Source organism: Sulfitobacter sp. GN1-4 (assembly GCF_055693825.1).
This window is the reverse complement of sequence record NZ_JBVFUQ010000003.1, coordinates 3,700,215-3,751,876: the sequence shown is the minus strand read 5'-3', so window position 1 is coordinate 3,751,876 and position 51,662 is coordinate 3,700,215. Positions and strand designations below refer to the sequence as shown.

General features: G+C 59.0%; 66 protein-coding genes and 5 pseudogenes (2 of these 71 cut by a window edge). 35 read left to right on the top strand and 36 right to left on the bottom strand.

Annotation, left to right across the window (positions count from 1 at the left end):
* Positions 1 to 711, bottom strand: partial view of a fumarylacetoacetase gene (gene fahA, locus ACZ1HM_RS19310; RefSeq protein WP_472744228.1) — the 5' portion only. Its footprint begins 543 nt before the window's first position; only the first 711 of its 1,254 coding nucleotides appear in the window; it begins with the start codon at positions 709 to 711; its stop codon lies off the left edge, out of view.
* 85 nt (positions 712 to 796) lie between these two features.
* Entirely contained in the window at positions 797 to 2,158 is a 1,362-nt protein-coding gene (gene hmgA, locus ACZ1HM_RS19305) for a homogentisate 1,2-dioxygenase (protein WP_472744227.1), read from the bottom strand.
* Positions 2,159 to 2,234: 76 nt separating this feature from the next.
* Between hmgA and ACZ1HM_RS19300 the strand changes: the two genes are divergently transcribed.
* The 3 genes from ACZ1HM_RS19300 to ACZ1HM_RS19290 are packed head-to-tail and all read left to right on the top strand — an operon-like array spanning position 2,235 to position 3,570.
* On the top strand, positions 2,235 to 2,684 hold the full coding sequence (locus tag ACZ1HM_RS19300) for a MarR family winged helix-turn-helix transcriptional regulator (RefSeq protein WP_472744226.1): 450 nt from the start codon (positions 2,235 to 2,237) through the stop codon (positions 2,682 to 2,684).
* 26 nt (positions 2,685 to 2,710) lie between these two features.
* Positions 2,711 to 3,355 (top strand): DMT family transporter, encoded by a 645-nt coding sequence (locus ACZ1HM_RS19295; protein ID WP_472744225.1) that lies wholly within the window; start codon positions 2,711 to 2,713, stop codon positions 3,353 to 3,355.
* The gene (locus ACZ1HM_RS19290) at positions 3,334 to 3,570 is read left to right on the top strand and encodes a hypothetical protein (RefSeq protein ID WP_472744224.1); all 237 of its coding nucleotides are present in this window, start codon (positions 3,334 to 3,336) and stop codon (positions 3,568 to 3,570) included. Before ACZ1HM_RS19295 ends, ACZ1HM_RS19290 begins: the two co-directional genes overlap by 22 nt.
* 18 nt (positions 3,571 to 3,588) lie before the next feature.
* Here the strand turns inward: ACZ1HM_RS19290 and ACZ1HM_RS19285 are convergent, their stop codons facing one another.
* On the bottom strand, positions 3,589 to 4,398 hold the full coding sequence (locus tag ACZ1HM_RS19285) for a division plane positioning ATPase MipZ (RefSeq protein ID WP_472744223.1): 810 nt from the start codon (positions 4,396 to 4,398) through the stop codon (positions 3,589 to 3,591).
* A gap of 227 nt (positions 4,399 to 4,625) precedes the next feature.
* Between ACZ1HM_RS19285 and ACZ1HM_RS19280 the strand changes: the two genes are divergently transcribed.
* Positions 4,626 to 5,816, top strand: a complete 1,191-nt coding sequence (locus ACZ1HM_RS19280; RefSeq protein WP_472744222.1) for an MFS transporter — start codon at positions 4,626 to 4,628, stop codon at positions 5,814 to 5,816.
* 42 nt (positions 5,817 to 5,858) lie between these two features.
* Complete coding sequence (locus ACZ1HM_RS19275) at positions 5,859 to 6,188, top strand: hypothetical protein (RefSeq protein ID WP_472744221.1); 330 nt, start codon at positions 5,859 to 5,861, stop codon at positions 6,186 to 6,188.
* An 83-nt stretch (positions 6,189 to 6,271) separates the two neighbouring features.
* Here the strand turns inward: ACZ1HM_RS19275 and rpmE are convergent, their stop codons facing one another.
* The 3 genes from rpmE to ACZ1HM_RS19260 all read right to left on the bottom strand — a co-directional run bounded on the left by rpmE (position 6,272) and on the right by ACZ1HM_RS19260 (position 9,067).
* Positions 6,272 to 6,493, bottom strand: a complete 222-nt coding sequence (gene rpmE, locus ACZ1HM_RS19270) for a 50S ribosomal protein L31 (protein WP_472744220.1) — start codon at positions 6,491 to 6,493, stop codon at positions 6,272 to 6,274.
* 14 nt (positions 6,494 to 6,507) lie between these two features.
* A complete protein-coding gene (gene rplS / locus ACZ1HM_RS19265; RefSeq protein ID WP_472744219.1) occupies positions 6,508 to 6,882 on the bottom strand; it encodes a 50S ribosomal protein L19 in 375 nt (124 codons plus the stop codon).
* Between the two features lie 223 nt (positions 6,883 to 7,105).
* Positions 7,106 to 9,067 carry an alpha/beta hydrolase family protein gene (locus ACZ1HM_RS19260; protein ID WP_472744218.1) on the bottom strand — a complete coding sequence of 654 codons (1,962 nt, stop codon included), beginning with the start codon at positions 9,065 to 9,067 and terminating at the stop codon, positions 7,106 to 7,108.
* A 168-nt stretch (positions 9,068 to 9,235) separates the two neighbouring features.
* Here ACZ1HM_RS19260 and ppk2 point away from each other — a divergent pair, with 168 nt between their 5' ends.
* Both ppk2 and ACZ1HM_RS19250 read left to right on the top strand, forming a co-directional pair.
* Positions 9,236 to 10,108, top strand: a complete 873-nt coding sequence (gene ppk2 / locus ACZ1HM_RS19255) for a polyphosphate kinase 2 (protein ID WP_472744217.1) — start codon at positions 9,236 to 9,238, stop codon at positions 10,106 to 10,108.
* Between the two features lie 25 nt (positions 10,109 to 10,133).
* Entirely contained in the window at positions 10,134 to 10,385 is a 252-nt protein-coding gene (locus tag ACZ1HM_RS19250; protein ID WP_472744216.1) for a YdcH family protein, read from the top strand.
* A gap of 25 nt (positions 10,386 to 10,410) precedes the next feature.
* Here the strand turns inward: ACZ1HM_RS19250 and trmD are convergent, their stop codons facing one another.
* From trmD to ACZ1HM_RS19180, 14 genes and pseudogenes are all read right to left on the bottom strand, one after another.
* Positions 10,411 to 11,208, bottom strand: coding sequence for a tRNA (guanosine(37)-N1)-methyltransferase TrmD (gene trmD, locus ACZ1HM_RS19245; protein ID WP_472744215.1), 798 nt, complete (start codon positions 11,206 to 11,208; stop codon positions 10,411 to 10,413).
* Positions 11,205 to 11,993, bottom strand: coding sequence for a hypothetical protein (locus tag ACZ1HM_RS19240; protein ID WP_472744214.1), 789 nt, complete (start codon positions 11,991 to 11,993; stop codon positions 11,205 to 11,207). Before ACZ1HM_RS19240 ends, trmD begins: the two co-directional genes overlap by 4 nt.
* On the bottom strand, positions 11,993 to 12,511 hold the full coding sequence (gene rimM / locus ACZ1HM_RS19235; RefSeq protein ID WP_472744213.1) for a ribosome maturation factor RimM: 519 nt from the start codon (positions 12,509 to 12,511) through the stop codon (positions 11,993 to 11,995). The genes ACZ1HM_RS19240 and rimM overlap by 1 nt, the downstream gene beginning before the upstream one ends.
* Complete coding sequence (locus tag ACZ1HM_RS19230) at positions 12,508 to 12,657, bottom strand: hypothetical protein (protein WP_472744212.1); 150 nt, start codon at positions 12,655 to 12,657, stop codon at positions 12,508 to 12,510. The genes rimM and ACZ1HM_RS19230 overlap by 4 nt, the downstream gene beginning before the upstream one ends.
* Positions 12,657 to 13,286: a 5,6-dimethylbenzimidazole synthase gene (gene bluB, locus ACZ1HM_RS19225; protein WP_472744211.1), complete on the bottom strand. Its 630-nt coding sequence runs from the start codon at positions 13,284 to 13,286 to the stop codon at positions 12,657 to 12,659. Before bluB ends, ACZ1HM_RS19230 begins: the two co-directional genes overlap by 1 nt.
* A gap of 19 nt (positions 13,287 to 13,305) precedes the next feature.
* Positions 13,306 to 13,707, bottom strand: a complete 402-nt coding sequence (rpsP, locus tag ACZ1HM_RS19220; RefSeq protein WP_472744210.1) for a 30S ribosomal protein S16 — start codon at positions 13,705 to 13,707, stop codon at positions 13,306 to 13,308.
* 42 nt (positions 13,708 to 13,749) lie between these two features.
* The gene (locus ACZ1HM_RS19215) at positions 13,750 to 14,046 is read right to left on the bottom strand and encodes a chorismate mutase (protein ID WP_472744209.1); all 297 of its coding nucleotides are present in this window, start codon (positions 14,044 to 14,046) and stop codon (positions 13,750 to 13,752) included.
* Positions 14,043 to 14,564 (bottom strand): GNAT family N-acetyltransferase, encoded by a 522-nt coding sequence (locus tag ACZ1HM_RS19210; RefSeq protein WP_472744208.1) that lies wholly within the window; start codon positions 14,562 to 14,564, stop codon positions 14,043 to 14,045. The genes ACZ1HM_RS19215 and ACZ1HM_RS19210 overlap by 4 nt, the downstream gene beginning before the upstream one ends.
* A gap of 196 nt (positions 14,565 to 14,760) precedes the next feature.
* On the bottom strand, positions 14,761 to 15,285 hold the full coding sequence (locus tag ACZ1HM_RS19205) for a GNAT family N-acetyltransferase (protein WP_472744207.1): 525 nt from the start codon (positions 15,283 to 15,285) through the stop codon (positions 14,761 to 14,763).
* Positions 15,282 to 15,616, bottom strand: a pseudogene (locus tag ACZ1HM_RS19200) (NIPSNAP family protein). Before ACZ1HM_RS19200 ends, ACZ1HM_RS19205 begins: the two are co-directional and overlap by 4 nt.
* Positions 15,613 to 16,137, bottom strand: coding sequence for a GNAT family N-acetyltransferase (locus tag ACZ1HM_RS19195; RefSeq protein WP_472744206.1), 525 nt, complete (start codon positions 16,135 to 16,137; stop codon positions 15,613 to 15,615). The pseudogene ACZ1HM_RS19200 and the gene ACZ1HM_RS19195 overlap by 4 nt, the downstream one beginning before the upstream one ends.
* Positions 16,134 to 17,634 (bottom strand): annotated as a pseudogene (gene ffh / locus ACZ1HM_RS19190) (signal recognition particle protein). Before ffh ends, ACZ1HM_RS19195 begins: the two are co-directional and overlap by 4 nt.
* 192 nt (positions 17,635 to 17,826) lie before the next feature.
* Entirely contained in the window at positions 17,827 to 18,312 is a 486-nt protein-coding gene (locus ACZ1HM_RS19185) for a hypothetical protein (protein WP_472744205.1), read from the bottom strand.
* Between the two features lie 114 nt (positions 18,313 to 18,426).
* A complete protein-coding gene (locus ACZ1HM_RS19180; RefSeq protein WP_472744204.1) occupies positions 18,427 to 19,011 on the bottom strand; it encodes an FMN-dependent NADH-azoreductase in 585 nt (194 codons plus the stop codon).
* 113 nt (positions 19,012 to 19,124) lie between these two features.
* On the opposite strand from ACZ1HM_RS19180, the gene ACZ1HM_RS19175 reads away from it, so the two are divergent.
* Positions 19,125 to 20,003, top strand: coding sequence for a LysR family transcriptional regulator (locus tag ACZ1HM_RS19175; RefSeq protein WP_472744203.1), 879 nt, complete (start codon positions 19,125 to 19,127; stop codon positions 20,001 to 20,003).
* A pseudogene (locus ACZ1HM_RS19170) lies at positions 20,000 to 20,888 on the top strand (DMT family transporter). The gene ACZ1HM_RS19175 and the pseudogene ACZ1HM_RS19170 overlap by 4 nt, the downstream one beginning before the upstream one ends.
* On the opposite strand, the gene ACZ1HM_RS19165 reads toward ACZ1HM_RS19170, so the two are convergent.
* Together ACZ1HM_RS19165 and ACZ1HM_RS19160 are read right to left on the bottom strand one after the other, a co-directional pair.
* Complete coding sequence (locus ACZ1HM_RS19165; RefSeq protein WP_472744202.1) at positions 20,885 to 21,214, bottom strand: ArsR/SmtB family transcription factor; 330 nt, start codon at positions 21,212 to 21,214, stop codon at positions 20,885 to 20,887. The pseudogene ACZ1HM_RS19170 and the gene ACZ1HM_RS19165 sit on opposite strands and share 4 nt — an antisense overlap.
* 47 nt (positions 21,215 to 21,261) lie before the next feature.
* On the bottom strand, positions 21,262 to 21,492 hold the full coding sequence (locus ACZ1HM_RS19160; protein ID WP_472744201.1) for a YjiS-like domain-containing protein: 231 nt from the start codon (positions 21,490 to 21,492) through the stop codon (positions 21,262 to 21,264).
* A gap of 103 nt (positions 21,493 to 21,595) precedes the next feature.
* Between ACZ1HM_RS19160 and ACZ1HM_RS19155 the strand changes: the two genes are divergently transcribed.
* The 6 genes from ACZ1HM_RS19155 to ACZ1HM_RS19130 all read left to right on the top strand — a co-directional run bounded on the left by ACZ1HM_RS19155 (position 21,596) and on the right by ACZ1HM_RS19130 (position 25,244).
* Positions 21,596 to 22,492, top strand: coding sequence for a LysR family transcriptional regulator (locus ACZ1HM_RS19155; RefSeq protein WP_472744200.1), 897 nt, complete (start codon positions 21,596 to 21,598; stop codon positions 22,490 to 22,492).
* A gap of 179 nt (positions 22,493 to 22,671) precedes the next feature.
* Positions 22,672 to 23,001, top strand: a complete 330-nt coding sequence (locus tag ACZ1HM_RS19150) for an AtpZ/AtpI family protein (RefSeq protein ID WP_472744199.1) — start codon at positions 22,672 to 22,674, stop codon at positions 22,999 to 23,001.
* A gap of 1 nt (position 23,002) precedes the next feature.
* Complete coding sequence (locus ACZ1HM_RS19145; protein WP_472744198.1) at positions 23,003 to 23,752, top strand: F0F1 ATP synthase subunit A; 750 nt, start codon at positions 23,003 to 23,005, stop codon at positions 23,750 to 23,752.
* A 63-nt stretch (positions 23,753 to 23,815) separates the two neighbouring features.
* The gene (locus ACZ1HM_RS19140; RefSeq protein ID WP_011567586.1) at positions 23,816 to 24,040 is read left to right on the top strand and encodes a F0F1 ATP synthase subunit C; all 225 of its coding nucleotides are present in this window, start codon (positions 23,816 to 23,818) and stop codon (positions 24,038 to 24,040) included.
* Positions 24,041 to 24,124: 84 nt separating this feature from the next.
* On the top strand, positions 24,125 to 24,676 hold the full coding sequence (locus ACZ1HM_RS19135; RefSeq protein WP_472744197.1) for a F0F1 ATP synthase subunit B': 552 nt from the start codon (positions 24,125 to 24,127) through the stop codon (positions 24,674 to 24,676).
* A gap of 4 nt (positions 24,677 to 24,680) precedes the next feature.
* Positions 24,681 to 25,244: a F0F1 ATP synthase subunit B gene (locus ACZ1HM_RS19130; protein WP_472744196.1), complete on the top strand. Its 564-nt coding sequence runs from the start codon at positions 24,681 to 24,683 to the stop codon at positions 25,242 to 25,244.
* Positions 25,245 to 25,384: 140 nt separating this feature from the next.
* Here ACZ1HM_RS19130 and ACZ1HM_RS19125 read toward each other — a convergent pair whose 3' ends face one another.
* Positions 25,385 to 26,152, bottom strand: a complete 768-nt coding sequence (locus ACZ1HM_RS19125) for a FadR/GntR family transcriptional regulator (RefSeq protein WP_472744195.1) — start codon at positions 26,150 to 26,152, stop codon at positions 25,385 to 25,387.
* A 253-nt stretch (positions 26,153 to 26,405) separates the two neighbouring features.
* On the opposite strand from ACZ1HM_RS19125, the gene smc reads away from it, so the two are divergent.
* Entirely contained in the window at positions 26,406 to 29,861 is a 3,456-nt protein-coding gene (smc, locus tag ACZ1HM_RS19120; RefSeq protein WP_472744194.1) for a chromosome segregation protein SMC, read from the top strand.
* Between the two features lie 51 nt (positions 29,862 to 29,912).
* Positions 29,913 to 30,251, top strand: coding sequence for a hypothetical protein (locus ACZ1HM_RS19115; protein WP_472744193.1), 339 nt, complete (start codon positions 29,913 to 29,915; stop codon positions 30,249 to 30,251).
* 3 nt (positions 30,252 to 30,254) lie between these two features.
* Here the strand turns inward: ACZ1HM_RS19115 and ACZ1HM_RS19110 are convergent, their stop codons facing one another.
* From ACZ1HM_RS19110 to cbiB, 3 genes and pseudogenes are all read right to left on the bottom strand, one after another.
* Positions 30,255 to 30,416 (bottom strand): peptidoglycan-binding domain-containing protein, encoded by a 162-nt coding sequence (locus ACZ1HM_RS19110; RefSeq protein ID WP_472744668.1) that lies wholly within the window; start codon positions 30,414 to 30,416, stop codon positions 30,255 to 30,257.
* A 126-nt stretch (positions 30,417 to 30,542) separates the two neighbouring features.
* Positions 30,543 to 31,426: pseudogene (locus ACZ1HM_RS19105) on the bottom strand (lytic murein transglycosylase); the annotation flags it as partial.
* A gap of 9 nt (positions 31,427 to 31,435) precedes the next feature.
* Positions 31,436 to 32,350 carry an adenosylcobinamide-phosphate synthase CbiB gene (cbiB, locus tag ACZ1HM_RS19100; protein ID WP_472744192.1) on the bottom strand — a complete coding sequence of 305 codons (915 nt, stop codon included), beginning with the start codon at positions 32,348 to 32,350 and terminating at the stop codon, positions 31,436 to 31,438.
* A 223-nt stretch (positions 32,351 to 32,573) separates the two neighbouring features.
* Between cbiB and ACZ1HM_RS19095 the strand changes: the two genes are divergently transcribed.
* Positions 32,574 to 32,945, top strand: a complete 372-nt coding sequence (locus ACZ1HM_RS19095; protein WP_472744667.1) for a response regulator — start codon at positions 32,574 to 32,576, stop codon at positions 32,943 to 32,945.
* A gap of 89 nt (positions 32,946 to 33,034) precedes the next feature.
* On the opposite strand, the gene ACZ1HM_RS19090 is transcribed toward ACZ1HM_RS19095, so the two are convergent.
* The gene (locus ACZ1HM_RS19090; protein ID WP_472744191.1) at positions 33,035 to 34,009 is read right to left on the bottom strand and encodes a glutathione S-transferase family protein; all 975 of its coding nucleotides are present in this window, start codon (positions 34,007 to 34,009) and stop codon (positions 33,035 to 33,037) included.
* A 154-nt stretch (positions 34,010 to 34,163) separates the two neighbouring features.
* Between ACZ1HM_RS19090 and ACZ1HM_RS19085 the strand changes: the two genes are divergently transcribed.
* Positions 34,164 to 34,523 carry a hypothetical protein gene (locus tag ACZ1HM_RS19085; protein ID WP_472744190.1) on the top strand — a complete coding sequence of 120 codons (360 nt, stop codon included), beginning with the start codon at positions 34,164 to 34,166 and terminating at the stop codon, positions 34,521 to 34,523.
* Here ACZ1HM_RS19085 and ACZ1HM_RS19080 read toward each other — a convergent pair.
* Positions 34,520 to 35,059 carry a winged helix-turn-helix transcriptional regulator gene (locus ACZ1HM_RS19080; protein WP_472744189.1) on the bottom strand — a complete coding sequence of 180 codons (540 nt, stop codon included), beginning with the start codon at positions 35,057 to 35,059 and terminating at the stop codon, positions 34,520 to 34,522. The two genes, ACZ1HM_RS19085 and ACZ1HM_RS19080, sit on opposite strands and share 4 nt — an antisense overlap.
* 41 nt (positions 35,060 to 35,100) lie before the next feature.
* On the opposite strand from ACZ1HM_RS19080, the gene ACZ1HM_RS19075 reads away from it, so the two are divergent.
* Positions 35,101 to 35,478 carry a VOC family protein gene (locus ACZ1HM_RS19075; protein ID WP_472744188.1) on the top strand — a complete coding sequence of 126 codons (378 nt, stop codon included), beginning with the start codon at positions 35,101 to 35,103 and terminating at the stop codon, positions 35,476 to 35,478.
* A gap of 2 nt (positions 35,479 to 35,480) precedes the next feature.
* Here ACZ1HM_RS19075 and ACZ1HM_RS19070 read toward each other — a convergent pair whose 3' ends face one another.
* Complete coding sequence (locus ACZ1HM_RS19070; protein WP_472744187.1) at positions 35,481 to 36,650, bottom strand: MalY/PatB family protein; 1,170 nt, start codon at positions 36,648 to 36,650, stop codon at positions 35,481 to 35,483.
* Between the two features lie 99 nt (positions 36,651 to 36,749).
* Between ACZ1HM_RS19070 and def (ACZ1HM_RS19065) the strand changes: the two genes are divergently transcribed.
* The 5 genes and pseudogenes from def (ACZ1HM_RS19065) to ACZ1HM_RS19045 all read left to right on the top strand — a co-directional run bounded on the left by def (ACZ1HM_RS19065) (position 36,750) and on the right by ACZ1HM_RS19045 (position 39,430).
* A complete protein-coding gene (gene def, locus ACZ1HM_RS19065; protein WP_472744666.1) occupies positions 36,750 to 37,268 on the top strand; it encodes a peptide deformylase in 519 nt (172 codons plus the stop codon).
* Positions 37,265 to 37,762 (top strand): peptide deformylase, encoded by a 498-nt coding sequence (gene def, locus ACZ1HM_RS19060; RefSeq protein WP_472744186.1) that lies wholly within the window; start codon positions 37,265 to 37,267, stop codon positions 37,760 to 37,762. Before def (ACZ1HM_RS19065) ends, def (ACZ1HM_RS19060) begins: the two co-directional genes overlap by 4 nt.
* Positions 37,759 to 38,256: a peptide deformylase gene (def, locus tag ACZ1HM_RS19055; protein ID WP_472744185.1), complete on the top strand. Its 498-nt coding sequence runs from the start codon at positions 37,759 to 37,761 to the stop codon at positions 38,254 to 38,256. Before def (ACZ1HM_RS19060) ends, def (ACZ1HM_RS19055) begins: the two co-directional genes overlap by 4 nt.
* Positions 38,257 to 38,276: 20 nt before the next feature.
* Positions 38,277 to 39,189, top strand: a pseudogene (gene fmt / locus ACZ1HM_RS19050) (methionyl-tRNA formyltransferase).
* Positions 39,190 to 39,193: 4 nt separating this feature from the next.
* Complete coding sequence (locus ACZ1HM_RS19045; RefSeq protein WP_472744184.1) at positions 39,194 to 39,430, top strand: hypothetical protein; 237 nt, start codon at positions 39,194 to 39,196, stop codon at positions 39,428 to 39,430.
* Positions 39,431 to 39,518: 88 nt separating this feature from the next.
* On the opposite strand, the gene ACZ1HM_RS19040 is transcribed toward ACZ1HM_RS19045, so the two are convergent.
* The 7 genes from ACZ1HM_RS19040 to ACZ1HM_RS19010 all read right to left on the bottom strand — a co-directional run bounded on the left by ACZ1HM_RS19040 (position 39,519) and on the right by ACZ1HM_RS19010 (position 43,813).
* Positions 39,519 to 40,142, bottom strand: coding sequence for a trimeric intracellular cation channel family protein (locus tag ACZ1HM_RS19040; RefSeq protein ID WP_472744183.1), 624 nt, complete (start codon positions 40,140 to 40,142; stop codon positions 39,519 to 39,521).
* Positions 40,139 to 40,543: an NUDIX domain-containing protein gene (locus ACZ1HM_RS19035; protein WP_472744182.1), complete on the bottom strand. Its 405-nt coding sequence runs from the start codon at positions 40,541 to 40,543 to the stop codon at positions 40,139 to 40,141. The genes ACZ1HM_RS19040 and ACZ1HM_RS19035 overlap by 4 nt, the downstream gene beginning before the upstream one ends.
* Complete coding sequence (rnhA, locus tag ACZ1HM_RS19030) at positions 40,540 to 40,992, bottom strand: ribonuclease HI (RefSeq protein WP_472744181.1); 453 nt, start codon at positions 40,990 to 40,992, stop codon at positions 40,540 to 40,542. The genes ACZ1HM_RS19035 and rnhA overlap by 4 nt, the downstream gene beginning before the upstream one ends.
* Positions 40,985 to 41,575: a class I SAM-dependent DNA methyltransferase gene (locus ACZ1HM_RS19025; RefSeq protein WP_472744665.1), complete on the bottom strand. Its 591-nt coding sequence runs from the start codon at positions 41,573 to 41,575 to the stop codon at positions 40,985 to 40,987. The genes rnhA and ACZ1HM_RS19025 overlap by 8 nt, the downstream gene beginning before the upstream one ends.
* Positions 41,575 to 42,027 (bottom strand): DUF3429 domain-containing protein, encoded by a 453-nt coding sequence (locus tag ACZ1HM_RS19020; RefSeq protein ID WP_472744180.1) that lies wholly within the window; start codon positions 42,025 to 42,027, stop codon positions 41,575 to 41,577. Before ACZ1HM_RS19020 ends, ACZ1HM_RS19025 begins: the two co-directional genes overlap by 1 nt.
* Positions 42,028 to 42,260: 233 nt before the next feature.
* A complete protein-coding gene (gene ispH / locus ACZ1HM_RS19015; protein WP_472744179.1) occupies positions 42,261 to 43,217 on the bottom strand; it encodes a 4-hydroxy-3-methylbut-2-enyl diphosphate reductase in 957 nt (318 codons plus the stop codon).
* A 41-nt stretch (positions 43,218 to 43,258) separates the two neighbouring features.
* A complete protein-coding gene (locus ACZ1HM_RS19010) occupies positions 43,259 to 43,813 on the bottom strand; it encodes a LabA-like NYN domain-containing protein (protein ID WP_472744178.1) in 555 nt (184 codons plus the stop codon).
* 126 nt (positions 43,814 to 43,939) lie between these two features.
* On the opposite strand from ACZ1HM_RS19010, the gene folK reads away from it, so the two are divergent.
* From folK to era, 10 genes are all read left to right on the top strand, one after another.
* Positions 43,940 to 44,551, top strand: a complete 612-nt coding sequence (gene folK / locus ACZ1HM_RS19005) for a 2-amino-4-hydroxy-6-hydroxymethyldihydropteridine diphosphokinase (protein WP_472744177.1) — start codon at positions 43,940 to 43,942, stop codon at positions 44,549 to 44,551.
* 71 nt (positions 44,552 to 44,622) lie between these two features.
* Positions 44,623 to 44,976 carry a DNA-directed RNA polymerase subunit omega gene (gene rpoZ, locus ACZ1HM_RS19000; RefSeq protein ID WP_472744176.1) on the top strand — a complete coding sequence of 118 codons (354 nt, stop codon included), beginning with the start codon at positions 44,623 to 44,625 and terminating at the stop codon, positions 44,974 to 44,976.
* 33 nt (positions 44,977 to 45,009) lie between these two features.
* On the top strand, positions 45,010 to 47,136 hold the full coding sequence (locus tag ACZ1HM_RS18995; protein WP_472744175.1) for a RelA/SpoT family protein: 2,127 nt from the start codon (positions 45,010 to 45,012) through the stop codon (positions 47,134 to 47,136).
* 70 nt (positions 47,137 to 47,206) lie between these two features.
* A complete protein-coding gene (locus ACZ1HM_RS18990; RefSeq protein ID WP_472744174.1) occupies positions 47,207 to 47,872 on the top strand; it encodes a DUF2062 domain-containing protein in 666 nt (221 codons plus the stop codon).
* A gap of 44 nt (positions 47,873 to 47,916) precedes the next feature.
* Complete coding sequence (locus ACZ1HM_RS18985) at positions 47,917 to 48,678, top strand: pyridoxine 5'-phosphate synthase (RefSeq protein WP_472744173.1); 762 nt, start codon at positions 47,917 to 47,919, stop codon at positions 48,676 to 48,678.
* Positions 48,675 to 49,115, top strand: coding sequence for a hypothetical protein (locus ACZ1HM_RS18980; RefSeq protein WP_472744172.1), 441 nt, complete (start codon positions 48,675 to 48,677; stop codon positions 49,113 to 49,115). The genes ACZ1HM_RS18985 and ACZ1HM_RS18980 overlap by 4 nt, the downstream gene beginning before the upstream one ends.
* A gap of 45 nt (positions 49,116 to 49,160) precedes the next feature.
* Positions 49,161 to 49,568 (top strand): holo-ACP synthase, encoded by a 408-nt coding sequence (acpS, locus tag ACZ1HM_RS18975; protein WP_472744171.1) that lies wholly within the window; start codon positions 49,161 to 49,163, stop codon positions 49,566 to 49,568.
* A gap of 109 nt (positions 49,569 to 49,677) precedes the next feature.
* A complete protein-coding gene (gene lepB, locus ACZ1HM_RS18970; RefSeq protein ID WP_472744170.1) occupies positions 49,678 to 50,514 on the top strand; it encodes a signal peptidase I in 837 nt (278 codons plus the stop codon).
* Entirely contained in the window at positions 50,511 to 51,197 is a 687-nt protein-coding gene (rnc, locus tag ACZ1HM_RS18965; RefSeq protein ID WP_472744169.1) for a ribonuclease III, read from the top strand. Before lepB ends, rnc begins: the two co-directional genes overlap by 4 nt.
* Positions 51,194 to 51,662, top strand: partial view of a GTPase Era gene (era, locus tag ACZ1HM_RS18960; protein WP_472744168.1) — the 5' portion only. It continues 455 nt past the right edge of the window; only the first 469 of its 924 coding nucleotides appear in the window; its start codon is at positions 51,194 to 51,196; its stop codon lies off the right edge, out of view. Before rnc ends, era begins: the two co-directional genes overlap by 4 nt.

Genomic DNA, 51,662 nt, shown 5'->3' with positions numbered 1-51,662 from the left:
ATCGCGGGCGGACCAGTCGTTGAGGATGACATAGCCAAAGATCATCGCGTCCGCTTGGGCCACAGTGATGGGATCGCCCATGTCGGTTGAGGTGCCGACAATTGCCCCCATCTCAAGCTCAATGTCCAAGCGTTTGCAGGGGCCAAAGCCGGGCACAGCGGCATCTGGGGCCTTGAGCTGGCCATTGGGGCGGATGATGTCCGTGCCTGAAACGACAACCGTGGAGGCGCGGCCATTGTAGCCGATGGGGATGTGCAGCCAGTTGGGCGGTAGCGCGTTTTCAGCGCCCCGGAACATGGTGCCCACATTGGTGGCGTGATGGCGGCCTGCGTAGAAGTCTGTGTATTCAGACACCACCATGGGCATGTGCAGCGTTGCCTCTGCCATGGGGACCAGCATCGGGGCCACTTGCGCCTCTTCTGCCGCACCGGTTTGCAAAAGCGCGGTCAGGCGGTTGCGCAACGCCTCCCAGGCGTCTGGGCCCAGTTCCATCACATCGTTCCAATAGGGCACGTCAAAAACGGGGTCTTCGGACAAGGTGATCAGACCGGCCTCTTCGGCGGCGGCCATGTCGAGGATCATATCGCCGATGGCGACGCCACAGCGGCTTTCGGTCCCTTCGGTGGAAAAGACACCGTAGGGTAGGTTGTTGAGGGGGAAGTCAGTGTCGGCGCTGTTGGCGCTTGCGACCCAGGAAGACAAAAGTGTCATTAGGGATCCTTTGTGTGAGATGTTGTAGGGCGTTGGCAGCGGCGCGTCCGGTCCTGTTCGGGCGCGCAGGGGCCGGCAGCAGATGTCATTTCTTGCCTGGCGTGCCGTCGAATTTCTTTTCGATGTCTGACCAGCAGTCGATGTAATCGTCCTGCAACGGCGCTTCGTTTGCGGCGAATTCGGTCAGGTGCTGCGGGAAGCGGGTCTCGAACATGAAGCTCATGGTGTTGTCGAGCTTCTCTGCCTTCAGATCAGCGTTTGAGGCGCCTTCAAAGGCGTTTTTGTCTGGCCCATGTGGCAGCATCATGTTGTGCAAGGACATGCCGCCGGGGATGAAGCCCTTGGGCTTGGCGTCATACTGGCCGTAGATGTTACCCATCAGCTCTGACATCACGTTCTTATGATACCATGGCGGGCGGAATGTATCCTCGGCCACCATCCACCGTTCGCGGAAAAGCACGAAGTCGATGTTTGCGGTGCCTTCGACGCCCGAGGGCGCTGTGAGCACGGTGAAGATGGACGGATCGGGGTGGTCAAAAAGGATCGCGCCGACGGGGCAATAGGTGCGCAGATCGTATTTGCAGGGCGCGTAGTTGCCGTGCCAGGCTACCACGTCCAGCGGGGAATGGCCGATCTTGGTTTCGTGAAATTGCCCGCACCATTTGATTGTGACGGTGGAGGGCTCCTCGCGGTCTTCAAAGGCGGCTATCGGGGTTTTGAAATCGCGCCGGTTGGCCATGCAGTTGGCACCGATCGGGCCACGGCCAGGCAGTTCAAATTTCTGACCATAGTTTTCGCAGACAAAGCCGCGGCAGGGTCCCTCAAGGACTTCAACGCGGTAAAGCAGCCCGCGCGGCAGGATCGCGATTTCCTTGGGCTCCAGATCTATCACGCCCAATTCGGTACAAAAGCGCAAGCGACCCTCTTGAGGGACGACCAGCAGTTCTGAATCGGCGGAATAGAAATAGCTGTCCACCATGCTTTCGGTGACCAGATAGATGTGACTGGCCATGCCAACCTGGGTGTTCACATCGCCTGCTGAGGTCATAGTGCGCATGCCGGTAAGCCAGGTCAGCTTTTCGGCGCTATGTGGCACTGGATCCCAGCGGTATTGGCCCAGGCTGGTGACGTCCTGGGGGATGTGTGGGGCCGACTTCCAATAGGGTAGGTCAATCCGGGAGTAGCGGTGCGAATGTTTAACGGAGGGGCGGATGCGGTAGCACCAGGTGCGTTCGTTCTGGTGACTGGGCGCGGTGAAGGCGGTGCCGCTGAGCTGTTCGCCGTAAAGGCCATAGTTACACTTTTGTGGTGAGTTCATGCCCTGAGGCAGGGCCCCGGGCAGGGCCTCTGTCTCGAAATCATTGCCGAAGCCCGGCATATAGCCTTCGTGGGTGCCCATCGGTGACGCGGCTGAGATCATATCGCTTGGATTGGTCTGTCGGTTCATCTTCGCACCTCTGGTAAACCTTGCAGAATCGGTTGCGAGTGTAATAGTTGTTTTTGTAACTAACAACAGGCCTCCCATGCAAAACCACGATTTTGATTTGGAAAATTTCCTGCCTTACTTGTTGAACCAAGCGGCGGAGGTAAGCTCGTTAGCGTTTCAGAATGTCTACAAAGAGCGGTACGGGATGCTGCGCACGGAGTGGCGGGTGTTGTTTCATCTGGGTCTCTACGGCCAGATGACCGCGAGCGAGATTGGTGTGCGTGCGAAGATGCACAAAACAAAGATCAGCCGCGCTGTCCACCGATTGGTGGAACGCCGGTTTGTGACCCGCGCGCGCGACAGCCATGACCGCCGGGTGGAACATTTGCGCCTGACATCTCAGGGGGTGGCCGCCTATCAAGACCTCTATGAGGTGGCCAAAACCTATCAGTCGCATTTGCTGTCCCAGTTGGATGCGCAAGAGGTGGATGCGCTGCGCACGGCGCTGAGCAAATTGGCCCAACCCCGGCCAATGGACTTTACTTAACCGCAGATCACCGTCACCGATGGGGGATGAGCGATCAAATCAAAGGTTTGGTGATCACCTTTCTGGGCGTCCTGTTTGTGGTGCCGGATTCTCTGTTCGTCAGATTGATTGATGCCGACGCGCTGACCATCGCGTTCTGGCGGCTTTTGCTGGCCGGTGGGCTTTCTGCGGTGTGGATTTTGGCCACCCAAGGTATCCGGCCGTTCCAGGCGGTCGTGGGCACAGGGCGGTATGGTTTGATCTATATGCTGGGCGTGGGTGCCAGTGGTGTGCTCTTTATCGTTGCGGTGAGCCTCACCTCAATCGCGAACGTTGTTTTTATCATCGCCTCTTTGCCCGTCTTTGCGGCTGTCTTTAGCCGCCTTTTTCTGGGTGAGCCGTTCAGCGGGCGGATCTTGCTGACGATTGCCGCGGTGTTGCCGGGGCTGGCGATCATTGCCTACGGATCAGGTGAAACAGAAGGGGCAAGCCTGGCGGGGGATTTATTGGCCTTGAGTGTGTCCGCGTTGTTTGCCGCAGCGCTGACAGCTGCGCGCCGGGTGCGCGATGTCTCAATGGTGCCGGGGGTGGCCATGGGTTATCTGATCGCGGCCTTGCTGATCTGGCCGTTTGCCTCCCCCTTTCCGTGCCCGTTGATGATGCGCCGCTGGTGTTGGCGCACGGCGGTTTGATCCTGGTCAGCTCTGTCTTGCTGGCATTGGGGCCGCGCTACATCACATCGGCTGAGGTGGGGCTGCTGGTACTGGGCGAATCGATCCTGGCACCGCTCCTGGCTTGGGCAGTTTTGGCAGAAGCACCGGGGCGCATGGCCCTGATTGGCGGCGCAATTGTTGTGGGCGCGCTTTTCGTTTCAAACTTGGTGATGTTGCGACGGCAGAGGCGATGAGGGCCAAAAGCCCCGCCATCAGAAATCCGCGGTTACACCGGGCAGATTGAGCGCTTTGATCAGATCACGCAGCTCTTGCCGGGCGGCGATATTGGAAATGTTCAGCTGCTTAACGCCGATGTCCTTAAGATCCAGCAGCGTCAGGCCGCGCGGGAAAAGCTCCCGGAAAATGACCCGCTCGTTAAAGCCCGGGGCGATGCGAAACCCAATGCGTTTCGACAGGTTCTTGATCGCGCGTTCCATCTTTTCCTTGTTGACCATCCGCTGGGCGCCCAGACGGTTGCGCACAACCACCCAATCAATCGGGGCAAGCCCCGCTTGGGCGCGCAGTTGGCGGGCCGTCCAGACCATTTCGGAATAGACGGATGGGCCGGTGATTTTCTCACCGGTGGCATCCGTGTGGGCCAAAAGATCAAAATCGATGAAACTGTCGTTCAGCGGCGTGATCAACGTATCAGCCAGTGAATGGGCCACCTGGCTCAGACGGGTATGCGAGCCGGGGCAGTCAATCAGGATGAAATCGTTATGCGGCTCAACCGAGGCGACTGCGGCGCTGAGCCTGTGGTCATAGACGTTTTCACCCGGCTGCAGCGCGCTGGCTTCAACCTCGGGCAGTTCCACCAATTGCGGGCTGGGCAGTTCGAGGCCGGTTTGTTGCATGAAGGAATTGCGGTTGTCGACATAACGGCCAAAGGTCCGCTGCCGCAGATCCAGATCAAGCCCACTGACGCGGTGGCCCATCCGCGCAAGCGCTGTGGCCACATGCATTGAGACGGTCGATTTGCCCGCGCCGCCTTTTTCGTTTCCGACGACAATGATATGCGCCATAGCTTGTCCTTCCGCCTGCGCACGCACCGCAGGATATTGTTTTCCACACTATATGTGGGGTGGCGCGATTTGGAAAGTGGAGATGGGGCGCTGTGACGTCGGGCGAGGCCTGTGTCATGCGCAAACCGAATGGCCTGTTCGGCGGGTGCAGCACACGGCAAAGCCCCAGTGACATAAGGCTCTGGCGTGCTACGTCGGTTCCTAGTTTCAAAACAGTAAGGCCCCCCATGTCCGCACCGCGCGTCTTAAAGAACCGAGATTTCGCGGGGCTTTTGCTGGCCAGCACGATCTTTGGTGCCGCCTTCCCCATTCAGCTGATCCTAGGAGGGCTGGCCGGGCTGATGTTGGCCCCCAGCCCCGGATTTGCGACCTTGCCCGCCTCAGTGCAGACCCCGGCGGGGTTGTTGGCCGCCGTCCCGATCTCACTCTTGATGGGGCGCTGGGGACGCAAGGTGGGCTTTGCGCTGGGCGGTGTTCTGACGCTGGCCGGGGCTGTGGGGGCTGTCCTAGCCGTAGCATCGCAGAATTTCGTGCTGCTTTGTGCGGCTCATTTCGCCATGGGGGCAGGGTGGGCTGCGTTTCAGTATTTCCGCTTTGCCGCCGGTGAGGTGGTTGCGCAAAACTGGCGACCTGTCGCCATTTCATTGATGCTAAGTTCGCTTCTGATCTCTGCCCTGATCGGACCTCAGGTTTTCCTGTCGGCCAAAGATGCCTTGGCCCCGTTGCCCTTTGCCGGGGCCTATGCCGCGACCGGGGTCATCGGTCTGTTGGGGTTGATCCCCTTGGCGCTTGTACGCATGCCCCATCCGACAACGAACGCCGCGCAGCAAAGGCCCCGCATGATCACCGCGCTTGCCGCGCTGCGCCGCCGCCCGGTACGCCGGGCCGTGATTTTTGCGGCGGTTTCTCAAGGGGTGATGGCGTTTATGATGATCCCCACGCCGATCGCCATTGTGGGATGCGGGTTAAGCGAAGAGACCGCGGGGGATGTGATCAGGTGGCATATCGTTGCGATGTTCGCCCCCAGTTTTGTGACCGGCTTTCTGATCCAGCGCTTTGGGGCGCAAAGGATCGCGGTGCTGGGGCTGATCATCATCGGGATGTCCGCCGCCGCCGCGATAACAGGCCTGTCGGCTGCGCATTTCTACGCGGCTTTGATTGTCTTAGGGGTCGGCTGGAACTTCGGGTTCATCGGCGCAACCACTTTGCTGGATGCCGCATTGAGTGACGCGGAAAAGCCAGCCGTTCAGGGGGCCAATGATACGATCATCGCGCTGACCTCAACGGTTTGCGCGTTCTCATCCGGTTTGGTTGTCGCAGCCTTTGGCTGGGCGGTCGTCGCCTTTGTGACAGGGGGGCTTGTTGTTGCGGCTTTGGCTGTGCTTTGGTCTGACCGCCCGGTTGCAGCGCAGGGTTAGGGACCGGCGCAGCAGAACCGGTGTGCAGCGAAAGAGAGCGTTATGATCATCCGTTGGTGGCGTGCTGTGGCGGGCAGTGATGAGGTGTTGCAGCAATATGCTGAACATCTTGAACGCACGACATTTGCCGAAATGGCAGAGCTGCCCGGGCATCTGGGTGCGGCGTTGGCGGTCAAGGTAAAAGGCGATCAGAATGAATTGGTCGTTACCAGCCTTTGGGAAGATCTGGCGTCAGCCGGGCATTTTGAAAAAGGCGATTTTGATGATGCGGTCGTCAAGCCCAGCACTCAAAAGCTGCTGCAATCGTTTGACGTGAAGGTTGAGTATTTCGAAACCGTGGTGGCGACGGGCAGGTTGGCTGAGCCGGAATAGCCATCAAGGGCCTAACCCAAAGTGACAACAAAAAAGCGCGACCCGAAGGCCGCGCTGTTTTCTTCGTTCTGCAAAGGCGCGCGTTAGAGCGACAGGCCTGCGTACTTGTTCTTAAACTTGGACACGCGGCCACCGGTGTCCATCAGACGGCTGGTGCCGCCGGTCCATGCTGGGTGCACGGAAGGGTCGATGTCCAGCGCCAGTTGGTCGCCTTCTTTGCCCCAAGTGGATTTCATCTGCACGACCGTACCGTCTGTCATTTTGACGTTGATCATGTGGTATTCGGGATGTGTATCGGCTTTCATCTGTCCGGCTCCCCTTAGGCTTTTTTGGGCTTGTAGTTGGCGTTCTCTGCGATACGCGCGGATTTACCACGACGTGCGCGCAGATAGTAAAGCTTGGCACGACGCACACGGCCGCGGCGAACCACGGTGATGCTGTCGATGTTGGTGGAATGCAGAGGGAACACACGTTCAACCCCTTCACCAAAGCTGATCTTGCGAACAGTGAACGACCCGGCGATGCCGGAACCGTTGTTGCGGGCGATGCAGACGCCCTCATAGTTCTGCACACGGGTGCGTGTGCCTTCGGTTACTTTGTAACCGACGCGGATGGTGTCGCCAGCGCGGAAATCAGGGATTTCCTTGCCCAGTTCGGCGATCTGTTCCGCCTCAAGTTCTGCGATCAGGTTCATCTGACCTTCTCCTATGATGCTCGTGGTACGCCACGAAGATTGTTTGTGCGATCAGAGCTCCGGTCGGTCTGTCGGGTCGGTCGTGCCGCCCACCGGAGGATACATCCGCTATTCCTTGTCTCGCCCTGCGTCACACGCAAAGCACCGGAGCCGCCAAAGAGCGATTCCGGATGGGCGGGGTATAGGAGGGTTGCTCTGGCGGATCAAGTGGGTTTGAGCCAGCTCAGTCGATGAATTCCGGGGCGAATTCAACAAACTCAGTTCCTCCTGAACGTCCGCCAATCTGTTCTGCCAAAAAGTCCTCTACCAGGCGGGCATGGGCCAGTTCGTCTTTCCAGTGGCGAAAGCCGTGCCCTGCTTTTGGGAAATAATGCACGCGCACATCTTTGCCGGCCGCGACCGTTGCGGTTTCGAAATCGCGCACCTGCTGAATGGCAGTGATTTCATCCTGCACGCCCCCCATGACCAACAAAGGGCCGTGCAGTTGATCCACCAGGTTGATGGGGGAAAAGGCCTGCATCTCCTCCAGATCTTCGGGTACATCGGGATTGCCAAAGTAGCGCCACCAGCCGTGGATGCCGTTGTTCCAAAAGCCTGGATGGTACTTTGATTGAAACGCCACATCCAGCATCGGCACTTCGACGATCCCTGCAGTAAACAATCCCGGGTCACGCATCATTGCCATGGCGGCGGCATACCCGCCGTAGCTGGCCCCGCGTGCAGCAATCGCATCGGGATCGGCCAGGCCTTGATCAATCAACCAAAGCGCCGCGTCAGCGATATCATCCTGCATGGCGCGGCCAAATTCCCGGAACCCCTTGGCCTGGAACGCTTTGCCAAACCCGGTGGAGCCGCGAAAGTTGACCGACAGCACTCCATAGCCCCGGTTCACCAGAAACTGGTTGAAATGGTGATAGCCCAGACCTTCGTGCCCCGCAGGGCCGCCGTGAATGTCGACGACAAAGGGAATGGGGCCTGCTGGATCCTTTGGCATGGTCAGGACAGCGGGAATGTCCAAACCGTCGCGGGCTGGGAAAGTCACGAATTCTTCTTGTACCAAACGGTCCTTGAAGCGCCGCATATGGAATTCGCCCAACAGCTCATAGTTTTTCTCTTCCATGTCGATCAGCAGATAGATGTAGGATTTGCTTTGCGTCGAAAGCGCTTGGGCCACGTAGCGCCCCGTCGCACTGGGTACGGTCGCGCCCAAAGTGACAGGCTGATCGAAGGTGGCCAGAATATCCAAATAGGTCTGGCCCCGTTCCGTCAGCGCTTTGCGCTCCAAGGTGTCGGTACCCAGCCTTATGACATCGGGGTCTGGTCCATGGGTCAGCGAAAAGCCCCAGCCGACATCCGTGTCTTCAGAGGCATAGATAACCTCCTCCGCGCCTGTATCTGCGTCAAAGTTGACGATCGCCGCTCTGTCCCGCCCAATCGCTGACCGGGCGATAAAAGTACCATCCGCGCGGACCGCTGACAGGGGCCAGAAAGCATCGTTAAGGTCAATGTCGATCAGGGTATCCCAGCCGCCTGCGGTCTTTTTCAAAACCCGATTGGTCCGCTCATCCAGATTGTCGATGCGCAACACGGGCTCAACTTCTTCGTTCATCACCCAATACTGGGTCTTTTCGTTGCCTTCGGCGATTTTCTCAGCTGTCAGCCCGTCTTGGGACACCAGCCACAGGTGGCCGGGTGAATTGCGGTTCTCTTTGCCCCAGGCCAGGATGGGCATGTCTTCGTCCCAGGCCACTTGGTTTTTGATCCAGCCGCCCGACAGGCGCACGGGTGACGTGCGTTTCCAATTCTCCTGCTCGGGGGCAAAAATGTCGGCCTCCCAATCATGACCGTTATAGATGAACCGCAGCCGGGGTTGGGTTGGGTGCCACCGGATATGACTAAGGCCAACGGGGAAGGTGGCAACCTCATCGCCGGTGCTGACCTCGCGCACCACGCTTTTGCGTCCCAGCAAGTTCGCCGCGTTCAAGAACACATAAGCGCCGTCGCTGGATGGCACGTAGCCTGAGGCCGAACGCGGATCGGCAAAAAACGTGCGCGTTGGAATCAGGGCGGGTAGGTCTGTGGCCTTGAGGGCGGGATTGGAGACGCCCGTGTTGCGCGTCACGAACACCGCGGCCCCTGCCAAAATGCCAGTAACAATCGCCAAACCAATGAGGAATTTTTTCATACACCCAAACCCTTTACTGCCTTTAGCAACTATAGCGGGTATGTTGGGTGCTGCAATGCGAAGACCTCAGAATTTCCCTGATCCGCGGCGATTTGATCCAGCGCAAAGTGCCATGCGTGTGCGCCGGGTATTCTTTGCACAACACAGTTATCAAATGGGGGACAGCACATGACCGCAGTGGCGGAATTGCAAAAGAAAACCAGTTCGATCCTGGGGTTCGAGCAGGGGAAATACCCATACCCGGACAAGCTTGACCGCAAGACCTATGAGGCTGAAAAAGCGGCGCTGCAGGTTGAACTGCTCAAGGCGCAGCACTGGATTGAGGAGACCGGCCAAAAGATCGTCCTGTTGTTTGAGGGCCGTGATGCGGCGGGCAAGGGCGGCACGATCAAGCGCTTTACCGAACACCTGAACCCACGCAAAGCGCGTGTGGTGGCCCTGAACAAGCCAACAGATGAAGAGCGCGGGCAATGGTATTTTCAGCGCTACATCAAGCACCTGCCAACAGCCGGCGAAATGGTGCTTTATGACCGCTCTTGGTACAATCGCGCGGGCGTTGAGCGGGTGATGAATTTCTGCCAACCGGCTGAGTATTTGGAGTTCATGCGCCAGACGCCAGAGTTTGAACGGATGTTGGTCCGCTCTGGCATTCAGCTATTCAAATACTGGTTTTCCGTCACGCAAGAGGAGCAAAAGGCGCGGTTTGCCAGCCGAGAAACCGATCCGCTGAAGCGTTGGAAGCTGTCACCGATTGACCGGGCCAGCCTCGACAAATGGGATGACTACACAGAGGCGAAAGAGGCCATGTTCTTCTACACCGACACGGCAGATGCGCCTTGGACGGTGATCCGGTCGAACGACAAAAAGCGCGCGCGGCTGACCTGCATGCGGCACTTTCTGGCGCAGCTGGCATATCCAGACAAAGACCTAAGCGTGGCCACACCCCCCGATCCCAAGATCCTGCATCAAGCGCAGGTGGTCCTGGGCAATACCGATCACATCCTTGCGCGGTCCTTGCACCCGCAAAGCCGCAAAGCGTGATCCAACTCCATCGAAAGGACAACAGATGTCACATACACCTCATGAACTGGCACAGGAATTTCCTGAGTTTGCCGAGCTGATGGGACAGCTACGCCAAACCGATACCCATTTTGCCAACCTTGCTGATGACTATCATGTCATGAACCGTGCGCTGCACCGGGCTGAGACCAATGTGGAACCAGTTGGTGACATGTTCATGATCGAGATGCGCAAAAACCGCATGACGCTCAAAGATGAGATTTATGCATACCTCAAAGCGCAGGTTACTCCCGCCTGAGCTTTGTCCAACGGCGGCAGCGGGGCTAAGATTTGCTGCCGCCGTTTTGGGATTTTTCAATCATATCGGGGCGCCGCTCTGCGGTAAGACGCTGCGCTTCGCTCAGCCGCCACTTGGCAATCTCTTGGTGATTGCCCGACATCAACACTGGCGGGATTTCTCGACCCTGCCACGTGGCCGGGCGGGTATACTGCGGATGTTCTAGCAAGCCATTTGAATGGCTTTCCTCCAAGGTGCTGTCGGCATTGCCCAAAACACCGGGCAACAAGCGGACGGTGGCGTCGATCATCGCTTGCGCGGCCAGCTCACCGCCAGTCATGACGAAATCACCCAGCGATACTTCGGTGACGCCGTAGTGTTCCAAAACGCGTTCGTCCACGCCTTCAAATCTGCCACATAAGATGGTCAGCCCATCGCAGCGCGCGAAGTCCCGCGCCATGGCTTGGGAAAACCGCTGGCCGCGTGGTGACATGTAAAGAATGGGCCACCTGCCCCTTGCCTGCGCCGATGCAGCCTCAATCGCCGGTCCCACCACATCTGCGCGCATCACCATGCCCGCCCCACCCCCTGCCGGGGTGTCATCGACGTTGCGGTGTTTGCCGATGCCAAAGCTGCGCAGATCGTGGGTGTGCAGCTGCCATTTGCCGTCTTGCAAGGCCTTGCCGGTCAGGCTGGCCCCCAAGACACCGGGGAAAAGCTCAGGAAAAAGCGTAATGATCCGGGCCTGCCAGACATCGCTGTAATCCGGGCGGGGTTGCATCAATTCGCGGGGTTTCAGGCTGGCCGTGACGGATTGGCGGCCATGCGAACGGGTGGGCTTCATTTTGCTGCGGCCTCCGCCAGTATCAGCGCCTTGGCGGCGTTGCGGGCAAATGGTGTGGGGTTGTCTCGGTTGGCCTCAATCATGGCCGCCAGCACGTCTTCTCCTAATCGTTCGTTTTGGGGCGTGACGGGTTTTAAGGCGGATCGCACGTTTTGGGGGATATCGCACAGGCCCAGCAATGGGTCGGCGGGGCCAAGGGGCAGGTCGGCGCAGTCTTCCAAGGCATGGGTATGCACCGGGGCGGGTACGCGGCTGGCCACCTCTGCGGCCATCCCGGCAAGATCACCGGCCCGGTGATAGCGGTCTTTGAAGTCATCCAGCGTAAGCGTCATGTTTGACGATTTGACGTGTTCCCAATGCGCCGAGGCCATCCAGTCATCCGGATTGCGCGTGGACAGGTAAATCAGGATTTCCGATTGGGGATAGCGTGCCTTAGCAATCTCCCAATAGGCATAAAGCAGAACCGGTGCGGCGCTGTAATCCTGGATGCTGCCGCGGCCTGGCAGATGGCCGCCCAGCTCTTCGGCAGATATGATCAGCGTGCGGCGCGGCATGCCGGGTAATTCGTTCATCATATGGCCGAACCGGGTCTGAACCTTGATCAGCGTCAGCGGGTCTTCGTCGTTTGAATAGCCGCGGCTGGCCAGCACGAGATCTTTCATATGCCACCGCAGCCGCAGGGCGACCTGGCGTTTCAGGGCAACCCGGTTTTCGCGCAAGGTCGCCTGAATGGTGGAGGTGCCGGTTTTGTGAAACCCTGCGTGAATGATGATGCGGCGCGGCATCAGCTGTCATCACTGTCCGGCAAGATGCCCACCGGGGGATCAGCGACCAACCGGCCCGAGGCCAGATCGACCGTAGGCACCGCCGTTTTGGTGAAAGGCAGAAAAACGGTGGCCGATCCGCCCGCCAGCTGCAGCTCCAACAGATCATCTGCGCCGTGGTTTTGCACGGTCTTGACCTTGCCCAACAGCGCGCCGCCGGTGTCATAGACCGCCAGACCGATGAGGTCAGCGTGATAGAATTCATCATCCGGCAGCGACGGCAATTGATCGCGGTGGGCAAAAAGCGTGGTGCCGCGCAGCGCGTCGGCGTCTTCCTTGGTGGCAACCTGAGGGATGCGGGCGGCAAAACCGTTCTTGATCGGGCGCAATATGGCCAGGGGGTATTCCGTGCCATCTTCGCTGCAAAGGGGGCTATAGGTTTCGATGTCTTCGGGCACCGCGCAATAGCTTTTGACGCGCAGCTCACCGCGGACACCATAGGCACCAGCAATGGCCCCCACTGGGATTAGATCACTCATGCGGGCACCTCAGGCACCTGACACACACCATTCATCCACGTTCCCTCTGCTTGTGCGCAGTTTGACCGGGCCAACATCTGGTTGGCCTGGACGCCCAGGTAGATGCCAAACCCCAAAACGGCCAGAAATCTGATCAGCCTGAACATCAGCGGCTCTCAACATGTAAGGCGGGGGCGCGTGTCTCCCAGCCCGTGGTTTCCAATTCCGGCGTGAGGGTATTTTCCTCTGGCCAGCCCAGGCACAGATACGCAACCAGCGTCCAACCTTCGGCGGCTTCAAGATCAGCGTTCAGGCGGTCAGGGTCAAGGATGGAGACCCAGCCAATGCCAAGCCCCAGTGCGCGTGCGGTCAGCCACATCAGCGTGATGGCACCAACCACCGAATAGCGGCGCATTTCCGGCATTGATCCCGCACCCAGCCCCGCCCCTTTGAGGGTGCTGTCATCGCAATAGATGGCAAGGTGTTCAGGCGCGTCTTGCATGCCTGAAAGCTTGAGAGAGGCATAAAGCGCAGCCTTATCGCCGCTATAGCCGGCGAGCGCTTGGGCATTTGCATCTTGGAAATTCTGGATGGCGGCCTGACGTTTCGCGGCAGAAGTGACGCGCAGAATGCGCCAGGGTTCTGACAGGCCAACAGAGGGGGCCAGCGAAAAGGTGTCGAGGCACTGCTTCAGCAGCGCCTCGTCCACCGGATCTGTGCGAAAGTGGCGCACATCGCGCCGCCATCGCATCAAGTCGTGCAGCCCGGCACGGAACTCATCTGAAAAAGCGTCCATACCGGGCGACCCCGCGATCTTACTCAGCGGCGGCTTCTTCTGCTGCGGCTTCTTCTGCAGGTGCTGCATCCGCTTCGGCGGCTGCCGCTGCCTTATCGGCCTTCTCTTGTGCGCGTTCTTGGGCTTTCTTGCCAGGAACCGCTTTCTTGGGGTTGTTACGCTCTGTCTTGGGCAGGGCACCGGCAGCTTCCAGCATACGGCGCACACGGTCTGTTGGCTGTGCGCCTTTTTCCATCCAGGCTTTGACCTTGTCGAGGTCCATTTTCACACGCTCTTCGCTGTCTTTTGGCAGCAGCGGGTTATAGGTGCCCAGCTTTTCGATAAAGCGGCCGTCGCGTGGCATGCGGCTATCCGCTGCAACGATGCGGTAGAAGGGGCGCTTTTTGGAGCCGCCGCGGGCGAGACGAATTTTCATAGCCATGGTGTGTATTCCTTTAAGTTGGCAGGGGCAGGGCCCCGGAGTTCATGATTGGTGTTGTTTGTGGTGCTGAATGACTTCAGCGATGATGAAGTTGAGAAACTTCTTGGCAAATTCGGGGTCCAGATCGGCCCGGTTTGCCAAATCTTCAAGCCGTGCGATCTGATCCGCTTCGCGGGAAGGATCGGACGGGGGAAGGTCGTGTTCGGCTTTGAGTTTCCCCACAGCCTGGGTGTGTTTGAACCGCTCGCCCAGCGTGTAGACCAGGATGGCGTCCAGCCGGTCAATTGAGGCGCGGTGCTCTTTGAGCACCTGGGCGGCCTTTTGGGTGGTATCGGTCATGCGGCCTCCTTTGGATGTCGCCAGATCTGGCAGGGGGTGCCCAAAACGGCGCCATCGCGTTCATAGCGGGCCCCCAGTTTTTCGGCGAGCGCGCGCGAGCGGGTGTTGTCCGCGCGGATGTAGCTGATCACGCCGTCGAGCTTGAATTCCTGAGCGGCAAACGCACGTGCCGCGCGCGCCGCTTCAAAGGCCACGCCTTTGCCTTCGGCATGGGCGAAAAGGGTCCAGCCCAATTCCGGTTCATCCCAGCTTGGTGGGTTCATAAATCCAACCCAGCCCAGAAAATCACCGGTCTTGCGATCATCGATATGCCACAGTCCGTAGCCGTGCAGGGCCCAGTGCCCAATGCGGGAGGCGAGGCTTTTAAAGCTTTGGTCGGCGTCGCGGGGCCCACCCACTATCTCACTGCGCGCCGTTTCGAAAAAGGCAGTGATCGTCGGCAGATCTGCCTTCTTGGGGGCGCGCAACGTCAGGCGCTGAGTGTCCAGCACGGGAATGGCGTCTAGCATCTGGATCATGATCTGTCCCCGCTGAGCAAGGTGCGCGGGGCGGCGCAAGCCCTATCTGCTGAGAGGCGCTTGAGGGCGCGATGCGTCCTCAAGGCACCTCTGCGAGGGTGGGTGCGATTCCCCCGGCCTCAAGGACAAGCCGGGCACAGCCGGGTGCTGCGCATCCTTGACCCCGAGGTGGAATCACGTCTGATCGATGCCCAGGTCATGTGCGAGCCTCCGGAGCGGGATGGCGGTACATCATGACGGTGCCATAGCCTTCGTGTTCATGATCCGCCTCGCGGACCGCGCCCATGGCTTCAGCGACGCGGACAGAAGCGTCATTGCCGGGATCAATGATGCTGACGGCCGTCGTCCAGCCCAGCGTGTCATAGGCGTAATCGCGCGCCGCGCGCCCTGCTTCTTTGGCGTAGCCTTTGCCGGTGCCTGACCAGATGTACCAGCCCACTTCGGCTTCGGGCCAGTCCAGCGGTTGATGCAGGCCGACCAGGCCGATGGCCGCATCTGCGCCCTTTTCGGTGACCATCCAGCGGCCAAAACCGCGCATCTGCCAGTGGCCGATCACCTCGCAGAGATAGCGCCAGGTTTGCGGCACTGTGCGTTTGCCGCCGATGTGTTTGGTGGCGTCTGAGGCAAAGAAGGCTGCAAAGGCCTCATGGTCCTGCGGGCGCGGGGCGCGCAGGATCAGGCGCTCTGTTTCAAGCGTGGGGATGGCCGTCAGGGGTGTCATGTGAGCCCCAATTCTGCCGGCGCGGCACCGGTCAGCACGGGGCGCGTGAAGCTGCGTTCATATGACAGGATGCAGCGGGTCTTTTCAGCATGGGCAAAGGCCGCTTGGCATTCAGGATCATTGGCCATTTCCGCGCGGTAGTCTTCATAGGCCGCAAGGGAGGGAATGAGAACATCGCCCAAGCCACATCATTGGCCCCCTCATGGGGCAGGAAATAGCCATGGTGCGTGCCACCCAAGCGGTTCACCAAATGGATCCAGACCTTTGCATAAGTCTCGAACGCGGGCACCTGATAGGGGTCAATGCGATATGTCAGGGTGCAGGTGATCATGCGGCCACCTTTGGATGCACCCAGATTTCCGCCTCGGGCTCATGTGCTGCACGGCTGCCGTCTGTTACAGCTTGCAGCCGCTGTGCGACGCGTTGAGAGCGCAGATTGGCTGCATCAATAAAGCTGACCAACTGAGATAACCCGTGCGCCTGTGCCGCCCAATCGCGCACGGCTTCGGCCGCTTCTGTAGCAAACCCTTGGCCAATCCCGTCTTCAAAGAGGTGCCACGCCAGTTCTGGCTGCGGCCAATCTGCATGATTGAGGATGCCGACGCGGCCCAAAGGTGTCGGATCCTGTTGGGTTTGAAGGGTAAAGAACCCGTATCCAAACCACTGCCAGTGGCCCACCCCGATCATCATGCCAAACCATGCATCCTGCGGCGTGCCCAATTCATCTTGTGCCGCCATTTGGGGGCTAGACGTGACAAAGCGCGTCATCTCCGGCAGGTCCTCTTGCAGAGGCCCACGCAGGACAAGCCGATCGGTTGTGATCCGAGGCGCGTTTGTCAGAGGTTGTGTCACTTTTTCTTCCCAAACCCTGACAATCCGGGGGGCAGGCCCATGCCGCCGCCCAGGCCGGGTAGGCCGCCGCCTTTGCCCATCTGCTTGGCCGCCGCTTCCAGCGCTTTGGGGTCCATGCCTTGCGCCATGGCAGCGGGGTCCATCCCGCCTTTGCCCATCATCGCCTTCATGGCCTGTTTCATCATGCCGCCTTTGCCCTTGCCGAGCTTTTTCATCATGTCCGACATCTGGCGGTGCATTTTCATCAGCTTGTTAAGGTCGGACACTTCCATACCTGCGCCCCGTGCGATGCGCTTTTTGCGGCTGGCCTGTAGGATCTGCGGATTGGCGCGTTCTTTCTTGGTCATCGACTGAATGAGCGCGATCTGCTGTTTCAGGATCTTGTCGTCAAAGCCCGCTTCTTCGACCTGTTTGGCCATCTTGCCCATGCCGGGCATCATGCCCATCATGCCTTGCATACCGCCCATCTTGATCATCTGTTCAAGCTGCATTTTCAGGTCGTTCATGTTGAACTGACCCTTGGCCATGCGCTTCATCATCTTTTCGGCCTGTTCGGCCTCAATGGTTTCTTGCGCTTTTTCCACCAGTGCGACGATGTCGCCCATCCCCGAGGATGCGGCCCGCGATGCGCTCAGGCTCAAAGGTTTCAAGCGCGTCCATCTTTTCGCCCAGGCCCACAAACTTGATGGGCTTGCCGGTGACGGCGCGCATGGACAGGGCCGCACCGCCGCGGCCATCGCCGTCCATCCGGGTCAGCACCACGCCTGAGATGCCGATGCGTTCGTCAAAGTTCTCAGCCGTGTTCACCGCGTCCTGACCAGTAAGGCCGTCGACCACCAACAAGGTTTCGCGCGGGGTGACCACATCGCGCACCGCCTCAACCTGTTGCATCAGCTCTTCGTCGATGGACAGGCGGCCCGCGGTGTCGAGCATATAGACGTCATATCCGCCCAAGCCCGCCTGCGTCTTGGCGCGTTTGGTGATGGCAACCGGATCTTCGCCTTTGACGATGGGCAGGGTGTCCACACCGATCTGGACGCCCAGGATCGCCAGCTGTTCCATCGCGGCGGGGCGGTTGACGTCCAAGGAGGCCATCAACACACGCTTGCCTTCTTTTTCCTTCAGGCGCTTGGCGAGCTTGGCGGTGGTTGTGGTTTTACCACCGCCCTGCAGACCGACCATCAGAATGGGAGCCGGCGGGTTATCAACCTTGAGGGCACCCGGCTCACCTTCGCCGCGCAGCACGTCGATCAGCGCGTCATGCACGATTTTGACGACCTGTTGTCCGGGGGTGATGGATTTGGTGACAGCTTGGCCGGTTGCCTGTTCCTGTACGGCTTTGACGAAATCGCGGGCCACGGGCAGGGAAACATCCGCCTCCAGTAGCGCCACGCGTACTTCGCGTAGGGCGGTTTTGACGTCCTCTTCGGACAGCGCGCCCTGTTTGGTCAGGCGATCAAAGACACCAGAGAGGCGTTCGCTCAGATTTTCAAACATGGGCGCTGGCCCTTTCTTTCATCAGTTGCGGGATGCCCTGTAGATAGGCAGCGCCGCGCGTATTCACAAACATCTGGTCCATGGCATGGGCCAAACGCGATTTGCCCCCGTGGGCGCAACGCGCTGACGGGGGGCGATCCCTGCCCAATGGCAAAGGGACCGGAAGGCAATGCTTCCGGGGTTGGGTGGCGTTTAGGGTGAGAGACCTTGCCTGTCAAGCGCAGCATGCCAACGGTTGATCGCGTCTGCCGCGCGTTTGGCACCGCTGCCACTGCTGTAAACTAAGGTGATCGGATGGGTGCCGACATCCATGCCACCATTGATGATAAGTGCCGCACGGTGGGTCGGCGTGTCCCCGGAAGGGGAGGTTTGCACAATAGCGCGGTCGAGATAACGCAGTTCCCAAGTCATGGCGCTGTATCGGATCCATGAGCGGCGGCGCAGCTCAATCAGGTTGCGCGGAGCGTCCAGGATCAGTTGCGTGCGGCGTACAAAGATCATGTTAAAGCCCACGCCAAAAATCAGACCGCCTAAAATGAACAAAAGACCCATGGAAAAGTCCTCTGCGATGTTGGCCAGGCCGATGCCCACGAAGATCAGGCCGAAAACGGAGACGAAAATCGCCAGCAGGATCGGATTATTCTCCACGATCAACTGCTCAGCTGTGTCGCGTGTCACCTTCATGAGCGCAGAAAAACACACCGCGCAGGGACGCGATGTGTTTCAATATGTTGGTTGAGCGGGGCGGTCATGGCTAAACTATGCCGGATGACCTGCCGCTCTCCAATGGTCTTATGCGGCTAGGGGCAATGCGGAAATGGCACTTTGTGCCTTTGCGATGGTGCCTTCGGCATCCAAAGCCAGGCGGTCTGCTGAGATCACCGTGACATCTGTGATGCCGATAAACCCGAGAAAGTGCTTGAGATAGCCAACCGCAAAGTCGGCGTCTGATCCGGCTGGGACGCCGCCAGAGGCAAAGGCGATGATCGCACGCTTGTTTTGCAAAAGGCCCTGTGGTCCGTTTTCGGTGTAACGGAATGTCTCGCCCTGGCGGGCAACCAGATCAATCCATGCCTTCAGGCTTGTAGGGATTGAGAAATTGTACATCGGCACGCCAATCACAACCGTTTCGGCGGCGCGTAGTTCGTCGATCAGGGAATCTGACAGGGCCAGGGCCTCGCGCTGCTGATCGTCGCGATCAGTGACCGGGACTTGTCTGGCATCGGACCATTCTTGCGTGATCTGTGGCAGCGGGTCTTTGGCCAAATCACGGGTCAGGACGTCTGCATCCCCCAGCTGTTTGAGGATGGAGGCTGTCAGATTACGGCTGACAGAGGACGTCAGATTGGCGGAGCTGTCGATGTGCAAAACAGTCATGGGAGTTCCTTTCGCTGTGCTTTTTTGGTGCTGCTGGGACATTTGGCCATTGCAATTTTGAACGCAACATTGATGAATGCGCATGTTGTGTTCGCAAACGCACAGAGGATCCGATGGAAAACTGGGATGAGATCAAAACAGCCTTTCACGTGGCGCGCATGGGAACGGTCAGCGGCGCGGCAGAGGTGTTGGGCGTGCACCATGCAACAGTGATCCGGCACATCGACGCGCTTGAGGGGCGGCTGGGAGTGAAGCTTTTTCAGCGCCATGCGCGCGGTTACACACCAACCGAGGCGGGCGATGATCTGCTGCGGGTGGCGCAGGCAACGGATGATCAGTTCAGCCAATTGGCAGGCCGTATCAAAGGGCGCGGCACAGATGTGTCCGGCGATCTGGTCGTCACGTCCCTGTCAGGTATATCGCCCGAGATTGCGCCGCAGCTTGTGGCCTTTCAACACCGTCACCCCGAGGTGAACGTCCGCTATATGACCGGCGACAGGGTGCTGCGGCTTGAATACGGCGAAGCGCATGTGGCGATCCGGGCCGGGCTGGCACCGGATCAGCCTGACAATGTGGTGCAGCACTTTGTTGATTTGCAGATCGGGGCCTATGCGGCAAAATCCTATGTGGACGCCCATGGCCTGCCACAGAGCCCCGATGATTATCACAAACACCGCTTCATCGGGCACGCAAACCCCGACAGCCGTGCGCCCTATTTCGTATGGCTAAAAGAGGCGGTGCCTGATGCGGCGATCACATTTAGAAGCACTGATACCTTTGCAGGCGTGCAAGCGCTTAAGGCCGGGGCGGGCATTGGATTTATGCCGCAATATGAAGCCCGGCGTGATCCTAAGTTGATGGAGGTGCATGCGCCACGTCCCGAATGGGTGGCCCCCTTGTGGTTGGTGACGCATGTGGATTTGCACCGCACCTCCAAGGTGCAAGCCTTACTCGCATTCCTAAAAACCCATGCAAAAGAGGCGCTTACGTGAGCGCAGGTTTGCAGGGCCATCTGGCCATGCTTTTGTTTTCAGCATTGGTGGCGGGGTCTTTTTCGCTGGGCAGCCTAATGGCGAATGAGATTGACCCCGCCGCCTTTACCGCCGTGCGGTTTTGGTTGGCTGCGTTTTTTGTGGGCGTTTTGGCCCAAATACGCGGCGGGCTTGGCGATGGGGCCTTTGCCGCACCTTGGCGCTACGCCGTGCTGGGTGGGCTTTTTGGCATCTACTTTGTCTTGATGTTTGAGGGGCTGAAATCCGCACCCCCTGTTAGCGCCGCGGCGGGTCTTTACCCTGGTGCCGCTTATGTCGGCGGGGTTTGCGATGCTGCTGCTGGCGCAGATGCTGACGGGCCGAATGGCCCTGGCCCTTGCCATTGGCGGGATTGGTGCGCTTTGGGTGATCTTTCGAGCGGATCTTGGGGCATTGCTGCAATTTGATATAGGGCGCGGTGAGATGGTCTATTTCGTGGGCTGCATCAGCCATGCGCTTTACACCCCGATGGTGCGCCGCCTGAACCGAGGCGAAAGTGCTGTGACCTTTTCATTTGGCACGTCCGTGGCTGGTGGGCTGTTGCTGAGTGTCTATGCCTGGCAAGAGCTTAGGGCTGTTGAGTGGAGCGCGTTGTCCAGCATGGTCTGGATCACGCTCTTTTACACCGCCTTTTTCGCAACGGCGGTGACAGTGGTTTTGCTGCAGTTCGCGACGCTGCGCCTGCCCTCTGCCAAGGTCATGGCCTACACCTATCTGGTGCCAAGCTGGGTTATTGTCTGGGAAATCTTGATGGGCAATGGCGTGCCGCCGCTGCTTGTCTTGGGCGGCGTTGGGCTAACCGTTTTGGCGCTTTTGTTGTTGCTCAGGGATGAGGAGGCCGTTTAGGCCTGATCTGGCAATTCGTTTTGCAAAAACCGTTCAAAGGCGTCCAGGTTCACCGGCTCAAACTGACCAAAACCTTGCATCCAGACCGACGCCGCCCGCAAGGAATCCGGCTCCAACTTGCACCATTTCACACGTCCGCGTTTTTCCTGGCTGATAAGCCCTGCGGTGCTAAGAACATTGAGATGCTTGGAAATTGCCGCCAACGACATCTCAAACGGTTCCGCCACATCCGTCACAGCCATGTCGTCTTCCAACAGCATGGCCAGGATGGCCCTGCGGGTGGGGTCGGATAGCGCTGCAAAAACCTGGTCGATGTCGGATGTCATGGCCTGTTTGTACAGCGCGCCCGAGGCCGGGTAAATGCAGCCGATGTTCACGTGCGCGGATGTGAGGTTGTCTGCGACGGATGCTGATGTTTCATCGCGGCGATGTCCTGCTCTGTCAGGCCAATGTCGCGCAGCAGATGTGGGTCAAGGGTGCTGACATGCGGGTGCCGCAGGTGGCGCAGCCACGTATGAAAGGCACGGATCCACGCAAGGATGCGCGGGGTTTTGACACAGGTGTCCTGGGCGCGCCGAAGCGCGTGAAGCTCACTCAAAGCCATTAATCTCTTCCTTTTTAACTGATTACCCACGTTTTCGCCGAAGTTGAGGCGAAGCACAAAGACAATTGCTTGACATTATATGTGCATAAATCACACATGACCCATGGCGCTCCAACTTCCCCCTCTGAACGCGCTTCGCGCTTTCGAAGCTGCTGGCAGGCACGAAAGTTTCTCGCGTGCGGCAGAAGAGCTGGGGGTGAGCCATTCTTCCATCAGCCGCCATGTGCGCGGTCTGGAAGACCGGCTTGGGGTCCAGCTTTTCCGTGATTTGCCGCGGGGGCTTGCGCTGACGGAATATGGGGCGAGCTATTTGGCGCAGGTTTCGCCCGCGCTGGATGCCATTGCCTATGCGACCGAAGGGTTGGTCGAAGTCCCGCAAGGGACGGTTTGGGTGAATTCCGAAACGCTTTTCGCTACCAAATTCCTTGTGCCCCGGCTGGGGCGTTTTTACGCGCAGCATCCAGATGTTGAGATCCGGTTGGAAGCCTCGCGCCAATTGGCAGATGTTGCCAGGTATGAAACCGATCTGGCGATCAGGTTCGTCCGGCCAGGGGGGCAGTACCCCTCTTCAGAACTGCTCAGCGATGCAGCCCTGCACCCCTATGCCATGACAGGTATGGTCCAGCTGCCGTTGAAATCGCCGCGTGATTTGCTGCGACATCCCCTGCGGCGGGACCGGACAAGCGGGTCGTGGGACCGGTGGTTTGCTTTGGCCGGTGGGGTCGCGCCAGAAGAAGTGCCGGATCTGGGGTGGCGGATGAGTTCGCATCTGGAGGTGGAGGCGGCGACGGTCGGACAGGGCGTTTTGCTCATCTCAGATGAGGTGGTTTCCCACGACGTCGCCATCGGCCGGTTGCAGCGCCTGTCGGATGTGGGGTTTCGGGAAGGCGGCTATCATTTGCTGCACGGCGAAGGGGTTTTGCGCCGCAAAGCGGTTCAGGTGTTCCGGGACTGGTTGCTGGCCGAAACGGCACCCTGGCGCAGCGGGGCTGACGGATAATCAACTAAAAGGTTGAATATGCTGCAAAGGCAAAATCGGCGCGCGCAGCGGTGATGTGGTCAGCCGCGCCCTCATTTAGAAGTATTAAAAACAATGGGATACGCCGATTTTCGCCCGCGTTGACTCTGACGCGGATGCGCCTTACTCAACGCTCAAGAATTCCGAAGGGGAATTGCGACGTGAGTGATCCTGATGGCCAGAAGCTGCAAGAGCTGGAGGCGCGGATCCAAGCCGCGAAAGAACGCGGCGCGCCGGGCAAATCCCACCAAGAAGAACACTACTCTCAAGCGCAGCTTGCTTGGCGGATGGTGATCGAACTTGTGGCCGGTCTGGGGATCGGTTTCGGCATGGGCTACGGGTTGGATGTGCTCTTTGGCACGCTGCCTTGGTTCATGGTGATATTTACGATGCTGGGTCTGGCAGCCGGGGTGAAGACGATGCTCCGCTCCGCGCAAGAGATTCAGGACAAGAAAATGGCCGAAGAGGCCGAAAAGAACGAAGGAGCCTGAGATGGCGGACGCAAAAGAAGAAGGCGGTTTGGTATTCCACCCGATGGACCAGTTCATCGTGAAGCCATTCTTCGGGGATGGCCCCGTGGCATGGTACACCGTGACCAACGTCACGGTTTGGATGTTCCTGGCTGTGATCGCCGTCTTCCTGCTGTTGGTTCTGGGCAGCTCCAAGCGGGCGGTTGTTCCTTCCCGGATGCAGTCAGTGGCTGAATTGGCCTACGGCTTTATCTACAAGATGGTCGAAGACATTTGCGGCAAAGAAGGGGTGAAGTACTTCCCCTACATCATGACGCTGTTCATGTTCATTGTCTGCGCCAACTTCCTGGGTCTGATCCCAACGTCCTTCACCACCACATCGCACTTTGCTGTTACCGTGGTGCTGGCCTTTGCCGTATTCCTGACCGTGACGGTTCTGGGCTTTGTCAAAAACGGCGCGGGTTTCCTGAGCCTCTTTTGGGTATCCTCAGCCCCTCTGGCGCTGCGGCCCATCCTGGCGGTGATTGAAATCATCTCTTACTTCGTCCGCCCCGTCAGCCACTCCATCCGTTTGGCAGGCAACGTTATGGCGGGCCACGCGGTGATCAAAGTGTTCGCAGGCTTTGCCGCAATCACGGCTGTATCCCCTGTGGCGGTTCTGGGCATCACGGCGATGTACGGCCTCGAGGTTCTGGTGTCCTTCATCCAGGCCTACGTTTTCACAATTCTGACGTGCGTGTACCTCAAGGACGCACTTCACCCGCATCACTAAAGATCTGGTCGGACATGTTGTCCGACCGACGACACTCAACTTCCAACGCATAGGAGAATGATCATGGAAGGCGAACTCGCACACATCGGCGCAGGCTTGGCGGCAATCGGTTCTGGCGCGGCAGCCATCGGGGTTGGCAACGTAGCAGGCAACTACCTGGCAGGCGCACTGCGCAACCCATCTGCTGCTGCTTCTCAGACAGCCACACTCTTCATCGGTATCGCTTTTGCAGAAGCGCTGGGCATCTTTGCCTTCCTCGTCGCTCTGCTGCTGATGTTTGCTGTATAAGCTCTCGGACACGACATCCTTGCGTGCGGGTAGGGGGCTGACCCCCGCCCGCTGACAAGACACCGTTTCCAAGGAGAAGCCGATATGGCAACTGAACCAATTGATGCCGAACTGGCGGGCAGCTGCGTAGGCCCAGATGGCTCTGCCATCGGGATGCCTCAGCTCTGCTTTGACTGGTGGGGCAACCAGATCTTCTGGCTGGTCCTGGCGCTCATCGCGATCTACCTGATCCTGTCGCGCGTGGCTTTGCCACGTATCGGTGCGGTCCTGGCGGAACGTGCGGGCACGATCAGCAATGATCTTGCGGCTGCCGAAGACCTCAAAGCGAAAGCGATTGAGGCGGAAGAGGCTTATAACAAAGCGTTGGTGGATGCACGTGCAGAAGCTCAGCGGATTGTTGAAGAAGCCAAAGCCGAGATCAAAGGCGACCTGGATGTGGCGATTGCGAAAGCAGACGCTGAGATTGCCGCGAAATCAGCCGAGTCTGAAAAGGCAATAGCTGAGATCCGCGCCTCCGCTTTGGAGAACGTGAAAACGGTTGCGAAAGACACAGCCAAAGAGATTGTTTCGGCCATGGGCGGCAAAGCCGATGCCAAAACGATTACCGCTGCTGTCACATCTCGGATGAAAGGGTAAGTCGATGCGTAAAACACTTACTGCCCTTGCGCTGATCGCAACAGCAACGCCTGCGCTGGCCGCTGGTGACAAGCCGTTCTTTTCGCTGCTGAACACCGACTTCGTCGTGCTGTTGGGCCTGATCGTATTCTTGGCGATCCTGGCTTATTTCAAGGTACCAGGCCTGTTGGGCGGAATGCTCGACAAGCGTGCGGATGACATCAAGTCAGAGCTTGAAGAGGCACGCAAGCTGCGCGAAGAAGCACAGTCTTTGCTCGCGTCCTATGAGCGAAAGCAAAAAGACGTGCAGGAACAGGCCAGCCGGATTGTGGCTGCGGCCAAAGAAGATGCAAGCGCTGCGGCCGCTCAGGCCAAGGTTGATCTGGAAAACTCTGTTGCGCGCCGGATGGCCGCAGCCGAAGATCAGATCGCATCCGCGCAAGCCGCTGCTGTGAAAGAAGTGCGGGACCAGGCGGCGATGATCGCCATCGGTGCCGCGCGCGACGTGATCGCCAAACAGATGACAGCCGCCGACGGCAACAAGTTGATCGACGACGCCATCACCCAGGTGGATGCAAAACTGCACTAACCCGGCTGGCAAAAAAACCCATCAATGAGCCCCGGCAATCGCTGGGGCTTTTGCATTCTCCCTACCTGTGTTTCGCTTAGGGATTGCGGCCCGTCAGCGCCGTGCAGGTAGGACGCTTTGCCCCCATCCCTGTGCCGTGCTCAGCGCCCTGTCTCGTGTTGCAGCCGTTGCCGGGCCACGTCTTCGTGCCGTTCAGCTGTGCGGTGGTCTGTCAGGGCGGCTTTGACAAAATCCAGGTGCTGTTCCACCGCAAGCCGCGCCTGCGTGGCATCCCGGTTTTGCACGGCATCGTTTATCCCACGGTGTTGATCCAACAACAGAGCCCGGCTGGTGCGCTGTTTGAACATGATCTTTCGGTTATAGAACACGCCGCCGCGCAGCAGCTCATACATGGACCGCATCATATGCAGCATGATCACGTTATGGCTGGCCTCAATGATCGCCATATGAAACTGCACATCAATCTGCGCTTCACTCTCAGCGTTCCGCTTGCCGTGCTCTTGCTCCATCTTGTCAAAGATCGCTTGAATGACCGCCAGATCCGTATCCGTGGCATGTTTCGCGGTCCGCTCGGCTGCCAGCGCCTCCATGTCTTTGCGAAAAGACAAATAATCAAAAACCGCTTCGTCATGGCGCGAGAAGAGATCGACCAGAGCGGGTGAAAATGCGCCGCCCAGCACTTCGGCCACATAGATGCCCGCTCCGCGCTTGCTGGTCAAAAGCCCATCCTCTTGCAAGGCGGCAATCGCTTCCCTCAGTGAAGGGCGAGAGACTTGGAGCCGCTCAGCCAGGTCGCGTTCGGCAGGCAACCGCTCGCCCGGGCGTAGAATGCCCCGCAGGATCAGCTCCTCTATCTGCCGGATCACAGCGTTGGAGAGTTTTTCTTGGGCAACCGGACGGAAGGGCATAGAGGCTCCTGAAATTGGTTAGGTTGTATGACCAAATCTGGCATTGGGCAATCGAAGATGTGTCCGGGCGTGGCGCCAGCAGCGCTGGATCAACAGATTGCGGGCTTTGCGCGTCGGGCAGGGAGGCCCTCTCATGCATCAATATGTTGTGGATAAACTGGCCAATTCCCCAGCCTATAGTGGTCCTTCCTTGACAGAAGGGGGCAGCACCCCGCATTTTTGAAGACTAGGAATCACAGGAGCCTCAGGCCAAGTGCGCTTTTCCAAACTCAGATTGACGGGCTTTAAAAGCTTTGTGGATCCCACCGATCTGATCATCGCGGATGGTCTGACAGGCGTGGTGGGGCCCAATGGCTGTGGCAAGTCCAATCTGCTTGAGGCGCTGCGCTGGGTGATGGGTGAAAACCGTCCCAAAGCCATGCGCGGCGGCGGGATGGAGGATGTGATCTTTGCCGGGGCGGCCACCCGTCCTGCCCGCAACTTTGCCGAAGTCGCCCTGCATATCGACAATTCGGAACGTCTGGCCCCGGCGGGTTTTAACGACAATGACCAGCTCGACATCGTTCGGCGCATCACCCGCGATGTTGGCAGCGCCTATAAGGCGGCGGGTAAAGACGTGCGCGCGCGCGATGTGCAGATGCTGTTTGCCGATGCCTCAACCGGGGCGCATAGCCCTGCTTTGGTGCGTCAGGGTCAGATTGCAGAGCTGATCAACGCCAAGCCCAAGAACCGCCGCCGCATTCTGGAAGAAGCCGCTGGCATTTCCGGCCTCTATCAGCGTCGCCATGAGGCTGAGTTGAAGCTTAACGGGGCTGAGACCAATCTGGCGCGGGTCGATGATGTGATCGAACAGTTGGCCAACCAGTTGGCACAGCTGGCCCGCCAGGCCCGGCAGGCGGCACGCTACCGCGAAATTGGGGATGAGCTGCGCAAAGCAGAAGGCATGCTGCTCTATCGACGTTGGCGTGAAGCGGATGATGCGCGGGCAGCGGCAGAAGAGGTTTTGCGCGAAAGGGTGACGGCGACAGCACAGGCCGAAGCGCTGGTTCAAAAGGCGGCCAAGGTCCGGACGTCAGCAGAAGAGGCGTTGCCGCCCCTGCGCGAGGAAGAGGCCGTGGCCGCCGCGATCCTGCAACGCTTGATCGTGCAGCGCGACACACTCAGCGATCAGGAAACGCAGGCCAAGGAAAAGATTGAAACCCTGACGAACCGCATTTCTCAACTGGCCCGCGATATCGAACGCGAGGGTGGGTTGAACCGCGATGCCGGGGAAACCATCGCACGTCTGGAATGGGAAGCTGGCGAATTGTCCAAAGCCAGCGCCGGCCATGAAGATGCTTTGGCGGCGGCAGCGGCTGAGGCCAAGGACGCCGCTTCAATCTTGCAATCGCGTGAGGCGGATCTGTCCGAGAAGACAGAAGATGTCGCCCGTCTTGTTGCCCGGCACGGCTCTGCCGAACGTCTGTTGGCTGATAGCCGCAAAACGCAGTCAAAATCCGAGGCAGAGGCGCAGAAAGCGCAGGATGCCGTGGTGCAAAGCCAAGCCGCGCTTAAAAAGGCAGCGACCGAATTTGATGCAGCCACCCGCGCCGAAGCTGCCGCAGCGGTGGCGGCGGCAGAGGCCGATAAGGCCTTGCTTCAGGCCGAAGAGGCCCGCGCCGAGACCCAATCGCGCGAGGCGGATGCCCGTGCGGAACGTTCTGAAGCCGAAGGTGAGGTCAACGCATTGCGCGCCGAAGCGGCCGCTTTGGCCAAGCTTGTCGCCCGCGATACCGCTGAGGGCGGGCAAATCCTAGACCGGCTTCAGGTGCAGCACGGTTTTGAAAAAGCACTCGGTGCGGCCCTGGCCGATGATCTGCGCGCCCCTGAGGTGACCGCAGACGGTCCATCGGGTTGGGCGGTGTTGCCGGAATATACGCAAGAACAGGCGCTGCCCGATGGGGTCACGCCGCTCAGCGCTCATGTCTCTGTCCCGGATGTGTTGGTGCGCCGCATGGGGCAGATTGGCCTGGTTGATGTGGATGACGGGCCAGCGCTGCAATCCGCTTTGCGGCCCGGCCAGCGATTGGTGTCCTTGGAAGGGGATTTGTGGCGTTGGGACGGTTTCCGGGCCTGGGCCGAAGATGCGCCCTCGGCTGCGGCTTTGCGCCTGCAACAGCTCAACCGGCTTGAGACGCTGAAACAGGCGTTGGAGCAGGCAGAACAACGCGCAGCCGGTGCCCGGTCTGCCCATGAAAGTCTAACCCGTCAATTGGCCGCGCAAACGGAGGCAGACAAAGCCGCCCGCGAGGCGCGGCGCACCGCAGACCGCGCCGTGGCTGATGCGGGGCGTGCGCTGAGCCGGGTAGAGGCAGATCGCAACCTGGCTCAGGGCCGGTTGGAAAGCCTTGGCCTGGCCGTAAAGCGACACGAAGATGAAGCCATGGCCGCGCGCACACGGGTGTTGGAGGCAGAGCGTGCCCTGGCCGAGCTGGGCGATGTCGAAGATGCACGCGCTGGTGTCGAAGACCTGCGTATGACGGTGGAAGCGGCGCGGATCACGATGATGTCGCGTCGGTCCGCCCATGATGAGCTGCGCCGCGAAGGCGAAGCCAGGGTGAAACGCGCGCAGGAAGTCACCAAGGAAATCAGCGGCTGGCGTCACCGGTTGGAGACGGCAGAAAAGCGCAGCGCGGAATTGGTGGAGCGCAAAGAGACATCAGAGGCTGAGCTAAAAGCGGCCAGTGCCGCCCCCGAAGAGATTGCCGCACAACGCCAAGAGCTTGCCACCTCAATCGCGACAGCTGAGGCCCGCAAGGCGGAGGCATCAGATGCGCTATCCACGTCTGAGGGGCTGTTGCGCGAAGCGTCCATGGCTGAGCGCGAAGCCGAACGTGACGCATCTGATGCGCGCGAGGCACGCGCAGGTGCCGAGGCCCGCGCCGTCGCCGCAAGAGAGGTTGTGGCCGCCGCCGCAGAGCGGATTGCCGAAGACAGCCAGGTCACCCCCAATCAGTTGCTGGCAACGTTGGATGTGGCCCCCGACACGATGCCCCCTGCCACCACGCTTGAAGCGGATGTGAACCGCTACAAACGCCAACGCGATGCCCTTGGCGCGGTGAACCTGCGCGCTGAGGAAGACGCCAAGGAAGTGCAAGAAGAGCACGATGGCCTGACCCATGAAAAAGCCGATCTCGAAGAGGCGATCAAAACGCTGCGCTCTGGCATTGCCAGCTTGAACAAGGAGGGGCGAGAGCGTCTTTTGACGGCGTTTGAGCAGGTGAATTCCAATTTCTCCATGCTGTTCCGCCATCTCTTTGGAGGCGGGGAGGCGAACCTTGTGATGGTGGAATCCGATGATCCGCTGGAAGCAGGCCTTGAGATTATGTGCCAACCGCCGGGCAAGAAGCTGAGCACGCTGAGCCTGTTGTCGGGTGGTGAACAGACGCTTACCGCGATGGCGTTGATCTTTGCGGTGTTCCTGGCCAACCCCGCCCCGATCTGTGTTCTGGATGAGGTCGACGCGCCGCTCGATGACGCCAATGTCACGCGCTTTTGCGATCTGCTGGATGAGATGTGCCGCCAGACCGATACCCGGTTTTTGATCATCACACACCACGCGGTGACCATGGCGCGGATGGACAGGCTGTTTGGGGTGACGATGGCAGAGCAGGGTGTCAGCCAGTTGGTTTCGGTCGATCTGAAGAAAGCGGAAGCGATGGTCGCGTAAACGTTTGTGGCTCTGTGACGGGCCTTGCCCTATCTCTGACGCATGCGTTTTTTGCTGATCTTTCTAGTGTTGCCCGTGATGGCCCATGCCCAAGAGTTCCGGGTGTTGCCTCAGGATGAGCCGTTGACCCGCAACGATGTCATTGAGATGACAGGCCGCCACCTGATTGAATTCTATGAGGGTGGACAGGCACGGTATTCCGCAGGAGGCTCTTACAGCTACACCTACGCGGGCGGCGGTACGGCATATGGCCGGTTTGATGTCCGCGCGGATGGTGCCGTTTGCGTGCTGTTTCGCAACGGTAGAGACCGATGCGATTTTTTCGTGCGCAGCCATGGGCGATTGGTGATGATCACCCAATCAGGCGACCGTTTTCCGATCCGCCCTTAGGCGTTATAGCCGTGACAATAACTGGGGCGTCGGCCAGCCATCCACGGGCAGTCCCAACTCCGCCTGGACAGCGCGGACGGCAGCACGGGTGCCTGCGCCCAAGATGCCATCAATCCCGCCAACACTATGCCCACGCGCCTGTAATTTGGTTTGCAGAACTTTCATCTGATCGCCGTCCAATCCAGGGTCTGGATTGCCAGCGTCAAACACACCTGCCCCTTGCAATCGGGTCGCGAAATAGGCGGCAGTTAGCACGTAGGTAAAGCTTTGGTTCCATTCGAAATAGACGTTGAAGTTGGGATAGGCGAGAAACGCAGGCCCGTTCCGCCCTTGTGGCAGCAGGATGGAGGCGGTCAGGTCATTGGCCAGGGGGCATTGCGCGGGGCGACCCCCATCGCGGTCCACTCTGTCACTGGTTTGCGCACCTGCAAGCCGGTCTGGGACCAATCAAAATCCGCAGGCAGGGCAACCTCTGCAAGCCACGGCTCATTGGCGCGCCAGCCCAGGCTTTGCAGCATCTTTGCCCCTGACACCAGCGCATCCGGCGCAGAGGTTTTGAGTGAGACCTTGCCATCCCCATCTGCATCCACGCCGTTTTCCAAAATGTCGCGTGGCAGCATTTGCACCATGCCAATCTCACCCGCCCAGGCCCCGGTTGTTGTGCGAGGATCGAAACCGCCTTGGGCAAAAAGTGTCACGGCCGCCAGCGCTTGCGGGCGGAAAAGCTCAGGCCGGCGGCAATCATGTGCCAGCGTGACCAGCGCGTTTGCGGTGTTAAAATCCCCCTGAAAGGTGCCGTAGTCCGTTTCAAAAGCCCAAAAGGCCAGCAGCACGCCCCGGTCCACGCCGTAGGTCTGTTCAATCTGATCAAACACCGCGCCGTAGGATGCGCCATTGGCAAGCCCCCGGTTCAAACGGTCTGCGGAAATGAGGCGCCGCGCGAAATCGACAAAGGGCAGTTGGAACACGCCTTGGCGGCGGTCGGCTTTCAAAACGGCGGGATCTTGGCGCACGCTTGCAAAAAAAGCCGCCGCCGTTTCTGGCGCGATGCCTTCGCTGATCGCCTCAGCCTTCAGCCCATCAATAAAGGCGTCAAAGGGTCCGCCGCATTGGGCTGAGGCCTGTGTGGCCAGTGCACCAGAAAGCACCGCTGCCGTTATCCATCCACGTCGCATCACACTCTCCTACATCGTGGCCAAAGCGATCAGGGTCACACCGCCCAACATCGCGGCCCAGGTCCGCCACAGGACAGCTACCGCATCTTGAATGGCGCTGGGGCCGATTTGTTCCTGGCCTGTTTTGTTCACCCAGGCAAAATCCTGCATCACGCCATCATAGGCGCGCGGCCCCGACAGGGCCACCTGAATGGCGCGGGCCATCGCGGCCTCGGGCCAGCCCGCATTGGGCGACCGGTGCAGGCGCGCATCTTTGGTAATCTCGGGCCATGTCTGCAGCTGCCAGGACACGCCTGCGATCAACGCCGCCGTCAGGCGGGCGGGGATCCAGTTTAACACATCGTCAAGCCGTGCTGCCGCCCATCCGAAATCTGCATGCCGGGCCGTGCGGTAGCCGATCATGCTGTCGGCGGTGTTCACGATCTTGTAGATCAGGATGCCGGGCAGGCCAAAGACAAGCGCCCAAAACAGCGGCGCGATGACCCCATCGCTCAGGTTTTCAGCAGCGCTTTCGACGGCGGCGCGTGCAACTGCAGGGGCGTCCATATCTTTGGTGTCCCGGCCCACAATCATCGCCACGTCGCGTTTGCCTTGGCCAAGCGACAGGCGCAGCCCGTCAGCCACAGCGCTGACATGATCCACCAGGGAGCGTTGCGCGACCAGAATGGCGATCAGCAAGATTTCCACCACGGGGCCAAGCACGCCCGCCATAGTACCTATGGTCCATGCCACAACAACCAACCCGGCCACGACCGCCATGCCTTTGGCCTTACGTTGTGCGCCCTGATTAACCTTTGTATCAAGCCAGCCGATCAAACGGCCCATCAGCACAGCAGGATGCGGCACCCTGCGCCACAACCAGCCAGGCTCCCCCAATGCGGCGTCCACAATCATCGCCACCACGATCACCCATGCGCTGATCATATCAGCGGACTATGGGGCCGGGTTTGGTGTTTCCTTTTGGCACGGAACAAGGGCGGTTTTTCCTGTTGAATGGCGTTCAGGTTGAAAAACCTCAATCCGGTCCCTTTTACAAGGGCCGCCCTATGGTTAACCTTTAACGGGAGTCGTTAGTCAATTGTAAACGTACAGAGCCCACCCCTGCATGTCCGCCAATGGCCCTAAAATAACACCTGCGTCGCATCATCTGGCAGTCCTGATTGTGCAGAGCAACGCTGAGCTGGGCAAGATTTGGGCACAGCATCTTCACCGTCATCAGATGCAGGTCATCATCGTGGATGACCAAGACGCCGCGATTGCGCATCTTGAAGAGCATGCAGTGGATATTATCATTCTGGATCTGGTGCTGGATCAAGGTGCCGCATTCGCCGTGTCCGATTATGCTGAGTTTCGCCAGCCCGAGGCGCGGGTGATTTTCGTCACCAACACCAGCTTTTTCTCTGACGGGTCAGTCTTTGCCCACGCGGCCAACGCGCGGGCCTTCATGCCCTCCACCACCCCGCCAGAGGATCTGGCGGCGATGGTTGAGCACTACGCAACAGAGCATCGCGGGGGTTAGACCCACCTGCAACACTTCACAGCTGAGCCTGACACCGCCAGGTTTTCGCAGCCCAATGGGGCCCGTCTGAAGGGTCAGCGTATGACGCCCTAACCGCGTGAGTGCGGTGCGTGAAAGTCGATATCCGGGTTCACCGGGATAATCCGGTGCGGATTGATCGACGAGTGGCTGTAGTGATAGTGGCGCACGATGTGATCCATGTTCACGGTCTCTGCCACGCCGGGCCGTTGATAAAGCGCACGGGTGTAGTCCCATAGGTTGGGATAATCTATGATCCGCTTGCGGTTGCATTTGAAATGCAGGTTATAAACCTTGTCGAACCGCACCAGTGTGGGGAACAAACGCCAGTCGGCCTCTGTCAGGTCATCGCCCATCAAAAAACGGTTCTTGGACAGACGCTCCTCTAGCCAGTCCAGGGTGTCAAAAAGGGGTCCGACCGCTTCGTCATAGGCTGCCTGCGTCGTGGCAAACCCGCAGCGATAGACGCCGTTGTTAAAGGTGTCATAGATGCGTGCATTGACCTCTTCGATCGCGTCCCGCTGGGTGGCGGGCCAGTAATCGTCGGTGTTGCCTGTGATGCTGTCGAACGCGCTGTTGAACATCCGAATGATCTCAGAGCTTTCGTTTGAGACGATTGTGTTTTGTTCTTTGTCCCACAGGATGGGCACCGTCACGCGGCCAGAAAACACCGGATCGGCCTTGGTGTAGATGTCGCGCGCAAAGGGCTGGCCAAAGAGCGTGTCGCCCGTGGCACCCGGATAGCTGTCATCGAACGTCCACCCGTCTGACATCATGTCGGGGTGCACCACGGACACGCTGATATGAGGGGCCAGTCCTTTGATCTGGCGAAAGATCAGCGTGCGGTGCGCCCAAGGGCAGGCAAAACTGACGTATAGGTGGTAGCGCCCGCTTTGTGCTGCAAAGCCTCCGACACCAGACGGGCCTGCCTCACCGTCGGGTGTGATCCAGTTGCGAAACTTGGCGGCGGCACGTTCAAATTTCCCACCTGAGGATTTGGTATCATACCAAGTGTCATGCCATTCGCCGTCAACCAGCAGTCCCATCATGCGCTCCTTTGCGTTGTTAACTGCATATGTAGCGTTGCTGTCATAGTCTTCCTATATCCGCGCAGGCGCAGCGTCTCTGCGTGTATGCACATGAGATTTGTCTTGAAGTGGGCGCAGTTCGCGTCATCTGCCAGAAGCGGGGGGTAAGATCATGGACATTATGTTATCGAAAGAGGTGCAAGCCGGGCTTGATGCGGCGCGGCGCGCCGCGATGCGAAAAGCCAGCCGTTTGCGTGTGCAGTTGCCTGACCGCACGGTGCCGGTGCTGCGTCTTGAAAAATCGGGTTTTGTGGTGGCCTTGGAAGATGCGCCCAATCTGCGTGGGTTGGTCGATCTTTATGATGGGGCCAATCACCTTTTCCAATGTCTGATCGTCGCGGGTGAGCCGCAAGGCGATGAAATGCATTATGATTTCAAACGGGCCACGCCGGTGACGGACCGGGCCGCACTTGATTTTGTCCGCGCTCAGGACGCGCCCGCTGGTTTGTTGCCGGATCCAGGACGGATCTAGGTCGCGCCAAAACCGATCGCGCTGCCAATGGATGCGCCGGTGTTTACGGCCAAATACCGCGCGCGGGGCGGATGCACCGCCACGTCGATATCGCGTTGCAGCCAATTGTTCTGCTCCAAATCCTTCAGAGATTTTGACAGCGCGCGGTCGGTGATCGGGGGCAGGGCGTTTTTGATGTCGGTATAAAACCTGGGCTGTTTGCTGACCGCAAGAATAGGCACGGTCCAGACCCGCCGCAGGATCGGGGCTGCCCCTGCCAAAGGTGTTATGGTGTTGATCCGTTCTGCCAGCGCACCCGCAGCCGTGCCCGCATCGGTTAGCCGGTACTCAGGGCGCAGGGGGTGGCCGTGCCCAGGCGTGCGCTCAACCAATTTCAGATCCACCAGATGCGATAGGCTTTGCGTAAAGGCGGTGCGCCCTGCGCCGGTCTTGGCAAGCAAAACGGCCTGCCGCCCGGGCACACCCTGATGCATCAGCGCCAGAATAGGCAGCGCCCAAGCGCGGGAGGTAATCTTGACAAGAGCATTTATGTCCATAAAGTATAGTTTATATATTTTAAGAACCAAAGGAAAGTCCCATGCCCGTAGCCACCTTGGACGATCAGATTACCATCGCCATTTCTGTGAAAGATCGGCACGCCAGTGCCAAGTGGTACGAAGACATGCTTGGCTTTCCTTTGCGTTATCACATTGATGAGGCGGGCTGGAGCGAGGTGCAGACCAATACCTCAGGTGTTGTACTGGGCTTTGGCGAACAGGCCGAACCACAGCCCGGCAACGCCGTGCCCGTGTTTGGCACCCCCGACATCCAAGCCGCGCGCGCGGCACTTGAGGCGGCGGGCGTGAAATTCGATGGCGATACACAGACTATGGAAGGCATGGTCAGCCTTGCCACCTTCTATGATCCTGACGGCAACGCGCTGATGCTGGCGCAGGATCTGTCAGAGGGCGGCTGAGCCTACTGCAGATCGCCAAAGGCCTTGGCCAGCCGCGCGCAAGCCTCTTGCACCTGGGCGCGCGGCGTCGCGATGTTGAACCGCAGAAAGTTGTCCCCGCCCTTGCCAAAGGTGGGGCCATGGTTCACCGCGATTTTTGCGTCTTCCTGCACACGGCGCGTGAATTCATCGCGCGCCATGCCGGTGCCGTCAAAATCGACCCAAGCAAGATAGGTTGCTTCCAATGACATGGAGCGCAAACCGGGGATCGCATTGACGGCTGCATCAAAGAGCTGCCTGTTGCCGTCCAGATAGGCCACAAGATCATCCACCCATGCGGCCCCTGCAGGCGAATAGGCGGCCGTTGCCATGAACAACCCAAAGGAATTCGGGGACAGGCCAAGCGCCATCATGCGCGCGGCGAATTTTGCGCGCAAATCCGGGTCTTCGATGATCACATTGCCAGAATGGCTGCCCGCGATGTTGAAGGTCTTTGTGGTGGCCGTCATCATCACCAAACGGTCTGTCACTCCGTCGATCTTGGACATCGGAATGTGGGTGTTGCCGGGCATGACCAGATCATGATGGATTTCGTCTGACACCAATATCAAATCATGCCGCTTGGCGAAGGCGGCGATCCCCTGCAGCTCTGCCTCGCTCCAGACGCGGCCACCGGGATTGTGGGGCGAGCACAGGATCACCATCTTCTCTGCACCGGTCATCTGCGCATCCCAGGCGTCAAAATCCGTCTCATAACGGCCATCAACCAGGGGCATTTCGCATTCAACAACCTTGCGCCCTGCTGCGTTAATCACCTTTGCAAAGGCGTGATAAACAGGGGTGAAAAGCACAATGCCATCCCCGGCATCGGTAAAGGCATCGACGCACATCGCGGTGCCGTTTACCAAACCATGGGTCGTGAAAATCCACTCTGGTGCGACTTGCCAGCCGTGCCGTTCAGCCATCCACCACTGGATCGCGTCCAGGTATTTGCTGTCATCACCGAAATAGCCATAGACGCCATGGTCATGCATGTTCTGCACCGCATCCTGCACCACCTGGGGCGGGCGGAAATCCATGTCGGCCACCCACATGGCGATGCCTTCATCGCGGGGCACACCATAAAGCGCCTCCATCTTGTCCCACTTCGCACAATGGGTGCCGCGGCGGTCGATGATGTCGTCAAAACTCATGGGGTGCTCCTTGGCTGATCGCCGGGCAAGCTACCGACAAAGACAGGAGGCGCAACCCCTTGCTTGCAGTGATGCATGCCATCGCCTAAATCGCTTTACATGAAACGCAACATTCTCTTGCACCCCGACCCTCGGTTGAAAAAGACCGCCGCCTCAGTTCCTGACATAACGGATGAGTTGCGGGTTTTGGCCGACGATATGCTCAAAACCATGTATGAGGCCCCTGGCATCGGGCTTGCCGCCCCGCAGGTTGGTATCCTCAACCGGTTGATTGTCCTGGACTGCGTCAAAGAAGACGGCGAAGCGCCCCGGCCATTGGTGATGTTCAACCCGGTGATCACCGCCTCATCGGATGAGCAGAACACCTATGAAGAAGGCTGTCTGTCGCTGCCGGACCTTTATGCCGATGTCACCCGCCCCAAAATCGTGGAGGTCGAATGGATGGACCGGGACGGCAACCCGCAGTCTGAGACCTTCGATGACCTTTGGGCCACCTGCGTTCAGCACGAGATTGATCACTTGGACGGCAAGCTTTTTATCGACTACCTCAAGCCGTTGAAGCGCCAGATGATGACCCGCAAGATGGTCAAGCTAAAGCGTGAGCTGGCGCGGGGATGACGGTTCTGCCGATCCTGACCTGGCCGGACCCCACGTTGACCGAGGTGTGCGCCCCGGTCGAAGAAATCACGCCTGAGATTGAAACGCTTGCCCGCGATATGCTGGACACCATGTATCACGCCCAAGGCCGTGGACTCGCCGCGCCGCAGGTTGGTGTGACGGCGCGTGTCTTTGTCATGGACATTGGCTGGAAAGAGGGTGCATCCGATCCGTTGGTTTGCATCAATCCGGTTTTGCAAGAGGTTAGCGAAGACCGCGCCACCCAGACAGAAGCCTGCCTGAGCATCCCCGGCGTGGAGGCAGCAGTGACCCGTCCGGCCCAGGTTCAGATGGTTTGGATTGGCCTGAACGGCGCGCGCTATGTCCAGAGCTTTGGTGGGTTTGCTGCCGTTTGCGTGCAACACGAACTTGACCACCTGGATGGTGTTGTGACCTTTGACCACCTCACACCAGAAGCAAGGGAGGCGCTGGAAATGGCGTATCATGCCCCATGACCGTGCGGACGATTTTGCAATGGCCTGACAAGCGGCTGCGCACCCCTGCCGAAGACGTCACAGAGATTACGGATGAAATCCGCGCGATCTGGGACGATATGATCGACACAATGGATGCGATGCCTGGCGTCGGCCTGGCCGCGCCTCAGATCGGTGTGATGCTGCGGCTGGCTGTGGTGGATGCTTCATCAGATCGCACGCGGCGGTTGCGCCTGGCAAATCCGGTGATCCTGGAAAGCTCGGCGAAACCCAATGTACACGAAGAGGCCAGCCCCTGTTTGCCAGGCGTCTTTGCCAAAATCACCCGGCCCAGAGCCGTCTCCGTGCGCTATCTGAATGAACGCGGCACTGTCATGCGGCGGGAGTTTGTCGGGCTGGAAGCCACTAGCGTCCAGCACCAGATCGATCATCTGGCGGGACGGATGTATTTTGACAACCTCAGCAAGACCAAACGCGACATGCTCTTGCGCCGGGCCAAAAAGCAAAGCGGCTGACGGGCGGCAAAGGAGAACAGATGCGCGTTATTTTCATGGGCACGCCAGATTTTTCGGTTCCGGTGCTGGAGGCGCTGGTCGCCGATGGCCATGACATCGCGGCTGTCTATTGCCAGCCCCCGCCCTGCGGGACGGGGCAAAAAGGACAGGCCCACCCCGGTGCATCAAAAAGCCAGCGCCCTGGGGCTGGAGGTACGGCACCCTGAAAGCCTGCGGACCGCGGATGCCTTGGCGGTATTTGAGGCGCTTGATGCGGATGTTGCGGTGGTGGTGGCCTACGGCTTGATCCTGCCGCAAGCTATTTTGGATGCGCCGACACATGGCTGTTTGAACATTCACGCCAGCCTGCTGCCCCGCTGGCGGGGTGCCGCCCCCATCCACCGCGCAATCATGGCGGGCGATGCCAAAACCGGTGTCTGTATCATGCAGATGGAGGCGGGCCTGGATACCGGGCCGGTATTGCTGCGCCGGGACGTAGAGATTGGGGTTGAGGAGACCACAGCGCAGTTGCATGACCGGCTGAGCGCTTTGGGGGCGGAGGCGATTGTGACAGCCTTGGCGCAGCTGGACCAGCTGGTCGCGCAGCCGCAAAGCGATGCGGGTGTGACCTATGCCGCAAAGATCGACAAGGCCGAGGCGCGCATCGATTGGACACAGCCCGAGGTGACGGTGGACCGTCAAATCCGCGGCCTTTCACCCTTTCCGGGGGCCTGGTTTTCACTAGACGGCGTGCGGATCAAGGCGTTGGGGTCGCGACGGGCTGAGGGCAATGGTTCGCCGGGGCAGGTGTTGGACCGCGATCTGCGTGTGGCCTGCGGCACGGGTGCTGTGGCCCTCACCCGGTTGCAGAAAGCGGGCAAAGCGGCGCAGGATGTGGATGTGTTCCAAAGCGGTGCGCAAATCGCGCCGGGCACGGATTTGAGCGGAGAGTGATGCGATGTTTCTGACCCTGTTCGGCACTGTCGTGATCGCGGGCATCATTGGCTATGCCTCTGAGAAAACCGGCTGGACCCACAATGGGTATATTCAATCCATCATCATCTGTGTGGGTGGGGCGTTCTTGTTCTATTTCGTGCGCATCATGTTTGGTTTTGGTTTTGCCTCACCGGGAGTGAACGCGATTGTGTCTTCCATCGGAGCGCTCATCATCGTGCCGTTTCATTGGCGGAGATGACGCAAGTGAGTTGTATTGGAAAGATGAAGCCCCGGGGTGCGCCAGGTCATCGACGTGGGCTGCGCTGGGGCGGACGAGTTGGTCCGTGCTAGGATTTAGGGGGCGCACTTTTGTAGACCGGCAGGTGCCAGCCGAAATACAAAGAACCTGCGCGCAAGATCCAAGTGACAAGCGCGCCCGCGAGCAGGGCGATGGATTGGTCTATTTCCAGATGTTTTAAGATCACAGCGGTGGCAGCACCCGCAAAGGCGGCGGTGACATAAAGCTCACCCTGTTTGAGCACCAAAGGCACCTCTCCAACCACGACGTCCCGCATCAGTCCGCCCATGCATCCAGTGATCATGCCCATCAGGATGACGATCACGCCGGTTTGATCCAGCCCAAGCGCCACCCCGGCCCCTGCTGCCACGGCAACCGCCAGGGCAAGGCTGTCGCACCAGATGACAGCGCGCAGGCGGCTTTCCAGCAGGTGCGCGGTGAAAAAGATGACCAGAGCCGCGCCTGCGGCGACGGCCAGATATGTTGGGTTGGCAATCCAGAAGATCGGGTTACGGTCCAGAAGCAGATCGCGAATGGTGCCGCCGCCCAAGGCGGTTAGAGCAGCGATAAAGGCAAAGCCCACCAGATCAAGCTGGGCGCGGCTGGCCACCAGCGCGCCTGTGATCGCGAAGATCAGCACAGAGCCGTAGTCAAGTAGGGTGACCAGGCTCACAAGGTGGTCCTGATCCACGCCAGGGCGTTTTGAAAGGTGGTGTGGCAGGGGGCAGGGACATCGGTTGAGACCTCATGCCAGTGAAATTCAAACCGCTGCCCGCCGTCATCGGCGCACAGATGCGCCCATTGGCTGCGTACCGGTGGCACCACACGGCAGAGGCTGAAATGCCAAACGGCGGCGTCTTCGATGGTGTCTGATTGGCCAAGGTAGAGGGCGTTTTTCGTCTCTAACCCGCTTTCTTCAAAGAGTTCGCGGGCTGCGGCGGCCTGAGGGGTTTCGCCGGGTCGGATGCCGCCTTTGACCAGTTGATAGCCTGCTTGGGGATGGCGGAAGACCGGCAGGCGCAGCGGCGCGCCATCGGGGTGCAGGGCGATGGGGCAGGCCACTTGGCGGGTCATGATTTGAACGGTTTCATCCCGTCGCGGGCCAATTGATCCGCGCGTTCGTTTTCAGGATGACCGGCATGGCCTTTGACCCATTCCCAAGTCACCTGGTGGCGTTGGTTGGCCGTATCCAGCCGTTGCCACAACTCGGCGTTTTTCACGGGCTTTTTCGCGGCGTTCTTCCAGCCGTTTTTCTTCCACCCGAAAATCCAGCCGGTGATGCCATTTTTGACATAGTTGCTGTCGGTCACGATGGTGATTTCCGTCGGACGCTCCAACGCTTCTAAGGCGTGGATGGCGGCCAAAAGCTCCATGCGGTTGTTTGTGGTCTGCGGCTCGCCGCCTTTCAGCTCGCGTTCTTTGACAACGGTCTCACCGTCTTTGGCCTGCATGAGAGCCCCCCAGCCGCCGGGGCCGGGATTGCCTGAACACGCACCATCGGTATAGGCAAAAAGCTTAGGCATGGGCACGCAGCGCGATCCAGGGGGCCAGCGCACCGTCCAGTCCCTTATCGGCCCCATCTGCCCTGTCGGTCACGGTAAAGCCCGCCTGCACCAGCAGCCCCGACAGTTCATCTTCTGTGTAATAGGTATAGAGCCGGCCGAGGCTGTCGCGTTTACTGTCTGTCCCGGACTTCAGCGCGATGTGAAAGATCCCGCCGAGCTTGAGCGCGGTGTGAAGGGCTGTGAGATGCCGGGGCATGTCAGATCTGTCGGCATGGAGCAGGCTAAAGTTTGCCCAGATGCCATCGTAAATCTTGTCGCCCGCGATGTCGGCAAAACTGGCAACAAGGGCGCTGACACCCGGGTGCGCTTTTGCCTTTGCAACCATTTCAGGCACCGCATCCGTTGCCGTCACTGCGTGGCCTTGACGCGCAATAGCAGCCGCGAAATGGCCGGGGCCACAGCCCAGGTCCAACACGCTGGCTTGGGCGGGCAGGGCGGCCAAAAACGCGCGCAGCAGTGGGTCGTCGTCAGGCGCATCGTTGGTCAGCTTTTGGTATTCATCGGCTTTCTGGCTATAAACCCGCAGCGTTTCGTCATCCATCACGCAACCACTCCGACACAAAGGCAGATCATCACGACAATCGTCAGCTGGATCCGCAGGGCCATCCACCAGCGCGGGGTCAGCCCCCAGCGATAGAATGCATAGTCCAGCAGCAAGACGCCAATAAAGCCGGTGGCCAGGTTTGTCAGGGCGCTGACCGGTCCGACCCCAGGCATAAAGAACCACCAAAGGGCGGGGATCACCGACAGCGCAAAACCGGATGCGGCCCGCATGCCCGATGTCTGCGCGGCAAAGCCCCACAGCACGCCGCCCATGAAGGGCAGGATAATGCCGCCATAGCGGATCATTAAAATGCGCCCATCGCCACGCAAAACCTCAGGCATTTGGCTGCTGATGCCATTGGATATGCCCAACACCAGCATGGCACCCCAGATAAAGGGAATGAGGCCAGCAAAACCAAGGACAAGGGCCGCGGGGGGGATACGGGACATCAAAGGGCTCCGGTTGGGTCGCAATGGCTTGTCTGGCGGCAAGGGGCATCCATGAGGAGTGTTTGTTTTTCCATGAATTTGTCCCGCGCACCAATTTGCGCCCAAACTATGCCGCTGCAACCGGCAGGTAAACCCGGCGTCTGTGCGTTGCGGGTCAGAGATTGCGGCGCGGGCGCGGTGCCACTGTGGATCGGGAGTTGCCCGAAAACACCCTGCCGTTTCAGTCTTGCAGTCTAGGCAGGCTCTCGCAGAACGCGGGGAACTTTGAATTCCACGTTCTCCTTGGCGGTTTCCACCAGTTCCTGGCGCATGTCGAACCGGTCCGCGAAGGCCTGAATGACCTCGTTGATCAAAACCTCAGGGGCTGAGGCACCTGCGGTGATCCCAACGGTTGAGATGCCTTCCAATGCGCGCCAGTCAATGTCACCGGCCCGCTGAACCAGTTGCGCGTATGAACATCCGGCTTTTGAGCCGACTTCCACCAGCCGTTTTGAATTGGACGAATTGGGCGCACCCACCACCAGCATCGCGTCGCACTTGGGGGCCATCTCTTTGACGGCCTCCTGGCGGTTGGTGGTGGCATAGCAGATGTCCTCTTTGTGCGGACCGACTATTGCGGGAAAGCGGGCTTGAAGGGCGGCGACGATGTCTTTTGTGTCGTCCACGCTCAACGTGGTCTGCGTGACATAGGCCAGGTGGCCGGGGTCTCTGACCGCGACCTCAGCCACGTCTTCAACCGTTTCAACCAGCAGAACCTCGCCCTCGGGCAGTTGCCCCATGGTGCCCACCGTTTCTGGATGGCCCGCGTGACCGATCATGATCATCTGAAGCCCTGCGTCCGCATGGCGCTGGGCCTCGATGTGCACTTTGCTAACCAGGGGGCAGGTCGCGTCCACGTATATCATGTTGCGCGCCTCTGCGGCGGAGGGCACCGATTTCGGCACGCCATGCGCTGAAAAGATCACCGGACGGTCATCGGGGCATTTATCAAGCTCTGAGACAAAAACCGCCCCTTTGTCACGCAACCCGTCGACGACAAACTTATTGTGCACAATCTCATGCCGAACGTAGACGGGCGCGCCCCATTTCTCCAACGCCATTTCGACGATCTTGATGGCGCGGTCAACGCCCGCGCAGAAACCGCGCGGCGCGGCAAGGTAGAGGGTAAGAGGGGCTTGGTCATGGCGCACTCCTTGGCATGCACCAGACCTAATGGCTTGTGAACTTGGGATCAATCACTGCGATTGCCATCGCCTTCACGGGGAGGGCGGCCAATCACGTCACGCAGGTCTTCTAGCTCGATGAAGTTATCGACCTGCCTGCGCAGCTCATCTGAAATCATCGGAGGCTGGCTGCAGATCGTGGAAACGCAAGAAACCCGGACGCCTTGACGCTGAAGGCTTTCGACAAGCGGGCGAAAATCGCCATCGCCTGAAAAGATCACGATGTGATCGACATGAGGGGCCAGTTCCATTGCATCGACGGCCAGCTCAATGTCCATGTTCCCCTTCACCTTCCGGCGACCCATGCTGTCGGTGTATTCCTTGGCCGGCTTCGTCACCATGGTGAAGCCGTTATAGTTCAACCAGTCGACTAGGGGGCGGATTGGCGAATATTCGTCATTCTCCAAAAGCGCGGTGTAGTAAAACGCCCGCAGAAGTTTGCCGCGCCGCATGAATTCATGCCGCAGCAATTTGTAGTCGATATCAAAACCTAAGGTCTTGGCAGCCGCATACAAATTGGAGCCGTCAATAAAGAGCGCAAGGCGCTCGTCCTTATAAAACATTCACTGTCCTTCCGGCGATGCCGCCGATACTCTTCCTGTGTCGCCACGCTCGGCCAGCACTTAAAAATACTTGTGCTAAAATTTGGTCGTGTTGTAGGCGTCGCGCCTACCTAAGGATTTTTTACAATGCTGCAAGCCCAAGATCACGGGGAAAAAACTAGCACAGGTTGCATTGCGCAGCATAATGTTTTGTTGGCCCTGGGATCCAACCTTGCGTCAACTTACGGGGAACCTGCCGATAACGTATTGTTGGCAATGGAGAAAATTGAGGCGCTGGGCGGAAAAATCATTGCGGCAAGCCAGCTTTATGCCACGCCAAGTTTCCCTCCCGGCAATGGTGCAGATTTCGTCAACGCCGCTTTACACGTTTCCGCGACGTGGACGGTGGAGGAAGCGTTAACAAACTGTCATCAAATTGAGGCGGCGTTGGAGCGCAAGCGCGCGCAGCGGTGGGGCGCGCGCACCTTGGATGTCGATCTGATCGGCTATGATGACGTGATCTGTCCGGATGCCCAAACCCACCAGCATTGGCGCGCGCTCTCTCTGGAAGCGCAGCAGCGCGAAACGCCGGATCAATTGGTCGTCCCGCATCCACGGGTGCAAGAGCGCGCCTTTGTTTTGGTGCCCCTCGCCGATGTGGCGCCAGACTGGGTGCACCCGATTTTGGGCAAAACGGTCAAACAGATGTTGGCAGCGCTTGATCCGGCGGATGTCGCTGCGGTCAAACCCTTGCAATAACCGCTTGTAAATCTGACCAATCGGGCCTAGATACCCGGCTTCTGATACCTTTTTGGATACTGGAGTCCGATATGGCCCGCGTTACCGTAGAAGATTGCGTCGATAAAGTTCCCAACCGGTTTGAGTTGGTCATGCTGGCCGCCCATCGTGCGCGTGAAATTTCTGCGGGTTCGGCTGTCACGGTAGACCGCGACAACGACAAGAACCCCGTTGTATCTTTGCGTGAAATCGCGGACGAAACGCAGGCTGCGGATGATCTGCGCGAGCGTCTGATCGAAAGCAATCAAAGCCAGATCGAAGTCGACGAGCCAGAAGAAGACGCAATGGCGCTTTTGATGGGTGCTGAGCAGGACAAGCCAGAAGAAGACAGCATGTCCGAAGAGATGCTGCTGCGGCAGTTGATGGCTGCGCAAGGCCAAGGCTAACGCCGCACCCCGGTGCGGGACAAGAGGCAGACGATGGACGGCACTGATTTCACTGCTGACGATCTCGTCTCTTTGGTTCACGCCTATAACCCAAAAACCAATGAGCCGCTCATCCGGGCGGCTTTTGATTTTGGTCAGGAAATGCATGAGGGGCAGTTTCGCCACTCAGGTGAGCCCTATTTCATGCACCCCGTCGCGGTGGCGGCCATCCTGACTGAACAACAACTGGATGATGCCACCATCATCACAGCGCTGCTGCACGACACCGTTGAAGACACGCGCGCCTCCTATTCCGATATTGAAACGCATTTCAGCACCGAAGTTGCGGATCTGGTGGATGGGGTGACAAAGCTGACAAACCTGCAGCTGAACTCAACCGAGACCAAACAGGCTGAGAACTTTCGCAAGCTCTTTATGGCGATGTCCAAGGATCTTCGGGTGATCCTGGTCAAACTGGCCGACCGTTTGCACAACATGCGCACGATCCGTGCGATGCGCCCCGAAAAACAGGCGCAGAAGGCCCGCGAAACGATGGACATCTATGCGCCGCTTGCCGGGCGCATGGGGATGCAGTGGATGCGCGAAGAGCTGGAGGACATGGCCTTTAAGGTGCTCAACCCCGAAGGCCGGGCCAGCATCATCCGCCGGTTCATCACGCTGCAACGCGAAACCGGCGACGTGATCCAGCGCATTACCGGCGACATGCGCGCAGAGCTGGAAAAGGCAGGGATTGAGGCTGAGGTTTTTGGCCGGGCCAAAAAGCCCTATTCGATTTGGCGCAAGATGCAGGAAAAAGAGCTGAGTTTCTCGCGCCTGTCTGACATCTATGGCTTTCGCATCATCACCACATCAGATGAAGATTGTTACCGCGCGCTGGGGGCCATCCACAAACGGTGGCGGGCGGTGCCGGGGCGCTTTAAGGATTATATCAGCCAGCCCAAATCAAACGGCTATCGCTCCATCCACACCACCGTGTCGGGCCGTGATGGCAAGATCGTTGAGGTGCAGATGCGCACCCGCCAGATGCATGATGTGGCGGAAACTGGTGTCGCGGCCCATTGGTCTTACCGCGACGGTGTGCGTTCAAAAAACCCGTTTGCGGTTGATCCGGCCAAGTGGATTTCGCAACTCAGCGAACAGTTCGATGCCGAAGATGATCACGAAGATTTTCTCGAGGCGGTCAAGCTTGAGATGTACGCCGACCAGGTATTTTGCTTCACCCCCAAAGGCGATGTGGTCAAACTGCCACGCGGGGCGACGCCGATTGATTTTGCCTATGCCATCCACACCCGCATCGGAAACTCTTGCGTGGGGGCCAAAATCGACGGGATGCGCGTGCCGCTTTGGACACGTGTGAAGAACGGCCAGTCGATTGATATCATCCGCGCACAGGGCCAGACACCCCAGGCCACATGGCTTGATATTGCCACCACGGGCAAAGCCAAATCAGCCATCCGCCGGTCCCTGCGCGAAGAGGATCGTGCGCGGTTCGTCAAACTCGGCCGGGAGCTGGCGCGCTCAGCCTTCGCCCAAGTGGGCAAACGGGCCACCGACAAGGCGCTGCGTACAGCGTCCAAAAACATGCGGTTCAAAAACAGCGAAGACCTGTTGGCCCGCCTGGGCAGCTCTGAGATCACGGGCCGCGAGGTGGTGCAATCGGTCTATGCGGATCTGGCCCCGGCCAAGGGCGACGCGATTGATGCCAAGCGGGCAGTTGTGGGCCTGGAGCCGGGGCAATCCTTTAAACGCTCCCCCTGCTGTCAGCCCCTGCCGGGCGAGCGCATTGTCGGCATCACTTACAAAGGCGAAGGTGTGATCGTACACACCATTGATTGCGACCGGCTGACCAGCTTTGAAGAGCAGCCTGAACGCTGGATTGACCTGCGCTGGCATGAAGGCAATCACCCTGCGGTCTATGACGCGGCAATTGACCTCACCATAGGCAATGGTGCCGGCGTTTTAGGGCGGATATGCACCTTGATCGGTGAGGCCTCTGCCAATATTTCCGATCTGCAATTTATCGAAAGAAAACCTGACTTTTTTAGATTGCTGATCTATGTCGACCTAAGAGACGTTGCGCATCTTCACTCACTCATGCTGACACTTGAGGCTGAAAGTGATGTGGCTGAGATTTCAAGATACCGCAATGTTGATGCATGAAGGTCTATCCGTTGCCGTCAAGGCGGGGTATGTCCTTAGGTGTAAACAAAAATGGACACTGGGCACGTAAGTGATCTTTAAACGCCGAGATCCCAAACCGACACTGCGCGCGGTGGCTGATTTCCTTTGGCCCCGCGGCGGTTGGAATCGTGCGTTTCACTACATCAAACACCGGATGCGCCGCTTGCCTGACAGCCCTGAGCGGATCGCGCGGGGCATCTGGGCGGGCGTCTTTGTCACCTTCTCACCGCTTTTCGGTCTGCATTTTCTGGGGGCTGTCCTGTTGGCCCGCTTGATGAAGGGCAACATCGTTGCGTCCTTGATGGCCACCTTTGTGGGCAATCCCTTTACTTTCGTATTCATCGCGCTGGCATCGCTGCAAACCGGGCACTGGCTGCTGGGCACCGAACTGAAAGAAGGTGAGCTGCGCGCGCTGAGCCGCAAGTTTGGCGATGCAGGCAGCGATCTTTGGCACAACTTCATGGCGATCTTTACGCATGCGAAGATGGATTGGTCCGGCCTCGCAATTTTCTCACGTGATGTCTTTTATCCCTATCTGGTGGGTGGCATCATCCCAGGTATCTTCTTTGCCACATTGGCCTATGTCGCATCTGTACCGCTGCTGCGGGCTTATCAGAAACGGCGCAAAGGGTTGATCAAAGCAAAGTTTGAAGCGCTTAAGCAAAAAACGGCCGCCAAGGCCGATGCCAAGCGCAAAATGGACGAAGCCAAGTAAACGGGGTCTTGGCCGCATCTGACACGGTAATGGAAGGATTTCAGATGACTGGAACGGAGAAGCTGCGCCTTGGCGTCAATATTGACCATGTCGCAACTGTCAGAAACGCCCGTGGTGGGGCCTACCCCGACCCCCTGCGCGCAGCCAAAGTGGCCGAAGCCGCTGGCGCAGACGGGATCACAGCGCATCTGCGCGAAGATCGCCGCCATATCTCTGACGCGGATATTGAGGGGCTGATGGATATGCTGTCTGTGCCGCTCAACTTTGAGATGGCCGCGACTGAGGAAATGCAACAGATCGCCCTGCGGCATAAGCCACACGCGGTTTGCATCGTGCCCGAAAAGCGCGAAGAGCGGACGACAGAGGGCGGTCTGGAAGTCGCGCGCGAGGAAAACCGCCTGGCCCACTTTATCGCCCCCCTCAGAGAGGCGGGCAGCCGCGTGTCGATCTTTATTGCCGCGGACCAGCGTCAGATTGATGCGGCACACCGCATTGGTGCGCAGGTGATTGAGCTGCACAGCGGGGCCTATTGCGATTTCTACAGCGACGGCCATTTCGATGAGGCCAAGGTTGAGCTGGAAAAGATGCGCGAGATGTCCGCCTATGCCCACAGCCTAGGGCTGGAGGTGCATGTCGGGCATGGCCTGACCTATGACACGGTCACCCCCGTCGCCGCCTTTCCTGAGGTGCGCGAATTGAACATCGGGCATTTCCTTATTGGAGAGGCGATCTTTCTGGGGCTAGGCCCCGCAATCGAAGAAATGCGCCGTCTGATGGATCAAGCCCGGGCTGAGGACACTGCATGAGGCGATATGCCTTGGCGTTTGCGATGTGCCTTGCCGCGCCAGTGGCAAGCGCACAGGCCGCTTGGGGGAACCTTGATGCGTTGATGTTCCCCTATCTGACCCAATCAGGCGCGGCTGAGGCGTCTTTCTGGTTGCCGGATGCTGCCGATGCAGCGGCGGCTACCCGCGCTTTGGGGATTGTCTATGAATACATCCCCGGCTCAGCGGGCAATACCTCCATCGCGACGGGCCTTTTTGTGAAACAGCCCGCGGGCTGGGTATTTGCCGGCCCGGTGGAAGGTGTCTTTGGCCACGCGCCGCAAAACGCGCGGTTCACCGCCAGCTTTGTCGATGTCACCACATTGACCCTGGGCCCAAACGATGCCCGATGCTGCCCCACACAGCTGACACGCTGGCGCATAGACTTTGCCAGCCTGCAAGCGGTAGCGTTTGAGTAGCGATATGTTCCTCGTTTGGCTCTGCAACGACACAAGGCAGCACAGATGATCCTCGGCATCGGCACCGACCTGGCCAACATCGACCGCATCCAAGGCACGCTTGACCGCTTTGGTGATCGGTTCCGCAACCGTGTTTTCACCCCGGTGGAGCAGCGCAAGGCGGAACGCCGCAAGGATGTTGCGGGCACCTACGCCAAACGCTGGGCCGCGAAAGAGGCGTGCTCCAAGGCGTTGGGAACGGGCCTGCGCATGGGCATCAGCTGGAAAGACATGGCCGTCAGCAATTTGCGCACCGGGCAACCGGTGATGGAGGTCACAGGCTGGGCGAAAGAACGTCTGGATACCATGACCCCGCCAGGTCATGAGGCGATCATTCATGTCACCCTCACAGATGATCACCCTTGGGCGCAGGCCTTTGTGCTGATTGAGGCCCGTCCGATCGCCAAAAGCTGAGCTTGCACGCTTAAATCGCGGTCCCGGTTTGGCACCCCCTGCGACACAACCTTGACAGTAACGTCACGCACCCGCATGTAACTCCAAATCGACTGAGAGAGGACGCCAGATGGCCGACAAGGAAAAATCCGGCAATGCCTTTGTCGAAACGATAAAAACAATCGTTTATGCGCTTCTGATTGCTGGGGTTTTCCGCACGCTGTTCTTTCAGCCCTTTTGGATCCCGTCAGGCTCTATGAAAGAGACATTGCTGATCGGGGATTTCCTTTTTGTGAACAAGATGGCCTACGGCTATTCCTACGCCTCTTGCCCCAGCCTGATGCTGCCGAACTTCGGCATCGAAGTGGATGCAAAAGACGTCTGCGGGATGTTTGACGGCGACAACACGCGGCTTTTCGGCGGTGATCCGCAGCGCGGTGATGTGGTGGTCTTTCGCCATCCGGTATCCGGGCGGGATTACATCAAGCGTCTTATCGGTATGCCGGGCGATAGCGTGCAGATCACAGCAGGGGTGGTTGAAATCAACGGCACCCCGGTTGAGCTGCAAGACGATGGGCTTTTCCAAGAGGTCATGACAGCCCAAGGCCCCCAACGGCTGCGCCCGCGCTGTGAAAACGGCCCAGTGGGCGAAGGAGGGGCATGCACCAAGTCCCGCCAGATTGAAACGCTGCCCAACGGTGTCAGCCACACGATCTTGAACATTGCCAACCAACAATCCGATAACACGGGCGTCTATACTGTTCCGACGGGCCATTATTTCTTTATGGGCGATAACCGCGATAACTCAGCTGATAGCCGTCTGGCGCAGCAGGTGGGCGGTGTGGGGTTTGTGCCCTATGAAAACCTGATCGGCCGGGCCGACCGCATCATGTTCAGCTCTGCTGGACGGTCGATGTTGTATTTTTGGACATGGCGGGGTGACCGCTTTTTCAAAGCGGTTGAATGAAGATCAGCGGCGATCTCAAAGCCTTTGAGGCGCGCATCGGGCATCAGTTTTCAGACCCAGCACTTTTGGTTCGCGCGGTCACCCACGCCTCCATGTCTTCGGCCAACCGCGATGACAATCAGCGGCTTGAATTCCTTGGTGATCGGGTGTTGGGGTTGGTGATGGCAGAGGCGCTTTTGGCGCTGGACCGCACCGCCACCGAAGGCCAGTTGGCCCCGCGTTTCAACGCATTGGTGCGCAAGGAAACCTGCGCGGATGTGGCGCGCGATATTGATCTGGGCAAGGTTCTGAAACTGGGTCGGTCCGAGATGATCTCAGGCGGGCGGCGCAAGCAGGCCCTGTTGGGCGACGCCATCGAAGCGGTGATTGCGGCGGTCTATCAGGACGCCGGGTTTGAGGCGGCCAAAGCGCTGGTGCTGCGCCTGTGGGGCGCGCGGATTGAGACGGTTGAGGCCGACGCCCGCGATGCAAAAACCGCGCTGCAGGAGTGGGCGCAGGCTCGCAAGCTGCAACCGCCTCAATACCTGCAAATCGCGCGCATCGGTCCTGATCATGCACCGGTGTTCACGATTGCCGCACGGTTGGAAAACGGTGCCGAAGCGCAAGCCACCGCCCCCTCAAAACGTGCAGCTGAACAAGCGGCGGCAACCGCCCTTTTGGCGCAAATGGAGACTGAGACATGAGCGCTGAAATGGGCCAGACACGCGCGGGTTTTGCCGCCCTGATCGGCGAGCCGAATGCAGGGAAATCCACCCTTTTGAACCGTATGGTGGGGGCCAAGGTGTCCATTGTGACGCATAAGGTCCAGACCACCCGCGCGCGCATTCGCGGGGTGGCGATGGCGGGCGACAGCCAGATCGTTTTTGTGGACACCCCCGGCCTTTTTCAACCGCGCCGCCGGTTGGATCGCGCAATGGTTGCCGCCGCCTGGGGCGGGGCTGCGGATGCGGATGTGGTGGTGTTGCTGATTGAGGCGCATCGCGGTGTAACCGAAGGGGTGGAACGCATCCTGGACGGGCTAGCTGAGATTGGCACGGGACGCCGGGTGGCGCTGGCGATCAACAAGATCGACAAGGTCGAAGCGCCGGTGCTGCTGGGCCTGTCAAAAGATCTGAATGACAGGTTCGCCTTTGCTGAGACCTTTATGA

Excerpts from the sequence above, each read along its gene's own strand:
- hmgA (WP_472744227.1), bottom strand. The coding sequence starts at position 2,158 with ATGAACCGACAGACCAATCCAAGCGATATGATCTCAGCCGCGTCACCG.
- ACZ1HM_RS19300 (WP_472744226.1), top strand. The coding sequence starts at position 2,235 with ATGCAAAACCACGATTTTGATTTGGAAAATTTCCTGCCTTACTTGTTG.
- ACZ1HM_RS19295 (WP_472744225.1), top strand. The coding sequence starts at position 2,711 with ATGAGCGATCAAATCAAAGGTTTGGTGATCACCTTTCTGGGCGTCCTG.
- ACZ1HM_RS19285 (WP_472744223.1), bottom strand. The coding sequence starts at position 4,398 with ATGGCGCATATCATTGTCGTCGGAAACGAAAAAGGCGGCGCGGGCAAA.
- ACZ1HM_RS19280 (WP_472744222.1), top strand. The coding sequence starts at position 4,626 with ATGTCCGCACCGCGCGTCTTAAAGAACCGAGATTTCGCGGGGCTTTTG.
- ACZ1HM_RS19275 (WP_472744221.1), top strand. The coding sequence starts at position 5,859 with ATGATCATCCGTTGGTGGCGTGCTGTGGCGGGCAGTGATGAGGTGTTG.
- rpmE (WP_472744220.1), bottom strand. The coding sequence starts at position 6,493 with ATGAAAGCCGATACACATCCCGAATACCACATGATCAACGTCAAAATG.
- rplS (WP_472744219.1), bottom strand. The coding sequence starts at position 6,882 with ATGAACCTGATCGCAGAACTTGAGGCGGAACAGATCGCCGAACTGGGC.
- ACZ1HM_RS19260 (WP_472744218.1), bottom strand. The coding sequence starts at position 9,067 with ATGAAAAAATTCCTCATTGGTTTGGCGATTGTTACTGGCATTTTGGCA.
- ppk2 (WP_472744217.1), top strand. The coding sequence starts at position 9,236 with ATGACCGCAGTGGCGGAATTGCAAAAGAAAACCAGTTCGATCCTGGGG.
- ACZ1HM_RS19250 (WP_472744216.1), top strand. The coding sequence starts at position 10,134 with ATGTCACATACACCTCATGAACTGGCACAGGAATTTCCTGAGTTTGCC.
- trmD (WP_472744215.1), bottom strand. The coding sequence starts at position 11,208 with ATGAAGCCCACCCGTTCGCATGGCCGCCAATCCGTCACGGCCAGCCTG.
- ACZ1HM_RS19240 (WP_472744214.1), bottom strand. The coding sequence starts at position 11,993 with ATGCCGCGCCGCATCATCATTCACGCAGGGTTTCACAAAACCGGCACC.
- rimM (WP_472744213.1), bottom strand. The coding sequence starts at position 12,511 with ATGAGTGATCTAATCCCAGTGGGGGCCATTGCTGGTGCCTATGGTGTC.
- ACZ1HM_RS19230 (WP_472744212.1), bottom strand. The coding sequence starts at position 12,657 with ATGTTCAGGCTGATCAGATTTCTGGCCGTTTTGGGGTTTGGCATCTAC.
- bluB (WP_472744211.1), bottom strand. The coding sequence starts at position 13,286 with ATGGACGCTTTTTCAGATGAGTTCCGTGCCGGGCTGCACGACTTGATG.
- rpsP (WP_472744210.1), bottom strand. The coding sequence starts at position 13,707 with ATGGCTATGAAAATTCGTCTCGCCCGCGGCGGCTCCAAAAAGCGCCCC.
- ACZ1HM_RS19215 (WP_472744209.1), bottom strand. The coding sequence starts at position 14,046 with ATGACCGATACCACCCAAAAGGCCGCCCAGGTGCTCAAAGAGCACCGC.
- ACZ1HM_RS19210 (WP_472744208.1), bottom strand. The coding sequence starts at position 14,564 with ATGATCCAGATGCTAGACGCCATTCCCGTGCTGGACACTCAGCGCCTG.
- ACZ1HM_RS19205 (WP_472744207.1), bottom strand. The coding sequence starts at position 15,285 with ATGACACCCCTGACGGCCATCCCCACGCTTGAAACAGAGCGCCTGATC.
- ACZ1HM_RS19180 (WP_472744204.1), bottom strand. The coding sequence starts at position 19,011 with ATGACTGTTTTGCACATCGACAGCTCCGCCAATCTGACGTCCTCTGTC.
- ACZ1HM_RS19175 (WP_472744203.1), top strand. The coding sequence starts at position 19,125 with ATGGAAAACTGGGATGAGATCAAAACAGCCTTTCACGTGGCGCGCATG.
- ACZ1HM_RS19165 (WP_472744202.1), bottom strand. The coding sequence starts at position 21,214 with ATGACATCCGACATCGACCAGGTTTTTGCAGCGCTATCCGACCCCACC.
- ACZ1HM_RS19160 (WP_472744201.1), bottom strand. The coding sequence starts at position 21,492 with ATGGCTTTGAGTGAGCTTCACGCGCTTCGGCGCGCCCAGGACACCTGT.
- ACZ1HM_RS19155 (WP_472744200.1), top strand. The coding sequence starts at position 21,596 with ATGGCGCTCCAACTTCCCCCTCTGAACGCGCTTCGCGCTTTCGAAGCT.
- ACZ1HM_RS19145 (WP_472744198.1), top strand. The coding sequence starts at position 23,003 with ATGGCGGACGCAAAAGAAGAAGGCGGTTTGGTATTCCACCCGATGGAC.
- ACZ1HM_RS19140 (WP_011567586.1), top strand. The coding sequence starts at position 23,816 with ATGGAAGGCGAACTCGCACACATCGGCGCAGGCTTGGCGGCAATCGGT.
- ACZ1HM_RS19135 (WP_472744197.1), top strand. The coding sequence starts at position 24,125 with ATGGCAACTGAACCAATTGATGCCGAACTGGCGGGCAGCTGCGTAGGC.
- ACZ1HM_RS19130 (WP_472744196.1), top strand. The coding sequence starts at position 24,681 with ATGCGTAAAACACTTACTGCCCTTGCGCTGATCGCAACAGCAACGCCT.
- ACZ1HM_RS19125 (WP_472744195.1), bottom strand. The coding sequence starts at position 26,152 with ATGCCCTTCCGTCCGGTTGCCCAAGAAAAACTCTCCAACGCTGTGATC.
- ACZ1HM_RS19110 (WP_472744668.1), bottom strand. The coding sequence starts at position 30,416 with ATGAAAGTTCTGCAAACCAAATTACAGGCGCGTGGGCATAGTGTTGGC.
- cbiB (WP_472744192.1), bottom strand. The coding sequence starts at position 32,350 with ATGATCAGCGCATGGGTGATCGTGGTGGCGATGATTGTGGACGCCGCA.
- ACZ1HM_RS19090 (WP_472744191.1), bottom strand. The coding sequence starts at position 34,009 with ATGGGACTGCTGGTTGACGGCGAATGGCATGACACTTGGTATGATACC.
- ACZ1HM_RS19085 (WP_472744190.1), top strand. The coding sequence starts at position 34,164 with ATGGACATTATGTTATCGAAAGAGGTGCAAGCCGGGCTTGATGCGGCG.
- ACZ1HM_RS19080 (WP_472744189.1), bottom strand. The coding sequence starts at position 35,059 with ATGGACATAAATGCTCTTGTCAAGATTACCTCCCGCGCTTGGGCGCTG.
- ACZ1HM_RS19075 (WP_472744188.1), top strand. The coding sequence starts at position 35,101 with ATGCCCGTAGCCACCTTGGACGATCAGATTACCATCGCCATTTCTGTG.
- ACZ1HM_RS19070 (WP_472744187.1), bottom strand. The coding sequence starts at position 36,650 with ATGAGTTTTGACGACATCATCGACCGCCGCGGCACCCATTGTGCGAAG.
- def (WP_472744666.1), top strand. The coding sequence starts at position 36,750 with ATGAAACGCAACATTCTCTTGCACCCCGACCCTCGGTTGAAAAAGACC.
- def (WP_472744186.1), top strand. The coding sequence starts at position 37,265 with ATGACGGTTCTGCCGATCCTGACCTGGCCGGACCCCACGTTGACCGAG.
- def (WP_472744185.1), top strand. The coding sequence starts at position 37,759 with ATGACCGTGCGGACGATTTTGCAATGGCCTGACAAGCGGCTGCGCACC.
- ACZ1HM_RS19045 (WP_472744184.1), top strand. The coding sequence starts at position 39,194 with ATGTTTCTGACCCTGTTCGGCACTGTCGTGATCGCGGGCATCATTGGC.
- ACZ1HM_RS19035 (WP_472744182.1), bottom strand. The coding sequence starts at position 40,543 with ATGACCCGCCAAGTGGCCTGCCCCATCGCCCTGCACCCCGATGGCGCG.
- rnhA (WP_472744181.1), bottom strand. The coding sequence starts at position 40,992 with ATGCCTAAGCTTTTTGCCTATACCGATGGTGCGTGTTCAGGCAATCCC.
- ACZ1HM_RS19025 (WP_472744665.1), bottom strand. The coding sequence starts at position 41,575 with ATGGATGACGAAACGCTGCGGGTTTATAGCCAGAAAGCCGATGAATAC.
- ACZ1HM_RS19020 (WP_472744180.1), bottom strand. The coding sequence starts at position 42,027 with ATGTCCCGTATCCCCCCCGCGGCCCTTGTCCTTGGTTTTGCTGGCCTC.
- ACZ1HM_RS19010 (WP_472744178.1), bottom strand. The coding sequence starts at position 43,813 with ATGTTTTATAAGGACGAGCGCCTTGCGCTCTTTATTGACGGCTCCAAT.
- folK (WP_472744177.1), top strand. The coding sequence starts at position 43,940 with ATGCTGCAAGCCCAAGATCACGGGGAAAAAACTAGCACAGGTTGCATT.
- rpoZ (WP_472744176.1), top strand. The coding sequence starts at position 44,623 with ATGGCCCGCGTTACCGTAGAAGATTGCGTCGATAAAGTTCCCAACCGG.
- ACZ1HM_RS18995 (WP_472744175.1), top strand. The coding sequence starts at position 45,010 with ATGGACGGCACTGATTTCACTGCTGACGATCTCGTCTCTTTGGTTCAC.
- ACZ1HM_RS18985 (WP_472744173.1), top strand. The coding sequence starts at position 47,917 with ATGACTGGAACGGAGAAGCTGCGCCTTGGCGTCAATATTGACCATGTC.
- ACZ1HM_RS18980 (WP_472744172.1), top strand. The coding sequence starts at position 48,675 with ATGAGGCGATATGCCTTGGCGTTTGCGATGTGCCTTGCCGCGCCAGTG.
- acpS (WP_472744171.1), top strand. The coding sequence starts at position 49,161 with ATGATCCTCGGCATCGGCACCGACCTGGCCAACATCGACCGCATCCAA.
- lepB (WP_472744170.1), top strand. The coding sequence starts at position 49,678 with ATGGCCGACAAGGAAAAATCCGGCAATGCCTTTGTCGAAACGATAAAA.
- rnc (WP_472744169.1), top strand. The coding sequence starts at position 50,511 with ATGAAGATCAGCGGCGATCTCAAAGCCTTTGAGGCGCGCATCGGGCAT.